The organism is Xanthomonas rydalmerensis, assembly GCF_033170385.1.
Lineage (GTDB): Bacteria > Pseudomonadota > Gammaproteobacteria > Xanthomonadales > Xanthomonadaceae > Xanthomonas_A > Xanthomonas_A rydalmerensis.
Genome location: NZ_CP126170.1, coordinates 2,762,260 through 2,819,930 on the forward strand (window position 1 = coordinate 2,762,260; position 57,671 = coordinate 2,819,930).

Genomic DNA, 57,671 nt, shown 5'->3' on the forward strand with positions numbered 1-57,671 from the left:
CGTCCAGGTCGGCCGCCGCCCAGCCCGCGTCCGCCTGCGCGTCCGTCGGCTGCGGCCAGCGCGCCAGGCGCCGCCTGGTCTCGCCAAGCTCCTTTGCGTCCTTGACCTGCATCTGCGCGATGCGCATGCGCACCTGCGCCGCATCCACTCCCGGCGAGGCCGCGTCCATCCAGGCCTCGATCGCGCTGCCCTGCCAAGTGCTGTCGATGATGCCGATCGGCACCCCGGTGTGCTGGCGCAGGTCGCGCGCGAAGAAATACGCCACCGCCGAGAACGCGCCCGCGGTAGCAGGTGTGGCCGCGACCCAGTTGCCGCCGGGCAGCCGCGGCTGCGGCTGCGCCGCCCAGGCCTTGGGCACCTTGAAGTTGCGCAGTTGCGGATCCGTCGCCGCCGCCACTTCGCGCGCGCCATCGCGCGCCTGCGCCAGCGGCCACTCCATGTTGGACTGGCCGCTGGCCAGCCACACGTCGCCGATCAACACGTCGGCGATGCGGCGCTGGCTGCCGTCGCCCTGCACCTGCAGCACGTACGGGCCACCGGCCGCATGTGCCGGCAACTGCAGCTGCCAGCGGCCATCGGCGCCGGCGACCGCACTGGCGCTGGCGCCGTCCAGGCGCGCCTGGATGCGTGCGCCGGGCGTGGCCCAGCCCCACATGGGGATCGGCGCATCGCGTTGCAGTACCGCGCCGTCGTCGAACAGCAAGGGCAACTGCAGCTCCGCCGCCGCCGGCCATGACGCGAGCGCCAGGGCCAGCAGCGCCAGGCGGCGAACGGTGGGGAACAAGGGTGCGGCCATGAGCGGGTCCTACATGGGGGAAAGGCCGGCAGCGGCCGCCCGCCTCGCCGCAGGCGGATCGCGTGCCGGACGCTGCGCAGCGCCTACCAGTTGGCGCGCAGCACCAGCGAGTAACGGCGATCGTTGACGAACCAACTGCGCGTGTACAGGCGCGGATCGACCTCGCCGTCGCTGTAGGAGGTCGGCCCCATCAGTACCTTGGTCACCGAATTGGTGAGGTTGTTGGCCTGGATGCCCAACTGCAGGTGTGGGGTGAAGCGGTAGAACACCGAGCCGTCGAGCTGGCCATAGTCGTCCGACCAGGTCGGCAGCTTGGTCGCCACGTCGCTGGCGGTGAGCAGGTAGCGCGAGCGCCAGTTGTAGGCCAGGCGCACCGACAGCGGCCCCTTCTCGTAGATGCCGGCGAGGTTGTAGCTGCGCCGCGACAGGCCTTCCAGCGGCAACGCCACGCCGGTCACGGTGGTCTTTGTGTACGGATCGGTGGCCGTGTTCACGCCGCCACTGCTGTCGACGAAGGTGAAGTTGGCATTGACCCCGAAGCCGCTCATCCAGCCCGGCAGCGAATCGAAGAACTGGGTGTAGCCGTACTCGAAGCCGCGGATGCGGCCCTTGTCCATGTTGTACGGGCGCGTCACCAGGAAGTCCTGGCCGCCGTAGTTCTCGGTGACGGTCTGGTTGGAGAAGTAGTCCTTGACGCTTTTGTAGAACAGCGTCAGGTACATCATGTCGCTGCTGTCGAAGTACCACTCAAGCGCCGCGTCGTACTGGTCGGCCTTCATCGGCTTGAGGTTGGGATTGCCGGCGGTGCCGGTCCAGTCCTTCGGCGATCCGTCGTCGTTCATGGTGGCAGCCAACAGCAGATACGGCTGCAACTGGGTGTAGTCGGGTCGCGCCATCGCCTTGGACGCGGCCAGGCGCAGTTGCAGCGCATCGGAGAACTTGAAGCGCAGGTTGAAGCTCGGCAGCACGTCGGTGTAACTATTCTGCGCGGAGTTCTGGAAGTACTGCCCGTAGTACCGGGACTTGAGGTCGCCCGAAGCCGAGGTGGCAGAGAGGTCCGGATACTGGCCATAGCCCGCCGCCTCGGTCTTGGTCTGCACCACGCGCACGCCGATGTTGCCGTCCACCGGCACGCCCAGCGCATCGTCGTTGCCGAAGTACATCACCATGTACGCCGCCTGGGTGCGCTCGAACTGGCGGTTGGTGTCCTGCAACTGGTACTGGTCCGGTGCCCAGCCATAACCGCGCAGCGCAACGATCTGCTCGATCAGCGCCGAGGTGCCGGCGTAGTCCTTGACCGCGCTGTTGCGCGGAAAGACCAACTGCGTCGGCACGTTCACCTTGCCGCGGAACAGGTTCGAGTAGGTGTACAGCGATGACGAGGCCGTCATGTAGTTGGCCAGGTCGGCCAGGCCGGTGGCCGTACCGGGGATGGTGGCCCAGTTGTCGGTGATCACGCCCCAGTTGTAGCCGGAGTTCTTGTTGGTCTGGGTGCGGTCGGTGGCGCGGATGCCGGCGCGGAAGGTGCGCAGCCAGGGGTTGTCGTCGTAGCTGTATTCCAGGTCGAAGCGCGTGGCCAGCTCGCGGCCGCGGTTCTTCGCCAGGTGGTCCATCGCCGCGCTCCAGAAATAGTTGGAGGGGTTGGCGGTGTAGCCGGGGTCGGCCAGGGTCACCGCCGGGTAGCGGCCGCCGAGGTCCACGTTCAGGCCCGGCAGGTAGATCGAGCTGAACAAGGTGAAATCCAGCACGTCGCTCTGCGAGCGCACCAGTTGCATGTCGCCGCGCACGGTCAGCCGGTCGGTCAGGCGATGGCTGAAGCCGCCGGACAGATCGGAGGTGGTGGTGCTCTGCTGGGCATAGCGGTTGTCGGTGTAGAAGCGCACGCCATCGTTGCCGGTGACGTTGCCGCGCCACGAGTTGGATACCGGCGAGCCGCTGACGAAACGGCCTTCGCTATCGTAGGTGAAGGTGGTGCCTGGCGCCGGCACGATGGCGTTGGTGTCGTCGTTGAAGAACGCGGCGCGATCGCGCCAGTTCATGTCGTAGGACGAGCGCAGGTACTGCACGTAGAGCTCGGTGGCATCGCTGGGGCGCCACTGGAACGCGGCCGCCACGCCCTTGCGCTTGCGCTCGAAATCCATCTGCCGCCAGTTGACCCCACCCGGCACGTACACCTTGTCGAACGTAGTCCCGGCGAGCAGCGCCGGATCGGTGCGGCGCACGAACGGCTCGACCTGGATGCCGTCGCTGCGCGTGGCCAGTTCCGAGTGCGCCACGTCGAGCATGAGGCCCATCTCGCCGAGGCCGGTGGTCCAGCGATCGCTGAACAGGAACGAGCCGGACGGCTTGTAGGTCTTGCTCATGTCGCCGTAGTTGATGTCCGCGGTGGCGCCGACCACCCGACCCGGCTGGTCGAACGGCATGCGCGTGCGCAGATTGACCGTGCCGCCGAGGCCGCCTTCGATGATTTCCGCCGATGGATTCTTGTACACGTCCACGCCGGCCATCAGTTCGGCCGGCACGTCCTCGAAACTGAGCCCGCGGCCGCTGGCGGCGCTGAAGCTGTCGCGGCCGTTGAGTTCGCCGCGCACCTGGGTCATGCCGCGAATCATCACCCCGCTGCCCTCGGCCGAGAAGTGGTCCGGATCGTTGCGCGCCATGAAGTGATCGATGGTCACGCCGCTGACCCGCTGCAGGGTCTCGGTGACGCTGCGGTCCGGCAATGCGCCGATGTCCTCGGCGCTGACCGAATCGACGATCTGCTCGGCATCGTGCTTGATCGATTGCGACTTGATCAGGCTGCCGCGTACCCCCTTGACCTCGACCGCATCGAGCTGGGTCACGGGGTCGCCCTTCTTGCGGGCGGCAGGCTGCGCGGTCGCAGGCTCCGCCTCCTGCGCCAGCGCCTGTGCGCTGAGCAGCAAGCCGATGCTCAGCGCGATGAGCGAACGCGGCAAAACGCGGGGACGACGTGACGCTGCGGTCGGCAGAGCCGGACCACGAGGATGCTGCGATGCCATGCTGTTTCCCTCCCAGGAGACATGCACACAGACACGGGCGACGGTCGCGCCAGGGCGCCGTCCTGCGAGTTGTGACGGCGTCGGTCTCAGCCGTTGCCGTATCGGAAGGCGCCGCTGCGCAGAGTGGCAAGTCGGTCGCTAACGCGATCGGCCGAGACTAGAAATGCACTTCGCGTGAAGCAAATGAAAAATTCCCGTCCAGCTATGTGATTCCAGACTAGCGGGATGCGCACCACGGCATGTCTACGAAATCGTCCGCGCGATGGGCAGTGCCTGCGGCCGCGTTCAAACGCTCGCCGCCCGCTCGGGATACAGCCGCTTGGCGGCGTTGCGCAGCGCCAGCAACACCCGTTCGGCGCCCGGCGGCAACAGGTAGTCGCGGCGGCGCACGATGCCGAACGATTCCATGCGCACGCCCAGCGTGATCGGCAGCACCGTCAGCAGCTTGGCCTGCACGTACGGCGCCACCGCCTCGGCCGGCAGCGCGGCCAGCAGGTCGCTGCCGCGCAGCAGGCTGGTCATCACCGGCAGCGAGGAAGTCTCGATGACGTTCTGCGGCGCCGGCACCGCGTGCTCCAGGAACATCGCGTCCAGGCGCGCACGGAGCACGCTGTCGGCCGGCGGCAGCACCCAGCCGTAGCGGGCCAGGTCGGCATGGCGCAGGTCGGCGCGGGTGGACAGCGGATGGCCGGCGCGGGCGATCACCGAATGCGGCTCGTCGGCCAATGGCTCGAACTCCAGCGCCTCGGCGCCGTAAGGGCCGAGGATGCGCCCGATCACGATGTCGAGCTGGCCGTCGAGCAGCTTGGCCACCAGCGGCCGGCTGTAGTCCATCTCCACCCGCACCAGGATGCCGGGGAACTCGCGCTTGACCTCGGCGATCGCCTGCGGCACCAGGTTGGTGCCCGGATTGACCACGGTGCCGATCGAGACCTGGCCCATGCGCCCTTCGCACAGCGCGGCGATCTCTTCCTGGGCGCGGCCGATCTCCGACATCGCCGCGCGCGCGCGGCGGATCAGCACCTGCCCGTACCAAGTCGGCTCGACCCCGCGTGCGTGGCGCTCGAACAGCTTCACTCCCAGCAGGTCCTCCATCTCCGCCAGCAGCTTGGACGCCGCCGGCTGGGTCATGCTGGCCGCCTCGGCCGCGCGCAGCACCGAACGGTGTTCGTGCAACTGCAGCAGCAGCAACAGGTGCCGGGTCTTCAGGCGCGCGGCATTGAACCAGGGATTGGCAGCAGCATTCATCGTGGGCAGGCATCCTGAGGGCGACGCCGTGTATTCGGCGACGGAATAGAATATGCCTAAAATTTCATTTGCAGAGCATAGCTCACGCGCGCAGGCTACCGCCCATCGCGCCCCTGCTGGCGTCGCCGCCGCCCATGCCAACGCAGGCAGGCCGATTCAGCCGGGTTCGCGCCAGCGTCGATGCAGCGTGCGCGGACCGCGGCCTTGCCGCCAGGCCGCACCCGGCACCGCGCTGACCGCGCGCCTCCTTCAACGCCGCTTCCGCCAGGTACCCCGATGTCCGCCGCTTCCCCGTTCCGACTCCCGCTGATCGCGATCCTGCGCGGCCTCACCCCGGAGGACGCGCTGGCGCACGTCGGGGCGCTGGTCGACGCCGGCTACGACGCGATTGAGATTCCGCTCAATTCGCCGCGCTGGGCCGACAGCATCGGCCCGGCCGCGCAGACGTTCGGGCAGCGCGGCTGGATCGGCGGCGGTACCGTGCTGCAGATCGGCGACGTCGACGCGCTGGCCGATCTGGGCGCGCGCTTCATCGTCACCCCCAACACGCGCCCGCCGGTGATCCGCCACGCGGTGGCGCGCGGCCTGCAGGTGGTGGCCGGCTTCGCCACGGCCACCGAGGCGTTCGATGCGTTGGACGCCGGCGCGCAGATGCTCAAGCTATTCCCCGCCGCCACCTACGGCCCCGGCCACGTGCGCGCCCTGCGCGCGGTGCTGCCGGCGCAGGTGCCGCTGTTCGTGGTCGGCGGCGTCAACACCGAGACCCTGCACGACTACCTGAGCGCCGGCGCGATCGGCGCCGGCATCGGCGGCGAGTTGTACCGCCCCGGCCAGCCGCTGACCCAGACCCAGGCGCACGCCGCCGCCTTCCGCCACGCCTATCTGGACCGCGCATGAAGATCGTCCGCCTCACCACCTACCACGCCGCGCCGCGCTGGCTGTTCCTGAAGGTCGAGACCGACGAAGGCATCACCGGCTGGGGCGAGCCGGTCATCGAAGGCCGCGCGCGCAGCGTCGAGGCCGCGGTGCGCGAACTCGGCGAGAGCCTGATCGGCAAGGACCCGGCGCGGATCAACGACATCTGGCAGATGCTCTACCGCGGCGGCTTCTACCGCGGCGGCCCGATCCTGATGAGCGCCATCGCCGGCATCGACCAGGCGCTGTGGGACATCAAGGGCAAGGCGTTGGGCGTGCCGGTGTACGAACTGCTGGGCGGGCGCGTGCGCGACCGCATGAAGACCTACCGCTGGGTCGGCGGCGACCGCCCCGCGGCGACCATCGCGCAGATCCAGGGCTACCGCGACCTCGGCTTCGACACCTTCAAGTTCAACGGCACCGAGGAAATGAAGCTGATCGACGGCCCGCGCGCGGTGGATGCGGCGGTGGCCAAGGTGGCGCAGATCCGCGAGGCCTTCGGCACCGCCATCGATTTCGGCATCGATTTCCATGGCCGCGTCGCCGCACCGATGGCACGCGTGCTGCTGCGCGAACTGGAACCGTTCAAGCCGCTGTTCGTCGAGGAGCCGGTGCTGCCCGAGCAGGCCGAGTACTACCCGCGGCTGGCCGCGTCCACGCCGATCCCGCTGGCGGCCGGCGAGCGCATGTTCTCGCGCTTCGACTTCAAGCCGGTGCTGCAGGCCGGCGGCCTGTCGCTGCTGCAGCCGGACCTCTCGCACGCCGGCGGCATCACCGAATGCCTGAAGATCGCCAGCATGGCTGAGGCCTACGAGGTCGGCCTGGCGCCGCACTGCCCGCTCGGCCCGGTGGCGCTGGCGGCCTGCCTGCAGGTGGATTTCGTCTCGCACAACGCGGTGCTGCAGGAACAGAGCATCGGCATCCACTACAACGAAGGCGCCGACCTGCTCGACTACGTGCTCAACAAGGACGACTTCGCCTGCGACAATGGCGGCAGCATCGCCGCCCTGCCCAAACCGGGCCTCGGCGTCGAGATCGATGAGGAGCGCCTGCGCCATGCCAACGCCAACCCACCCGACTGGCACAACCCCATCTGGCGTCACGCCGACGGCAGCATCGCCGAGTGGTGAGCCGATGAACGTTTCCATTCCGCCCCGCCACACCGCCACCCTGGCGGTGGACAGCCGCTGTGAGCATGGCGAAGGCATGCTGTGGTGCGAGCGCCGCGGCGTGCTGTTCTGGGTCGACATCAGCGGCCGCCGCCTGTGGCGCCACGATCCCGCCAGCAACGTCAGCCGCCATTGGGACCTGCCCGACCGCCCCGGCTGCCTGGGCCTGTTCGATGATGGCCGCCTGCTGCTGGCGCTGGCCAAGGGCGTGTACGCCGCCGATCCGGACGCCGCCGCCGAGGCCGACAGCGCGCTGCCGCTGCAGCATCTGGCGGACGTGGAGCCGGAGCGCGACGACACCCGCAGCAACGACGGCCGCGCCGACCGCCACGGCAACTTCGTGTTCGGCACCATGAGCGAACGCGACGACCAGGCGCCGGTCGGCAGCTTCTACCAATGGTCGGCACGCCACGGCCTGCGCCGCCTGCCGCTGCCGGGCGTGGCCATCCCCAACGCGATCTGTTTCAGCGCCGACGGCCGCACCCTGTACTACTGCGACTCGGTGCAGCCGCGCATCCTGTGCTGCGACTACGACCCGGACACCGCGCACACCGCCAACAGCCGCGTATTCGCCGAACTGGATCACCCCGATGCCGAGCCGGACGGCGCCATCGTCGACGCTGAAGGCCACCTGTGGAACGCGCAATGGCGCGCCTGGCGCGTGGTGCGCTATCGCCCCGACGGCAGCGTCGAGCGCAGCGTCGCCCTGCCGGTCAAGCATCCCACCTGCCCCGCCCTGGGCGGTGCCGATGGCGGCACCCTGTTCCTGAGCACCTCGCGGCAGGACCACACCGACGATGAACTGGCGCGCACGCCGCAGGCCGGCGGCGTGTTCGTGGCTGCGGTCGGTATCGCCGGCCTGCCCGAAGGACGCATCGCCAGCGCATGATCGTCGTCGACTGGGGCACCAGCAGCCTGCGCGGCTATCGGCTCGATGCCGAGGGCAGCATCCTTGAACAGCGCCGCAGCGACCAGGGCATCGCCGCCTGCCAGGGCCGCTTCGCCGCGACCCTGGCCACCTTGATCGACGGCTGGGACGGCGACGTCGTCCTGTGCGGGATGATCGGCAGCCGCAACGGTTGGATCGAACTGCCATACGCGCCCTGCCCGGCCGACGCCGCCGCGCTGGCCGCGGCGATGCAGCCGCTGCAGGACCCGGCCCTGCCCGGCCGCACGCTGTGGTTCGTGCCCGGCGTGGCCAGCGATGCCGATGCCGTGCCGGACGTGATGCGCGGCGAGGAGACCCAACTGATCGGCCTGCTCGCATTGCTCGCACAGGAACCGCATGCGGCCGACGTCCACCACGTCTGCCTGCCCGGCACCCACAGCAAGTGGGTGACGCTGCAGGACGGGCGCATCGCCTCGGTGGCGACGCTGATGACCGGCGAACTGTATGCGCTGCTGCGCACGCACAGCCTGCTGGCGCGATTGATGGACAGCGACGACGGCGCCTTTGATTCCGCTGCGTTCGATGCCGGCGTGCAACGCAGCGGCGATCCCGGCGGCCTGCTGCACCATCTGTTCGGCGTGCGTAGCCTGGGCCTGTTCGACCGCCTGAGCGGCGCCGCGGCACCGTCCTACCTGTCCGGGCTGCTGATCGGCCACGAACTGCGCGCCCACGCCACCTTGCCGCCGGTGGTGCACCTGGTCGGCGGCAGCGGCCTGCTGGAGCGCTACGCGCATGCATTGGTCGCACTCGGCAGCAGCGTGCGCACCCATCCGGAAGATCTGGCCGCGCGCGGCCTGTATCGCCTTGCGCGGCAGCACGGCGGTCTCGCCGGCTGAGCTGCACGTCGCGCGCCGCCCCCAGCCGGCCCACACACGGCGGCGACAGCCGCTTTGCATTAGAATTACCTGGTTAATCGCCGGATCGAGCCATGCCTTTCGTCGTCACCGAAAACTGCATCAAGTGCAAATACACCGACTGCGTGGAAGTGTGCCCCGTGGATTGCTTCCACGCCGGCCCGAACTTCCTGGTGATCGATCCGGACGAGTGCATCGACTGCACCCTGTGCGAGCCGGAATGCCCGGCCAACGCCATCTACCCCGAAGACGATGTGCCGGCCGGCCAGGAAGGTTTCGTCGCGCTCAACGCGGAACTGGCCAAGGCCTGGCCGGTGCTGACCACGCGCCAGGAACCGCTGCCCGACGCTGCCGAGTGGGACGGCAAGCCGAACAAGCTGCCGCTGCTGCAGAAGTAACCGCGCCGCGGATTCCGCCCAGGCGCCGCCCGCCAGACCGTACAAAACCGTAGAGACAAGCTGCGACTTCAGGGCGCCTCTGACAACTCGCGTTGCCGCCGCTCGACCGGGCACGGGGGTGGTTACACCCTCGTAGGACGCGAGGCTTCGCCCGACCCTCATCCGCCCCTGCGGGGCACCTTCTCCCAGAGGGAGAAGGGAGAAGCGCGAGCCCCTCTCCCTCCGGGAGAGGGGTTGGGTTGAGGGTACGGCGCGCAGCGTCGCGCTGAAGCAAGGAATGGCGCTTGTCCCCTTTTCTGGATCAGCCGCGACGGACATCCCGATCAAGCCCATCCCGGCTAAAGCCGCCCCTTGCATCTGCAAAGAAACCGCGCCGTGTTCTCGCCGAACGAAAACGGGCGCACTGCGGCGCCCGTTTCGCGTTCTGCAACAGATCCGGCGCACGCGCCGGACCCGTACCGGCTCAGTGACCCAGCTTGGCCTTCAGCGCCGCGATCAGCTTGACCGGCGCTTCGCCGGTGGCCGGCAGGCCGCGCGGGTCTACCGCCGAGACGTACACGCCGGCATCCACCGCTACCACGCGGACCAGGAAGTTGCTGCCTTCGTAGGCCACGTCGTAGGAACCCAGCAGCTGCGCGCGGCTGGCGATGGTGACGCCTTCGATGCCGCCCAGCGCGTCGCCGACCTGGCCGAACACCTGGTCGCGCGCGCCCGGCACCACGAAGCCGCTGTTCGACGCCGCCGGGGCCTGGCCGGCCGGGGCCGCTGGACGCTGCGCCGAGGCCAGCGCCGGCACCTTCATCGCCGCCGAGGTATCGGGCGAGGTCAGATCCGGCGGCACTTCCAGCGGGCGCATGTCGGGCGCCAGCGCGTAGTCGCCGCGCGGCTTGCCCTTGTGGAACCAGCTGCAACCGCTGGTGGCCGCGACCAGGGTGGTCGCCAGCACGGCGGCCGACAGCACGCGGACGTAGGGAACGGAAGCACGCATCAATCAATCTCCTGGAGTCAGGCCGCGAGCGTTTCGCGGCTGGATAGGTCTTCCAACGCGACAGCGTCGGCGGCAAGTCGGTCGGCCGTGGCGTGGTGCGCCGCGGACAGCGGCAGCAGCGGTAGCCGCAGGCCTTGGCCGATCCCGGCACGCTGCAGCAGCGCCTTGACCGGGATCGGGTTGGATTCGATGCCGCAGAAGGCATGGAACGGCTGCAGCCGCGCGTCCCATGCCTGCGCGGGCTCGGTCTGGCGGGCGCGCGCCAGGTCGCACAGGCGCCGGTAGGCGCACGGCAAGGCATTGGAGGCGACCGAAATCAGTCCGTCGTACCCGGCCAGGATCGCCTGCGCGGCGCTGCCGTCGTCGCCGCTGAACACGGCGAAGTGCTCGCTGCGCAGGGCCGCGAGCGCGGCGATGCGCTGCGGGTCGCTGCTGGCGTCCTTGATGCCGACGATGTTCGGGTGCTGCGCCAGCTGCGCCACCGTCTCCGGCAGCAGATCGCAGCCGGTGCGGCCGGGCACGTTGTACAGCATCACCGGCAGGCCCCCCTGCTCGGCGACCTCGGTGTAATGCGCGATCAGCCCGGCCTGGGTCGGGCGCACGTACGGCGGCGTCACCACTAGCGCGTACTGCGCGCCGTTGGCGGCGGCGCGGCGGGTCAGCGCCACGGTCTTGGCGGTGCCGGACAGGCCGGTCCCGGCCAGCACCGGGACGCGCCCGCCGATCGTCTGCACCGCCTCGCGCAGGATCCGGTCGTATTCGGCGTCCAGCAGCGTGGCCGCCTCGCCGGTCGATCCGGCCACCACCAACCCCTGCACGCCGCCGTCGAGCTGGCGTTTGAGCAGCCGCTGCCAGGCGTCGAGGTCGAGATCGCCATTGCCCTCAAAGGGCGTGGCCAGGGCGGTGATGATGCCGGAGAGGGACAAGATGCCGGGTGCTCGCTGGGAGGATGAGGGCCGCGCAGGCTGCGCGGACGGATCGGCCCCGCACGCGGGGCAGGGTCGCCCCGCATGTTACTTGCGGCCCGAAAGCGCGGGCAAGTATGCTGCACACCGTGCCGGGCGACCGCCCGGATGCCGTTCAGCCTTACGCAATGCCGGAAGCCCCTTTGACCGACACCACGCCCCGGCCCGCGCCGACCGAAAATCACCTCCTGATCAACGCCTACACGACGCATCCGGAGTCGCCCTTGTTGCCGGTGACGCGCCGTATCGCCGACAGCGGCTGCAATCTCGTCGATGCGCGCCTGGCCACGGTCGGCCGCGACGTGTCGGTGACCGCGCTGGCGACCGGCTCGTGGGACTCGGTGGCCAAGCTGGAAGCCATGCTCACCCGCCTCGACCGCGAGGAAGGCATGAAGCTGGTGTGGTACCGCACCGGCGCCAAGCAGGCGCAGTCCAACCTGCTGCCGTACATCGTCGAAGTCATCGCCGCCGACAAACCGGGCATCCTGTTCCAGCTGGCCGATTTCTTCGACCGCCAGGGCATCACCATCGAGAACCTGCAGAGCACGCGCTACCGCGCCATGCAGACCGGCGCGGAGATGTTCTCGGCGCAGGTGACGATCGGGGTGCCGGCGAACATGCACATCGCCGCGCTCCGCGACGACTTCCTCGAGTTCTGCGACCACCTCAACCTGGACGCGATCATGGACCCGATGAAGTTCTGAGCCACGCTGGACACCGACGCAATCGAACGCAGATGATGGCGATGCACGCGGAGGACACCCCATGAAGGACGGCGACACCCTGGACCGCAGCACGCTGGCCTTGCCGCTGGCGCTGTCCGGCGGCGCCAGCGCCACGCTCGGCGATTACGCCGGCCGCTGGCTGGTGCTGTATTTCTATCCGAAGGACAGCACGCCCGGCTGCACCACCGAGGGCATCGAGTTCAACGCGCTGCTGCCGCAGTTCGAACAGGCCGGCGCCACCGTGCTGGGCGTGTCGCGCGACTCGGTGAAGTCGCACGACAATTTCTGCGCCAAGCAGGGCTTCCGCTTCCCGCTGATCAGCGATGCCGACGAGGCGCTGTGCCGCGCCTTCGACGTGATCAAGGAAAAGAACATGTACGGCCGCCAGGTGCTGGGCATCGAGCGCAGCACCTTCCTGCTTTCGCCGACCGGCCAACTGGTCCGCAGCTGGCGCAAGGTCAAGGTTCCCGGCCACGCCCAGGCCGTGCTCGACGCGCTGCAGGCCGCCGCCAAGCAGTGATCACTGCCGTTTCCCGCACCCCGCATCGCCCTGCCCCGCAGGCAGCGATGGTTCGTCCCTGCTCCTCTTTCAGGAATCCAAGATGACCCGAGGCAAGCGCATCTACGTGCTGGATACCAACGTGCTGATGCACGATCCGACCGCGCTGTTCAAGTTCGAGGAACACGACGTGTTCCTGCCAATGCAGGTGATCGAGGAACTGGACAATGCCAAGAAGGGCATGTCCGAAGTCAGCCGCAACGCGCGCCAGGTCAGCCGTTTCCTCAACGAACTGATCGAGGGCGCCGGCGCCGAGCAGATCGAATCCGGCATTCCGCTCAGCCATCCGCAGGGCATCCAGCTCAAGAGCACCGGCAGCATCGGCCGGCTGTATTTCCAGATCCGTCCGGTCGAGCCCGGGCGCAGCTTCGGCAGCGTCGCCCCGGACAACAAGATCCTGGCCGCGGTGCTGGCGCTGCGCGAGGAACAGCCGGAAATTCCGGTGATCCTGGTGTCCAAGGACATCAACCTGCGGATCAAGGCGGCGATCAGCGGCCTGGTCGCCGAGGATTACGAGAACGACCGCGCGCTCGACGATTTCAGCCTGCTCTACACCGGCGCGATCGAGCTGCCGGAGGATTTCTGGCAGAAGCACAACCAGGACCTGCGCAGCTGGAGCGACAAGGGCCGCACCTGCTACGAGATCGCCCTGGCCGCCGACGAGGACTGGTACCCCAACCAGTACCTGTACCTGCCCGGCGAGGACGAAGTGGAACTGCGCGTGGTCAAGGTCAGCGCCGAGCGCAAGGCGACGCTGGCGCTGGTCGACGACTTCCGCAGCGGCCAGCACGCGGTGTGGGGCATCGCCGCGCGCAACCGCGAGCAGAACTTCGCGCTCAACGCGCTGATGGACCCGGAAATCGACTTCGTCACCCTGCTCGGCACCGCCGGCACCGGCAAGACCCTGCTGGCGCTGGCCGCGGGCCTGGCGCAGACCATGGACCAGCAGCGCTACCGCGAGATCATCATGACCCGCGCCACGGTCAGCGTCGGCGAGGACATCGGCTTCCTGCCCGGCACCGAGGAAGAGAAGATGACGCCGTGGATGGGCGCGCTCACCGACAACCTGGAAGTGCTCACCCACACCCAGGAAGGCGGCACCTGGGGCCGCCAGGCCACCAACGATCTGCTCGCCAGCCGCATCAAGATCCGCTCGATGAACTTCATGCGCGGGCGCACTTTCCTGTCGCGCTACCTGATCCTGGACGAAGCGCAGAACCTGACCCCGAAGCAGATGAAGACGCTGATCACCCGTGCCGGCCCCGGCACCAAGATCGTCTGCCTGGGCAACGTCGAACAGATCGACACGCCCTACCTGACCGAGACCACCTCCGGCCTGACCTACGCGGTGGACCGCTTCAAGGCCTGGCCGCACAGCGCGCACATCACCCTGCGCCGCGGCGAGCGTTCGCGCCTGGCCGACTACGCCTCGGAGGTGCTGTGAACGCGGCGGCCGGCGCGCGCCTGGCCGGCGCGACGCTGGCCATGGCCCTGCTCGGCGCCTGCGCCACCGCCCGCGGGCCGGCCACGGTGCCGACCGCGGTCAAGGCCGGGCAGTCGTGGATCGTCACCCGCAACAGCACCGCGGCGCAGGTGCTCGACACCTGCTCGCGTGACAGCCCGGCGCGCCACGACGGCGACGTCGCCGGCTACTGGATCCCGACCCCGGAGCAGATCGCGCAACTGGAGGCGCACCTGGCGCAACTGCAGCCGCAGATCGCCGACCCCACCGCGTCCGATCGCCAATACGTCGGCATCCTGTACCGCGGCAAGCAGGCGATCTACGTCAACGCCTTCGCGCCGGACGACAACAGCGAGCGCGACCCCACGGTCGACGCGGTAAAGGCCTGCGGCGGCGGCAGCCGTTTCTGGGGCGCGGTCTACGACCCGGCCAGCGAACGCTTTTCCGAGATCGCGCTCAACGGCGCACGCTGAGGTGGCTGCAGGCAGGCGCCAGTGCGGGCGGCACGCTGGAGCGTGCGCATCCCGCGGCCGCCGCGCCGCGGCTGCCCTGCGCGCGGCATGAACCTGGAACTGCCACGCTGGGCCTGGGCCTTCGCTGGGGCGCTGGCCGCCGTCGCCGGCATGGTCAACGTGGTCGGCTATCTGGGCTTCGAACATCAGGCGGTCACCCACCTCACCGGCACCACCACCCTGCTCGGCGCGGCGCTGGCCGACGGCGACGCACGCGCGATCGCGCAACTGGCCGGCGTGGTGCTGGCCTTCCTTGGCGGATCACTGCTCGGCGGCTTCATCGTGCAGGACAGCCGCCTGCGCCTTGGCCGCCGCTACGGCGTGGCGTTGGCGCTGGAGGCGCTGCTGCTGCTGGCGGCGATGCAGGCGTTCAAGCAGCAGCAACTCGCCGGCGCCGTGCTCGCCGCGATCGCCTGCGGCCTGCAGAACGCCACCACCACCATCTACAGCGGCGCGGTGGTGCGCACCACCCACCTTACCGGCATGTTCACCGACCTGGGCATCGGCCTGGGCCAGGCGCTGCGCGGCCTGCCGCTGCCGCGCCGGCGCATCCGCCTGAGCCTGCTGATCATCGGCGGCTTCCTGTGCGGCGGCGTGCTCGGCGCCTGGGCCTACCGCCATGTCGGCTTCGACGCACTGCTCGGCCCTGCCCTGCTGACCGGCACGGTCGGCACCTTGTATGCGCTGCAGGCGCATTACCGTAGACGCGAGCGCTGAGGGCGCGGCTGAGTGCATAACCCACGCCAGCCCTGCACAATCGGCGCATGAGCGTACCCACCGTCGTCTCCGCACTGAGCATCGCCGGCACCGATTCCGGCGGCGGCGCCGGCCTCCAGGCCGATCTCAAGACCTTCGCCGCACACCGTGTGCACGGGCTGACGGCGGCGGCCGCGCTGACCGCCCAGCACACCCGCGGCGTCACCGCGGTGCACGTGCCGCCACTGTCGTTCCTGCGCGCGCAGATCGACGCCTGCTTCGCCGACTTCGATATCGCCGCGGTCAAGCTCGGCATGCTCGCCAACGCCGAGGTGATCCACCTGGTCGCCGACGCGCTGGAAGAATATCGCCCGCCCTGGGTGGTGCTGGACCCGGTGATGGTGGCCACCAGCGGCGCCAAGCTGCTGCAGGACGACGCCCTGGACGCGCTGCGCGGCCGCCTGTTGCCGCTGGCGACGCTGGTGACGCCGAACGTGCCGGAAGCGCAGTTGCTGCTCGGCCGCCCGATCGACAACGCCGACGACGCCGAGCACGCCACCGCGGCGCTGCTCGAAGCCGGCGCGCAAGCGGTGCTGCTCAAGGGCGGCCACCTGCAGGAAGGCCAGCGGGTGATCGACCGCTACGACGACGGCGTCAGCCGCAGCGAATTCAGCCATGCGCGACTGGCGCTGGACGCACACGGCACCGGCTGCACCCTCGCCGCAGCGATCGCCGCACAGCTGTGCCAGGGCCTGGCCCTGCCGGCCGCCTGCGAAGCGGCGATCGACTACGTGGCGCGCGCGCTGCGTGGCAGCTACCGGCCCGGCCGCAGCGACGTGGCGGTGCTGGACCATTTCGGCGCGGCGCGCGGCCCATGATGAGCGCCGCCCCCATTGGTGCTGCGGTCGCCGAGCACGCCCTGCCCGTCGCCGCGGCCGACGGCCATCGCTGGACCTTGCTGGCGCGCATTCCCGATGCGCCGCGGCAGGCGCTGCTTTGGCTGCCGGCGCTGGGTGTGGCCGCGCGTCACTACCTGCCGTTCGCCGAAGCGCTGGCCGCACACGGGGTCGCGGTGTTCCTGCACGAATGGCGCGGCAACGGCAGCAGCACGCTGCGGCCGTCGCGGCACTGCGACTGGGGCTATCGCGCCCTGCTGCAACTGGATCTGCCCGCCAGCCAGGCGGCGATCGCCGGGTGCGGGATCGCGGCGCCGCTGGTCGTCGGCGGCCACAGCCTCGGCGGACAGCTCGCCTGCTGTTACGCCAGCCTGCAGCCGCAGGCGTTCGCTGCGTTGTGGCTGGTCGCCAGCGGCACGCCGTACTGGCGTCGTTTTCCCGCACCGCGCGGCTATCTGCTGCCGCTGGCCTACCGCCTGCTGCCGTGGCTGGCGCAGCGCCAAGGCGTGCTGCACGGCCGCCGTCTGGGCTTCGGCGGCACCGAAGCGCGCGGCCTGATCGCCGACTGGGCGCGCGTGGGCCGCAGTGGCCGCTACGCCGCGGCCGGCCTGGCCACCGACCTGGAAGCGCAGTTGGCGCAACTGACGCTGCCGGTGCGTGGCGTCGTGCTGCAGGACGACTGGCTGGCGCCGCAATCCTCGCTGCGCGGCTTGCTGGACAAGCTGGCCACGCCGGCCGCGCAGATCCACTGCCTGGACGCCGCGCAGCTGGGCGCGGCCGCCGATCATTTCGCCTGGATGAAGCGCCCCGCCGCCGTGGCCGCGGCGCTGCTGGCCGATCAGTGAAATTTTTCGGAAAGAGCATTGACGGGCCAGATCGACTCCCGCATAATTCCGCTCCTGACGACGCGCCCGTAGCTCAGTTGGATAGAGTACCTGGCTACGAACCAGGCGGTCGGGAGTTCGAATCTCTCCGGGCGCACCAGTCAGATGAAAAACGACAAGCCACCGCTTGTCGTTTTTTTTTGCCCTGCCGCGGCGATCCGGTCGCATCGAAGCAGCCCACAGCGGCGCACTCGCCCACGACCGTCATGCCGACGACACGCAGGTGTAGACGAATCGCCGCAAGTCGTGAATAATCCCGCGCCTGACAACGCGCCCGTAGCTCAGTTGGATAGAGTACCTGGCTACGAACCAGGCGGTCGGGAGTTCGAATCTCTCCGGGCGCACCAGTCAGATCAAAAACGACAAGCCAGCGCTTGTCGTTTTTTTTGCCTGCGCGTTGGCGATTGCACACATGTCACCAGGACGAGGGGCGCATCCGCATCATGACGATGCGCCGATCACGGCACCTGCTTCGCGTACAGACATTCGTATTACAGACGATCAACCGGAGCTACGAGGCGGACCCGCGTCGCCTCGGCCTCGCCCGCACGAGCGCCGAGGCACCGGCCGACTCAGGCGATGGTGTCCACCACGCCGCCATCGACGCGCAGCGCCGCACCGGTGGTCGCAGACGCCTGCGGCGAAGCGACGTAGACGCAGAGATTGGCAACCTCCTCCACCGTGGCGGCGCGGCGGATGATCGAGCTGGCGCGGTGCGCCTTGACGAAGTCGGCGGCGACCTCGTCCAGCGGCTTGCCGGACTGTTGCACCTGGTCGGACAACATGGCGGCGACGCCTTCGGTCAGCGTCGGCCCCGGCAGGATGGCATTCACGGTAACGCCAGTGCCGGCCATGCGCTTGGCCAGCCCACGCGACAGGGCGAGATCGGCGGTCTTGGTCACCCCGTAGTGAATCATCTCGACCGGGATGTTGAGTCCGGACTCCGACGAGACGAAGAGCACGCGCCCCCAGCCCTTGTCGGCCATCCCCGGCAGATACGCCCGGGAAAGACGCACGCCGGACATCACGTTGACGGCGAGGAAGCGCTCCCATTCCGCGTCGGGCGTCTCGAAGAAGTCCTGCATCCCGAAAATGCCGGCGTTGTTGACCAGGATATCGACGGCAGGAAGCGCCGCGACGATCGCGTCGCAGCCGGCCGCAGTGGCCACGTCGCCCACCACGGCACGCACGCGGGCATTGGCGACGTCGCGCTTGAGGGCAGCAACCGCGGCCTCGGTGCGGGCCTGGTCGCGACCGTTCAGCGCGACCTCGGCACCCGCCGCGGCCAAGCCCTTGGCGATCCCGAAGCCGATGCCGGCGGTCGAGCCGGTGACGAGGGCGGTTTTACCGGATAGATCGATGTTCATGACTGTCTCCATGCACGAAGATGAGGATGAGGATCCGCTTCGGCGCCCCACGCTGCGGGAGCGCCACCGACACACGCCGACCGCGCCGGCTGTTCCGTCGACTGCATCATGTGCGCATCCAATCGCAAGGCAAGGAACGACACGTGAACGCAGCGATGTGAACCTCGCGCGTTGCAGCGGGTTGCCGCATCAGCGAGGTGCAGGCGACACCGGCAAAAGGATCGAGCGCGTGACCGCATCGCTTGCCCGGCCCTGCCCAGCCGCCCGCGCGCGCCTGCAGAGAACGCACTCGTTCGCATTAGCCAGGGCGCACGCGCGACCTGTGCGTCGTAGACGCCATCGGCACGCATGACATTCCCGGCACGCCGACTCACGCCGCGATCGTAGTGCCCTTCGACGGCGGCGCCACTGCAGCCCCAGCAGCGTCCAGCACGATCACCGGATGACCCGCCGCACGCCACGCATCCAGGCCACCGCGCAGCGGCAGCACGTCCTCGAAGTCGTGCTGGCGCAGGCGCTTGGCCAGCACCGCGGCCGACACCTCGTTGGGACAGGCGCAGTAGATGACGATCCGTCGATCGCGCGGCAAGCGTGCGACGAGCGCATCGACCTGGCGATCGTCCACTTCCTGCGCGCCGGGAATGGCATACGGCTCCAGCGTGCGGTAGCCCGGGGCGCGAATGTCCAGCAGCAGTGGCGGCGTCTCGCCCTGCAGCAGCGCATGCAGTTCGTCGACGTCGATGCGCAGGGTCTCCATCGCCTTGTGCAGCGTGTGCCGGCGCCAGGCGCGATAGCCGACGTACAGCGCCAGCAGGCCGACCAGCAGCAGCGCCGCGCGCCTGCCGAGCAGGCTCAGCCAATCCAGCAGGTCCTGCACCTGGTCGGCGAAGCACAGGCCCAGCAACAAGCCGCCGCCCGCCCACAGCGCCGCGCCCAGCGCGTCGTAGCGCAGGAAGGCCCCGGCGCGCACACGCATCGCGCCGGCCATCGGCACCGACACCATCGACAGGCCGGGCACGAACTTGGCCACCGCCAGCACGCGCACGCCCCAGCGCGCATAGAAGCGCTCGGTACGCTTCATGCAGGTGTCGCGCGACAGCGACAGCCGGCACAGCGACTGCAGCGTGCGGTTGCCGTAGCGGCGGCCGGCGCCGAACCACAGCAGGTCGCCAAGCAGGCTGGCCGCGATCGACACCGACAAGGCGCCCAGCAGCGCAGTCCACATCGCCGACCCGTCGAGCAGCGCATAGGTCGCACCGACCAGGATCAGCGTTGGCAGCGCCGGCACCGGCAGGCCCAGCGACAGGGCCAGGACGTTGACGAAGACCAGCCCCAGACCATAGCGCGCAATCAATTCCTGCATGGCTTGCCGGGTGGAGAGAGGAGGATGCCGCGCATTATCCTCCCGGCATCCGCCAGGTGCGCGGGCGCCACGGCGTCACCGGCGGAACAGACCCATCCATCGCCGCGATGGAGCGTGCGCCACGCATGAGGCCAGAGGCGCTGGCCGTCCGCGCTGGCGGGATTACGAGGCGCCGCCTTGGCCGGCGCCAACCCGAGTGCGCGGCGCCTGCGGAGCGACGGACACCGAACGCAGAGAAAGCGCCCGCGGCATTGAGACAAGGCAGACACCGCGCTCAGGCTGGACCGCCGGAGCACGGCACGCAACGCAGTCTCAACGCGTTACCGAGCCGCCGCGTGCAGGCCGACGAAGCTCACACGCCCTCGTCCAGCCGCGCCGCCATCTGCGCCAGCCACGCCGCGAACACGCCCGGTTGGCGCATGCGCGCGCGCCACCAGGCCAGCGCCGCGCCCTCCTCGCCGCTGCGCCAGGCCAGCTGGAACACCTCGTCCGGCTTCGGCTCCTCCACCGCCTTGCGCACCAGCGTGCCGCGCGCCAGCGCCGCACGCGCGTAGGGCTCGGGCAGGAAGCCGAAGCCGAGCCCGGCCAGCTGCAGCCGATACTTGCTGCGCATGTCCGGCACGGTCAGCGCGTCCTGGCCGAACAGCAGCCCGACCGTGCGCGGCAACAGGCGCCGCGCCGAATCCGCCACCGCGATCGCGCGATGCGCGCTCAACTGGCTGCGGCTGAGCGGCTCCGGGGCCTGCGCCAGCGGGTGCCCGGGCGCGACCGCGAACACGAACGGCAGCGTGCCCAGGGGCTCGGCCACGTAACCGCCGCCGCTGGGGCCTTCGCCGGCCGCACCGACCAGCAGATCCACCCGCCGGTCCAGCAGCGCCTCCCAGGTGCCGGACAGCGATTCCTGCACCACCCTCAGCCGGGTCTGGTCGGCGACTGCGTAGAACGCCGCCATGTCCTGCGCCAGGCATTCCGGCGCGAACACCGCATCCAGACCCAGCGCGAACTCGGTCTCCCAGCCGGAGGCGACGCGGCGCACGCGCAATTCCAGATCGCCGGCCGCGCGCAGCAGGTGGCGGCCTTCGCGCAGCAGTTCGGCGCCCGCGGCGGTCGGCACCGCCTTCGGCCCCAGGCGCTCGAACAGTTGCACGCCCAGGTCCTCCTCGAGCTTGGCGACCGTGTAGGAGATGGTCGACGGCACCTTGTGCAGGGCCTTGCCGGCGGCCGAGAACGAGCCGCGGCGGTCGATGGCGTCGAGGATCTGCAGGGCGTCGAGGCTGAGCTTGAGCATTCGAATTTTTCGATGATGGATGCCGAATCTATCCGTTTTTCAAACCCGGCGACAGCGCGGATACTTGTTTCCAAGCCGAAGCGCACGCCAAATCGAGCCAATTCAGCCCTTTCGATCCACTTGCATATCAACGCCACCAAGGAGCCTCCCATGCTGCAGATCCGCCCCGCCAACACCCGTGGCCGCGCCGAACACGGCTGGCTGTCCTCGCGCCACACCTTCTCCTTCGGCCACTACCACGACCCGCGCCACATGGGCTTCGGGCCGCTGCGGGTGATCAACGAAGACCGCGTGCAGCCGGGTCAGGGCTTCGGCACCCACGCCCATCGCGACATGGAGATCCTGTCCTACGTGGTCGAGGGCGCGCTGGAGCACAAGGACAGCATGGGCAACGGCTCGGTGCTGCGCTACGGCGACGTGCAGCGCATGAGCGCCGGCTCCGGGGTCACCCACAGCGAGTTCAACCACTCCGCCAGTGAACCGGTGCACTTCCTGCAGATCTGGGTGATGCCCGAGCGCGCCGGGATCGATCCGGGCTACGAGGAAAAGCACTTCGCGCCGGACAGCAAGCGCGGCCAGCTGCGCCTGATCGCCGCTCCGCAGGGCGAGGACGGCGCGGTGCGCATCCACCAGGACGCGCGCATCTATGCCTCGATCCTCGACGGCGATGCGCGCCTGGATTACCCGCTGGCGGCCGGGCGCGGCGCCTACGTACAGGTGGTGCGCGGCACGCTGAGCGTCAACGGCCAGACCCTGCAGGCCGGCGACGCGCTCCAGGCGATCGACGAGGCGAGCCTGCAGTTCGCCGATGCCAAGGACAGCGAGTTCCTGCTGTTCGACCTGCCGCGCTAAGCGCGCCAGGCCAGGTCGCGCCCGGGGCCATACCGGACCGGGCCGCGATGGTCTCGCGCTGTCTGCCTGCCCAGCTGCGCCATGGCGTCGCTGGGTCATTCCTGCATCGGCTGCACCTCGTGCCGCCCATGTCCTCACGCCACCCTCGGCGCCCCGTAACGCGTCCTGCACGGCCTTCGCGGCCATGCTTCCGCTCTCCCTCCCCTACTGCCGGCGTTCCGGCCGAGAGCCTGCCCGATGCGCCACCCCACCAGCGCCGCCTATGCCACTCCCTCGCGCATCCGCGAGGGGCGTCCCTTCCCCCGCGGCGCCGTGTTCGACGGTCAGGGCACCAACTTCGCCTTGTTCTCGGCGCACGCCACCCGCGTGGAGCTGTGCCTGTTCGACGATGCCGGCGCCGAGACGCGCCTGGACCTGCCCGAATACACCAACGAAATCTGGCATGGCTACCTGCCCGACGTGAAGCCCGGCCAACGCTACGGCTATCGCGTGCACGGCCCCTATGCGCCCAGCGAAGGCCACCGCTTCAACCCCAACAAGCTGCTGCTCGACCCGTACGCGCGCGAGCTCGAGGGCGACCTGATCTGGGCCGACGAACTGTACGGCTACACCGTCGGCCATGCGGACGGCGACCTCAGCTTCGACGAGCGCGACAGCGCGCCGTTCATGCCCAAGTGCGTGGTCGTGGAAGATACCTACGACTGGGAGGACGACGAGCGCCTGCTGACGCCGTGGAACGAGACCCTGGTCTACGAGACCCACGTGCGCGGCTACACCATGCGCCACCCGCAGGTACCGGAAGCGCTGCGCGGCACCTGCGCGGGACTGGCACAGGAACCGGTGCTGCGCTACATCAAGGAACTGGGCGTCAGCGCAGTGGAACTGCTGCCGGTGCACGCCTACCTCGACGATCAGCACCTGCTCGACAAGGACCTGCGCAACTACTGGGGCTACAACACGCTGGGCTTCTTCGCGATCAAGTCGCGCTACCTGGCCAGCGGCCACCGCGACGAGTTCCGCGACATGGTCAAGGCACTGCACCGCCAGGGCCTGGAAGTGATCCTCGACGTGGTCTACAACCACACCGCCGAAGGCAGCGAACTGGGCCCCACCCTGTCCTTCCGTGGCATCGACAACGCCAGCTACTACCGGCTGGCCGAGGACAAGCGCTACTACATCAACGACACCGGCACCGGCAACACGCTCAACCTGAGCAACTCGCGGGTGATCCAGTTCGTCAACGACTCGCTGCGCTACTGGGCCGGCGAGATGCACGTGGACGGCTTCCGCTTCGACCTGGCCACCATCCTCGGCCGCGAACCCACCGGCTTCGACCAGCGCGGCGGTTTCCTCGACGCCTGCAACCAGGACCCACTGCTGTCGCAGGTCAAGCTCATCGCCGAGCCCTGGGACTGCGGCCCGGGCGGCTACCAGGTCGGCCACTTCCCGCCGGGCTGGTCGGAATGGAACGACAAGTTCCGCGACAACGCACGCGCCTTCTGGAAAGGCGACGAGGGCAAGCTCGCCGAATTCGCCACCCGCTTCACCGGCTCGGCCGATCTGTTCGATCGCCGCGGGCGCCGGCCCTGGGCCTCGGTGAACTTCATCACCGCGCACGACGGCTTCACCCTGCACGACCTGGTCAGCTACAACGAGAAGCACAACGCGGCCAACGGCGAGGACAACCGCGACGGCTCCGACCATGACAGCTCCTGCAACTATGGTGCCGAAGGCGAGACCGACGATGCCGACATCCTGCAGTTGCGCGAGCGGCAGATGAAGAACCTGCTGGCGACGCTGCTGCTGGCACAGGGCACGCCGATGCTGCTGGCCGGCGACGAGCGCGCGCAGACCCAGGGCGGCAACAACAACACCTACTGCCAGGACAACGAGATCACCTGGATCGACTGGGAGCGCGACCCGACCGAAGGACGCCTGACAGAGTTCGTCAAGGCAGTGAGTGCGTTGCGGCGGCGCTATCGCATCCTGACCCGCGGCCGCTTCCTCAACGGCCAGTACAACGAAGATGCGGGCGTGCGCGACCTGACCTGGCTCAACCCCGGCGGCACCGAAATGGACGAGGCGCACTGGACCGACGCCGGCGCGCGCTCGGTCGGCCTGCTGCTGGAGGGCAAGGCCCAGACCTCGGGCGTCAAGGAGCTGGCCAACGACGACACCCTGCTGATCGTCATCAATGCCTACCACGAGGGCGTGAGCTTCGTGCTGCCCTCGTCGGAAGAGGAACTGCACTGGAAGCTGGTGCTGTCCACCGACGACGCGCTGCAGGTCGACAGCATGCCGGCCGGCGCCAGCGAGTTCCTGGCGCCGCCGCGCAGTGTGAGCGTGTTCGAGTGCCAGACGTCAGCGTCTGCGTGATTGCAGGCCGCTGAGCGAGCCGTTCCCGTGTCACTTCTCGCCGCCAGGATGCGATGCTGGCGGCGAGAAGCGTAAGGCAAGCTCGGCCCGGCAGCGCATCCGGCCTCACGCTGCGACCTGCGCGCACACCACATGCTTACGCTCGCCGTCGGTAGACGCAAGGCAAGTGAAGCGTAGAGACGTTCTGCACGCGTGCGAATTGCTGGCAGCGCGTGAATACCTTGCCTGATCGCCGTGCCTGCCTCACGCATGCAATAGAGACGTCGACCACTTCGATGAGGCCGCAGCGCCTCACAGCGCCACTGCGCTGTTGCGGCGGCTGCTTGCGGACCCGGTAGGTGGCGATCCTTCTGATCTGAAGGCGTATCGCAAACCGCGACGGTCACCTGCTGCGGCCCTTACGGAACTGCTGGAGAAGCACGATCCGCCTCTCACTTCTATCTGTGCTTGCGCAAGTGCCAGCCGTGACAACGTCCCGGTACCGATGAGATGCGAGCTTGCATCACGCTACGCCGGTGACGTCGTCATGCAGGTGCAACTGGCCTGCATGGCCTTTGGCACGGTATTCGATGACGCCGGCTCGCTACGCTGAGCGCTCACTCGCTTCCGCATCCGGCATGCACGACTCGACCCAACGCACTCTCCACCCTGCTTCCAGCATGGCCTTCATGCGCCACCCGCTGCTGCGCATCGCACTGAGCTTCGCAGTCCTCTCCTTGGCGTCCTACCCGTGGCTGTCGTTCCCGTGGCGAATGCCGGTGGTCGGCCTGCTCGGCCTCGCGCTGGTATGGATCGAAACGCGCTCGCGCATGGCCTGCGGCGTGGCGCGCCCTCGCCTGGTGTCCGTGATCGGCTGGACCGCGCTACTGGTGTTGCTGACCGTCGGCGTCATCACGCCGGTGCTGCAACCGCTGATCGACACCATCACCGGAAACAAGACCGACTACAGTGCCTACGGCGCGCTGAAAGGCAACGTCCAGGCCACGACCCATCTGATCGGCGCGGCATGGCTGAGCGCAGCGCTCGGCGAAGAGCTGGTGTTCCGCGCCTTCCTCATGCATCAACTCGATGCCCTGCTGGGGCGGATACGCGGCGGCCGCTGGATTGCCGCGCTGGCCGGCGGCGTGGTGTTCGGCTTGATGCACGCCGCCCAGGGCGCTTCCGGCATCCTGCTGACAGGCGTGGTCGGCCTGCTGTTCGGGTACGCCTATCTGCGTTCCAGGCGCAACCTGTGGGCAATGATCCTCGCGCACGGCCTGATCGACACCTGGGGCGTGACCACGCTGTATCTCGGCTGGTATTGAGTGCACAGCGCTGGCGCAGGCCATCGATCGGCCTGCCGATGCTGACGGATGGCTTCGCTTCTAGCGGGAAACGAAAGATCGCGTCACTGTGCTCGTGCCCCCATTACAAGGCGCTGGAGCACGCCAGCGCAGGGAGTTCGCAATGACAAGCTAGATGAATAGCGCAGGCATGGGGCGCAACCCTTCCGCCGCCTAAACGATGCCTGCGCGCCCGCCCGATTTTCACTCGAGCGCCACCGGCCGGCGCGCAGTTTGGCGATGCCCACTTGAGGGCATCCCTACTGCGGAGTCAACGATGGACAAGAATCGTACCGAAGGCGCCAAGAACCAGATCAAGGGCACCGTCAAGGAGGTCGCCGGCAAGGTGACCGGCAACAAGATGAAGGAAGTCGAAGGCAAGGTGCAGAAGAACGCCGGCAAGGTGCAGAGCGAAGTGGGCAAGGCGCGCGACAACGCGCGCAGCTGAGTTCCAGGCGTTCTTGCTCCCCTGCCTTGCAAGGCTGGGGAGCTTCTGGGAGCGGCCTACATGCCGCCTCGCTGATCTGCGAACTCATCCGATGCCTTCGACTCTCCGGATTCGTATAGCCCACTAGCATGGCCCGCGAGTCGAACTCAGTATCGAAATACGTTGCCGCGTTCATCAGGCGTGTCGCCACCTCCGCTCAACGGCACGCATGTCGATCACACACCAGCAGGCCCTGAAGCTGATTGGCGCTGCGGAGCTCTTGGAGCACATCGATAACCATGCGAGTACTGCGCAGCGTAGGTCACTGTGCTCGGAAGAAGTACGTCGTACTCTCGGACTAACAGGCGCCGTTTTGGCGGAGACGGTGTGGCTTGCGCTGCAACTGCCGCAATTCAGCCCAAGCGAAGCGGAGCCACTCCACGCTGTCAAAGCCCCGCTTACGCTGGCGGCGTGCATTTATCCGCATCGGTTACCAATTCGCCATGCACTGCGGAAAGCTGGCAACGGCCCATGCCCCGAATCGCCTTGGCGGCGTTGAGCGACACGTGTCACCGGCTCGCCTTCCACGTCATTGCTGGGCTGCGCAGCGCCGCGACCATACCCAGGTGCAGTCCTTCGCTCTCCAAGCAGCACGCGGCTTGGGCAGTGACGCGATGTCGATGCAGGCTGCCAATCGCCGCGATGCATTCCAGACACGGGTGTCGACTACGATGCACCAATCGTTATGCCATTGAGCAGGGTTTGCCGCTGGCGTGACGCAGCTGCGAAGACGGTAGCCCATGGCAAGCGCCTTCACGATGGACGCCGCTACGCGTTGCTTGGCACGACTCGACAGCCGATAATGTTAGAGCGCCTTCCACTGCGAGTCTTCTTGCCACCTCATGAATTTAAATAAAACATTTATCAACATTATTAACTCTCCCAGAATAGCATCACTTCTGCTTGCCCTATTGCTTCCTGCCGCCCAGGCCAATATGGCCATTGCAGCAACAACTCTCGCAGCGCCCGCCAAAATAACAGAAGCTGATTTTAGCGTTAAAATCAACAACCGTTCTTTTTTCCTGGGAGAAAAATGGAGTGACCAGGCCAAAAAACAGGCAGGCACTCAAATCAGCGAAGATTTCGTGGGCGATGTGCCTGCCGGAGATATCAGTTACAAGTACTACCGACATCAATATGACGGATTTGAAATCTACACGGCCAACCTATTCTGGCAAGAAGAGCGGCGCGACATCGATAGCTATCTGATCGCGCAGATAACCATCAACACATCCGCGGTCAAAACAGCAAGAGGCATCACGATCGGCGATACGGAGAACGTGCTGCTCAGCAAGTATGGCCAAGGTACGGCAGATGACAGCAACAGTCAGCATTGGCTATATTATGAAGCGGGCAATAAGCGCATCTCCTTTCAACTTGAACATGAAAGAATCATCCATATCATGATGACGCTCAACACGGATAGTTGAACAATCCTGCTTGATACGTCATGCAGGGTCAAATCGATCAGTCCGATCACGACGCCGAGCTAGTCATTCTGGGCCACGCCTGGAGCGCCGCTCTGGCGTGCCGAGGCTTTGATCGTCGAAGCAAACCCTCATCTTTACCGAATGCCGTCCATATGTCGAAGGTGACGTGAACAGCGATCCAGCATTGATGCGACCACACAGATCGCCTCAGGGGCTACACTAAAATCTTCGAATGCAGTACCGGCTCCGCAACGGAGAAGTTGACGTTCTGAAGACACCTTTTTTCGTCATCAAGCTTCTCGACTGTCCTATCTACTTCCAGCAGAGATGTCAGCACTGCTGTTGGCTGCTCGGAAGGCGATGATGCTGGCCCTGTCAGGCAAAGGCACAGCACCGAGGTGATGACGAAGCCGATCTGTGTGACATCACCTCTATATAAACGCAAGAACGAAACGCCGCGGCCCAACGCATGCGGATTTTTCGAGTTGCCGCGACAGTGGCATTCAAGACTTGCTGAGACCGCCGTTCTTTGATGCCAGGTGCCGGAAGCAGACTATGATCGCCCGCCAATGGCACTTCGGTCGCATGCCCCTGCCGGCAGGGGCAGTCCGATGTTGACGGGCACCGGCACATCCCGTAATGGGAAAGAGAAACAAAGATTCGCACCCACTTCTGCAGGATTGTTAGTGCAGGACTGTTCTTGGACGCGTCCTCCACACTACCCATTGGCAAAGAAGAACCACGCCAGCGAGGCTCGGTTGCCAGGAAGCTATGGCGATGGCTATACGCCCCCACGAAGTCAATGGTAGGAACACCCTGCTTCATACCTACCGCAACGACTTCGAACTGCTGAGCTTCAACATCGATCATCGCAGGACGTTTGTCCGCTTCAGGCTGCTCCCGCACGATGCGACACCGCTTCTGCGTTGCGACCCAGCGTACCGACCTCTACTGCTGATAACGGCACAGTGAACTGGCTCCTGCGAACCAGCAAACATGGTCGCGGCATTCACTTGCGACGCGTACGGCAGCGGCATGAAGCACTTGACGGCGTGCCTCGCCATCGCGATAGCTTCTAGCCACGATTAACTTGCCGGGCATGCGATCGTAGACATCTGCAGCGATTTAACGATTGCCCAGACGCCATCCTCTAGTATCGAGATGCTTCCGGGGAGGCGCTTTTTCCTGACGTTCCCAAGACACTATGCAGATCCAACACATGTTGGACAGCGTTCGACTCGACGCAGGCGAGAACCGATCAACAACAGGCAGTATCCCAACACCAGCTAGGGAGGGTTGCAAATGCTTTCTGATATCTCCGTAGAAGAGATCTCGCGCCGCCAAGCGCTTGGCCATCAAGGCGACTCGTTGCCGGGACAGGCGCGCTACGGCAAGGAACTGCAGCACTACAACATAAAGTCGGCGTCCGACCAGGACATCGTCGAGATACGGAAGTTGCTTGCGGTGCACGGCCTGCTCATCTTCCGCGATCAGGTTCTCGAAGATCACCATCTGATCCATTTTTCGCGACGCCTTGGGTCGGGCAAGATCGAAGCGCCTCCCAAGGCGTTCAACAGCCCTTCCGATAGTATCGCCTACCTTACCAACCTGAAGAAACCCGACGGTTCTGCACTCGGATTCGCAGCGGACTCCACCGACGTGTGGCACTCCGACCAGGAATTCAGGGAAGCTCCCGCATCGATCGCCATGCTGTATTGCCTGATTCCCACCGACAACGAGGGCGCCACAAGTTTTGCGACGACCGCAGTGGACAATCTCGATATCGACGCAAGCGAACTGTCAGAACTACGCAAACTCTGGTCGACACGGCAAGCCGCAAGCATCGTGGCACATCCGGTGGTTGAAACCAACCCGTTCACTGGAAACGAGTTCATCTACATCAGCGAAAACACTCGCCAGTTCATTGGACCCGACGGTGAAAGCATCGCAGATAGCGACAAGAAGACCGCGTATCTTCTCGAGAAGATTCTGAAGCCAGAAAACATCTACTCACACCCATGGAAGCAGGGAGACGTGCTGCTCTACGACAACATGCAGCTTGTCCATCGTAGAGAGGCATATCAGGGAATCCGCTTCCTCAAGGCCGTGAAGTTCCATCCTGATGGGGAGTACGTCGTCCGCCCCGCTGGAAAGATGCTGCAGTCGCCCCAGTAGTGCGGACCCGGCCCTGACAGATCCCGACTGGATCGCGCATTCCGGCGGCACCACGACCGCCGGAACGTGCGTTAGGCCGCTCGCGCGACGCGCCTTTGTTGCGAAAAACGCTGGATCAAGCGCCTCGCGGCGCGCCACCCCGTATGCATCGGCCTAGGTAATCGGCGATCTTGGGGCCGTAGAACGCAGCAGCTTCCTCCATCATCAGCACATTGTGTCCAAACGGAACACTCACTTCCTGCAGCGTTCCGGACACATACGCGTTCCACGAGAACGGATGCGCCCCGCAATTGACGAGAAGCGCGTCTCCCATGAAGACAGCGCGATTCTTATATGCCTGCAGGCGCACGTTGTTTCTCTTGATCGCACAGAGACGATCCAGCATGGCGGCCTGCCGCTCGGGACAGGCATCACGCACTTCCCGGAAGCTCAATATTTCCTGGCTCCAATGCGCACGATGGCTTGACACCATTTGTTCGATCCACGGTTCGCCATCGAAGGGAAACCCGTCGATCAGGACAAGACTGTCCACCTCCAGCCCACGCGCCTGCATAGCGGTCGCGATGGCATGGGCCGGGATCGCTCCGAAAGACCAACCGAGCAAGTGATAAGGACCACGCGCCTGAAGTCGCTGGATCTGCCCTATGTAGTCGGCGCACATCTCATCAAGCGTTGCGGGCAAGGCTTCCCCGTCGCGCAGGCCGCGCGCCTCCAGGGCGTAGACCGACATATCGGCTGCCATATGCGGCAGCAACACCCTGTAAGGTCGACCGAATCCGCTGGAAGGATGAATACATACCAGCGTGCGATTGCGACCTTCTGGACTCAGCGCCAATGGCGCACCTTGCGGTAGACGCTTGGTGCGTTCTTCGAGCCACTGCCCCAGGTCCCGCACGGTCGACTGCTCGAAAACCGCTTGCACAGGAACGGCGATGTCGAACGCTTCCCCGATCCGACTGGCCAACTGCGCCGCTTGCGTAGAAGTCCCCCCCAGGGTGAAGAAGCTGCTGTCGAAATCTATCCGGTCGACCGGCCTGCCCAACACGTCCCCGAAAACTCCCTGGACGCACTGTTCGTGCCATGTCCGTACTCCACGCAGACACAAGGACTCACCTTCATCCTCTCGCATCGGACCCTCTTCGCTCATTGCCGGAATGCTGCGGACACGCCGCACCGCACACCCTGACGTCGTACGGCTCGACCAGCATCATGCCGCGCTCCATACCCCACCCGAATGCGCCTGCGCAATCAGATCACCCTCCTCGATACCGTCGCAGGCGTCGACGTCGAGCGTCGCAGCGTTGTCTTGAAGCGCATCCGCCAACGCGTTGTTGCGACGCAAGACCTCGTCCCGGAGTTCGGCAAGGATATCGAAGCGGCGGCGTTCGGACAGGCCATCGCAAAGCGCCACCTCCACCTTGACAGCGACGACGCCCCCTTGCTGCGACCAGCGGGTCCGGAATTTCGGGTTACCGACCGCATGAGGATCGCGCACCTGCTCGATGCCGGCGAAGCGTGCCGTACGCTCGATCTCAGGCACTTCGTCCACTGCCTCAAGCACGGACGCCGGAGTGACCAGCCAACGATCACCGCCAGGCTTCGGCACGCCGTATCGCGCGCGACCCAGCGGCTTTATCGCCGTCGTGCCCGGACGGCACGAGGAGGTGTGCGTCACCTCGACGAGGTCTCCAGTCAAGTATCTGATCAGAGGCTGCGCCTGCTGGAAGGGAGACAGCGCGGTCAAGGCGAGCAGACCCTGTCCCGTGGAAATGGGGTTTCCGCTTTTGGCACCAATCACTTCTGCGATGACGAACGGCTCGAAGTGGTACCAGCCACAGGCCAGGCACTGGCTGGCGCCGCCGAACACCTCACTGACGCCGAACCGGTCGACGACCGGCGCCCCCCAGGTCTCCTGCAGCCTACGGCGCCAGGCCTGCGTCAGATACTGCGAGTAAGAAACCACCAGGCGAAGCGCCGTGGCTGGGAAGCCATCCGGATAGGTTCGCAACGTGTCCAGGGTAAACGCGCGCAAGCAGCGCTCCAGCCCCATCAGCACCGAGCAGCGTGCATCCACGTTGGCGTCGTTGTGGCTGCGCAGGAGAGTGGTCCGCCCGTACTCGAAACTGCTCGCGTCGAATACGCTGACACGATGATAATGGGCAGCCCCGGGCACCCGGACCAGGTGGCCGTGATACGGGTTCTTGAACTCCAGCCCGCGCAACAGTGGCCCCGGTGGGCGGTCGCGCAGCACTCTCGCGAAGAAATTGGCGATGAACGCCTGCTCACGGTCGCTGCGCACCGTGATCAGCGGATTTCCCGTCGTCCCCGTGGTGAAGACATCGTCGCAGATGACGCCTGCGCGATTCCTCGCCGCATCGCCGGCCGCGCGGATGTGATCCTTCTCGACCGGTGGCAACTCTGCCAGGCCATCCAGGCCGACATGCCGCAGCGAGCATCCTGACCAATGCGCGCGATAAAAAGGGGTATCGAGCGCGTTAGCGATCGTTCCGGGAAGAAGCGCACCGTGAAATGCGTGCAAGGCCTGGATCGAGCCAGACTGCGATGCCTCAAGCAGATCGCTGTCGTGCCGCATGAACTGGACGCCTCCTTTCCCTGGCGCCATCTGAAAATCCGGAAAGGACGAGCGCACCGGGTTCTCGTGTACGAAGTACACCCTGCGACTCCTCCTGCAAAAAAAACCGCCCTGAAGGCCGGGGCGGCACTACGACGCCGATAGCGCATCCATGTCTAGCCGACGCTGCCATTCTCGTTCACGAGAATCGAGCGGGCGACATTCATCAGCTTGACCGTCTCGGCCGTCGTCATCGGACTCGCCGACGATGACGCTTCGGTAGACGCCTGCCCGCCGACCGGCTCTTCACCTGCAGCCACCGGGCGATCGGCTTGCGCGTGCTGCGCAGCAGACTGCACCGTGCGCCAATCGTTTTCGGTCGCTTTCGCGTACAGCTTTGCCACCGATTCAACCTGCTCTTCTTCGTTCGTCATTGCCAATCTCCTTGAAAACCATGATCAGTGACTCGGACATGGAAAGCGGTGGTCGTCTAGCGACATGGCCAACCTGAGACCCTAGTTGTAAAGCACCAGAAACCGCAGGTCGGCCGAACTGCGTAGGTGACCCGTGGCCGGTCCCTGCGCATTGAAGAAGGCGGTATGCGCACACACCCCCGCGACATCGCGCAAGCCGGTGTCGGTTCCCGACGAGAGACTGCCATGCGAGGTGAGCAGACTATTACTGGCGCTGTCGTGGCATTTGAACAGGATGACTTCTTCCGGCCTCAGCCCACTCCAGTGATACCAGCGATGCGCGTCGCTGTGCTTGAGCGAAAATCCTTCACGGTCCTGCACCCAGCGCTCATGCATCCATTCCGGAAGGATCCTGCGCGTGACCACCAGATCCTCTACCGGATCCACCGTGCGGTAGTCGAGCAACGCGAGTGGAAAGTTCTTGACCGGCTCGACGAACGCACGCCAGACGTTGATGATCTGAAACCGGCTGACATGCCGCGCGTGGCTGGCATGATGATCGAGCCGCGCCTGCGCACTGGTTGGATTCTGGTCAACGTGCACGCGCTGGTACGGCCCGACGAACGGATTGTTGACCAGCTTGACGGCGGATTCCGTATCTTTCTGGCGGATGCATGTATCGAAATGCACGACATCGTCCGCGCCAAGCACGTTCTTCAGCAGGTCCTTGGTTTCCTCGATGTAAGACTCGATCGACGCATTTCCGTACTCGAGAAAATCCTTCTGGTCCACTGCAGTGGGGGCGTCGAATTTCTGGAATCCCCAGCCATCCAGCGTCGGACTCAGATCGGGTGCGGTTCGCAGATCGTTTACGCCTAGCTCGATCCCGACTGTCAGGAAGTTGCAGATGACCTCCGGCGGACGCGTGGCCGCGTCGCATTGCCAGTTGTCCACCCGACCTCCTGGGGTGAGCGGAGCGGAGTAATACAACGTCGTAGGTGCACTTTCCATTCTTCTCACCGCCTATCAATGGCCGTTGACGTCGGGACAGAAACGCTCAGATTAAGCGGCGATCTCTGCTGGTAAGCCGCCGCGATTGCGGCAGCAGCGCGAATGCGTCGAATATGCACTGCTGAAAAATCAGGCACTAGCCCCTCAGCGAGGAACCGATCCTACTCTCGGGAGATTCGCACTGTCAACGAAGATTCTGCGATACGCCGCGCAATCCGGCACAAATTTACGAAGACAGTTCTAAACGGAAAATGTGACCATTCGACTGCGATTTCCTGTCCACTTGCAAACAGTGCGCAACCACACGGAACGCCATCTGGAAATCGAACAGAGCTGGAATTGTCTACCAAAAAAAACGTGGAAATGCATAGAGTTCGCGCCTGTCGCAACGATCCCTTCGCTGCACCATCGCCAGGATCAAGTTCACTTGCGACATGCTGCAACGCAACCAGGATGACGCACAGAGAACTGCAATTCCTGCAGCACGCTGCATTATGCTGAATTACATGGAGTACGGCCTTGACGCGACCGAATGTTCAGGCAGACCCCAAATGGATTGGGAAAGTAGCGAATATTTCATTCATTGTTTCCGTCAGCCTATTCATTATCTTTGCGGCGCTCACGAAGTGGCGTCTTGAGCCGGTTCATCCGGCCACGGCAACCGACGCGGACCGTTTTTCCGCCGATCGGGCCTTCGACGTATTGACGCACCTCCTGCCGCAGCAGCTGCCACATCCTGTTGACAGCGAAGAAAACGACAAAGTACGGCAGCGGATTCTCGCCACACTGCGCGCGTACGGCTATCAGCCGGACGTCCAACAAGCCATGTCCTGCCGCAAGCTTAGGGTCTACGTCTGCGCCAAGGTGGAGAACATCACCGCGCTGCGCGAGGGATCGGCAGACGGCAAGACGTTGCTGTTGTCTGCGCACTACGACTCGGTCGATGCAGGCCCCGGTGCAAGCGACGACGGTGCGGGCGTGTCGATCCTGCTTGAGACGGCGCGGATGCTTGCGCAACGTCCCGCAGGCAGGAACAGCGTTCGCTTCCTGTTCACGGACGGCGAAGAAGCCGGACTGCTGGGTGCCCACGCATTCGCCACCCAGTCCCCGCTCGCCGCCGGTCTCGCATTGGCGATCAACATCGAGGCACGCGGCACGTCCGGACAAAGTGCGTTGTTCGAAACCGGCAGCACCAGCGGCTGGCTGGTCGACGCCTTCGCCGCCAGCTCCGCACGGCCGCTGGCCCATTCCCTGCTCGACACAGCATATGCGCTGCTGCCCAACGACACCGACCTGACGATCTTCAAATCGCACGGCATGCAGGGCGTCAACTTCGCCTATGGCGATCACATGGCCTACTACCACACGCCACGCGACAATCTGCAGTCGCTGAACCGCGGTAGCCTTCAGCAACAAGGCGATCACGTCTACGGCCTGCTTGTCTCGCTGCTGGATCGCGACATTCCTGCACCGGAGGCGATGGGCCGCCGGGTGTACACCGACATCATGGGAGTGGGCGTGGTTCGATGGCCGGCAAGCGCCGGCACCGGTCTGGCCGTCGCACTGCTTGGCATCTTCGCGTTGTGCCACTGGCGCCGCGGACAGCGGCAGCCCATTGCCGGGGTCAGCATCCTGACCGGGTTCTTGCTGGTCGTCGCCTGCGCCGTGCTGGGCGGCCTGGTCGGCTACTTGCTGACGGCCGCCCTGTCCATGGCAAATGGGGGCGATCCGTCATGGCACAGCGCCACCGCGGCCAACCGGTTGCTGTTATGGACGTGCGTGCTGCTGGCGACATTGGCCACGCAACGCGCACTCAGGCGCTGGAGCAGTCCCGAAGGAAGCTGGATCGGCGTGGGTTATGCGTGGCTGTTGGCTGGCGTGGTGACGGCCCTGCTCCTGCCCGGCATCAGTTACCTGTTCATCCTTCCCTCCATGGCACTGTCGGCCGCGGCACTGCTGCTCCTGGCTGCCCCGCCATTGCGCAAGGCCTTGCCGCTTGTTCTGTTGCTGCCGGCATCTGTGGCGTTCGCGACCTTGCTGAACGCGGCATTCCTCTTCGAAATGCTGCTCGGATTCAATGAGGCAATCGGCGCTGTCGGCATGGGCGTGCTCATCGGCCTGGCCGCCTCGTTCTTTGCGCCATTGATGCCGACCGGCGCGCCCTCCAGGACCCTGCGCTACGGCGGCGCCGCGATGTTGCTGGTCGTTGCCGGCAGCGCCTTCTTTTCGATGCACGCCCCCGCCTACGACGCAGAGCAGCCGCAGGCGGTGAACATCCTCTACGTACAGGGCGCCGGCGGCGAGGCCCATCTCGTCTCGTCAACCGCGACGCCGCCTCTCGCTGTGGCCCGTGCAATGGGAGCCAGGGCGTCCATGAAACCCGTCTTCCCCGAGTCCGGTGAGACCTATCTCGCCGTGCCTGTGGCATCCGCGTCGCTGAGCCCGGCAAACGTGACCGTTCTGAGAACGGAGCAAACCGCCACCGGAAGGACCTCGACCATTCGCATCGATGCGGATGCCTCGATCCGGCGTGTAGGCCTGTTTTTCCCGGAGGCAATGGGATTGCACTCGATCGAAACCGCAGACCAGCGGATGGACTATGCGGGCAGCCGCTCCAGCTACGGGCACTACAAGGTCCTCAATTGTCGAGGCAGGTCATGCAACGGCATGCAGCTCACCCTCGCGATGGCCAACAAGGGCCCGGCCACCGTGCTGGTTAAGTCATTCTCACCCCTGGCCAAGCAGGCTGGCGCGCTGGCGAAGGCCAGGGACAGCAGCGCCGTGCCTTACCAGGACGGCGACCAAAGCGTCGTCATCAGCGACATCACGCTCTGACCCGAAAGAGGCGCTCCCGATCCATACCTGGCACCAGCAGCAAGGCAAGAGCACGGCGGCGGCGTAAGCCGCGTCGCACGTCCGGCATCACCGTATGGCGATGGAAGCGATTGGATGAAGCACATGGTTCTCGAATTGACACCGGCACAGCAGGACATCTATCTGGAGGGGCAGCTCTTCGGGAAGGTGGTGAACAACATCGGGGGCTATCAGGTCTATCGCGGCGAGCTGGATCTTGGCCGTTTTCGGCAGGCACGCACTCGTCTGTTGCAGGAAAACGATGCCTATCGCCTGCGTTTCCGCGAAGTCGGGGGCCGTTGCACGCCGTTTCTCAGCGACGTGTGCCAGACCGAACTGCGCATCGTGGATGTTGCCACCGCGGCGGCGGCGCTGGCCTGGATCGAGGAACGCATGGCGACGGCATTCGGCGACATCGCATCGAACGTATTCGAAGATGCGCTGCTGCGGCTGGCATCCGGCGAGCACTGGTATTTCTCCAAAGCCCATCATCTCATCATGGATGGCTGGGGATTCGCCCTGCAGATGCGCCGCTTTCTTGGGATGTACGCAGACCTGGGCGAGACCGCTCCTGAGGTGGCGCTCGGCCGCCCACCCTGCTCCTTCGTCGATCACATGCGGCGCCAATCCGGCTATCGCGGCAGCCCGCAGTATCTGCGCAGCCGCGAACATTGGCTGTCGCGCCACACTGGCACAAGGGATGCGCTGTTCCCGCTTTTGCATGCGCCGGCAGCAATTGGCAGCAAGCGTGTCAGTGCAGTCCTGGATGCGGCCTTGCTCACCTCGCTGCGGCAACTGGCCGCCGACGCGAAGGCCGATCTGGTCGCGGTGATGCATGCAGCGCTGTACCTCTATTTTTCCAGGTCGTACCAGCGCACCGATCTCGTCATCGGCTCGCCTGTGCACAACCGACGCAATGCGGATGACAAGGACACCATCGGCTCCATCGTCAACGTCAACATGCATCGGTTCGCCGCGCAACCCTGCATCTCCTTCATCCAGCTGGTCGAATACGTGGCCTCGGTGCTGCGGCAGGACTATCGCCATGGCCGCTTCCCGCTCGGCGACCTGGTCAGGGCACTTCGCGAAAAGCACGGCACCAGCGACGATCTCCCATACGAAATCGCCTTCAACTATCAGAAGTTGGATTTCGATTTCCAGATCCATGGCGAGCCGGTGGAAACGCATTACCTGTCGCACTCGCAGGAGCGTGTCCCACTGACCTTCGTGCTTTGCGACTATGGAAACCAGGACGTGCGGCTGCATCTGGACTATGCGCTCGGCCATTTCGGCGAGACCGACGCGCAGGCCGTGCTCGACAGGCTCGTGCACGTCCTGCACCAGGTCGCTGCCGATGGCAGACAGCAGGTCGCTGCGTACCGGCTCCTGCTCGCGGAGGAATCGCAGGATCAGTTCAGCGTCTGGCAAGGCGCCGACGTCGCGTTGCGCCCGGACGCGTGCATCCACGATTTCTTCGAAGAGCAGGCCGGGCGTACACCCGACGCCGTCGCCGTGGCGCGTGGCTATTCCACGCTCACTTATGCCGAACTCAACCGCAGGGCCAACCTGCTGGCCGCCCGGCTGATCGAGCAAGGCGCCGGCCCTAGGCACATGGTGGGTGTGTGCCATGGCAGATCGCTGGAACTGGTGGTCGCGTTGCTCGCCGTGCTGAAGTCCGGCTCTGCCTATGTCCCGATCGACCCTGCCTATCCACCATCGCGGATACGCCACATTCTCGACGATGCGCGCCCAGCGATCCTGCTCGCCGACGCGGTGGGTGCCCAAGCCCTGGGTGATGTCGGTGGGTCAGCCATCCGTACGGACCTCCCTTGCGCCAAGGCCGCACAGGATGAGCGTGCAGCGGTGAATCCGGCGCGCGCGACAACCGGGCTGTCCGCGCGGGAAGTCGCCTACGTCATTTACACCTCCGGCTCGACAGGGCGACCCAAGGGCGTCCTGATCGAGCATCGCAACGCCGCCGCGTTCATCCAATGGGCGCTCGCGCACTATTCGGCCAGCGAGTTGTCCGCGGTGCTCGCTGCAACATCGATCTGCTTCGACCTGTCGGTATTCGAACTCTTCGTGCCGCTCGCCATCGGCGGCCGCGTCGTCCTGGCAGAAAACGTGCTGGCGCTCAGGGACCAGAAGTTCGACGGCGTCTCGCTGATCAATACGGTTCCATCGGCGATCCGAGCACTGCTCGATGCCGCAGCCATTCCCACCTCTGTGCGCTGCCTCAACCTGGCCGGGGAACTGTTGCAGCAGGAGTTGGTGGACGCGCTTTATATGCAGCTTGCGGCAGTGAAGGTCTACGACCTCTACGGCCCCTCCGAAAGCACGACCTATTCCACCGTCTGCCTGCGCAGCAAAGGCGGGGACGCCTCCATTGGAAGGCCTATCCACAACACCCAGGTCTACGTCCTGGACGAGGCAGGCGATCCGCTTCCGACCGGCATGGTCGGCGAACTCCATATCGCCGGTGCCGGTCTGGCCAGGGGCTATCTGAACCAACCCGCGCCCACCGCGGAGCGGTTCGTGTTCAACCCCCACGCGCAAACTCGGGTCTATCGGACCGGCGACCTGGCGCGCTGGACCAGCGATGGCCGCCTGCAGTACAGAGGACGCAAGGACAATCAGGAGAAGATCCGCGGCTATCGGGTCGAGCCAGGGGAAGTCGAGGCATGCCTGCTGGAGCACCCCGCGGTCACCGAATGCGCCGTGGTCGGCCACGGCACGGCGGGGGTCGCCGAAGGCCGGATCCTGCTGGCCTATGTCGTCGTGGCGCCGGCAGGCGAGGACAAAGCAGATCCCGCCATGCCCGAGATGCTGGACGATCTCGCCAGGTTCCTGACCATGCGCCTGCCGGCACATATGCTGCCATCGCGCTTCATTCCGCTCTCCGCGCTGCCGTTGACCCCCAACGGCAAGGTGGACCGCAAGGCATTGCCTGCGCCAGGCTCCGCACCACGCGGCGCGGCTGCCGACGCGTCACCCCGCAATGACACCGAACACCGTCTGACCATGCTGTGGCAGGAGACGCTGCAGCAACAAGGCATCGGCATTCACGAGAACTTTCTTTCGAGAGGCGGCGACTCCTTGCTGCTGCTCAAGCTTGCCTCGTCCATCGAACGCGAATTCGCGCTGCGCGTCGACCTGCCGCTGCTGTTCTCCAACACCACGATCGCCGCACAAGGCCGCTTGCTGATCCAGCAACTGGAACTGGAGCGCGTGCGCCACGCGACATGCGATCTGCGGGAAGCGTCATCGGACACCTTCATCGATCTTTGAGCGCAGAACGGACTATCAAGCCATGGTGTTGGACGTCGTCAAGCAAAGCAAGCCGCAAATCGCGCTCGCCAGCGCGATCAGCATCGCTGCCGGCGCAGCCAACATCTGGCTGTTGGCCCTGGTTGGCCGCGACATGCGCGCCGCCGTCGCCGCGCCGGACGCAATCGCAGAATTTGCCGGCGCATTGGTATTGATGGTCGGGTTCGGCCTGGTTTCTCAGGTGGCGCTGTCGCGACTCAGCGCCAACATGCTGCATGGCCTCCGTCACAAGCTGGTGCAGGCCATCAGCCACCTATCGGTTCGCAGAATCGAGGCCATCGGGCGCCACCGGCTGTACGCCGCGCTCACCCGCGACGTCCCTGCGTTGCACGACTTCCTCGTCGCGCTGCCCAACTACGTGTTCAACATCACCGTGGTGCTGGCGTGCCTGGTCTATCTCGCCGTCATCTCATCCCGCCTGTTCCTGGTCTTCTTCGTACTCCTCCTCATCGGCCTCTACGTGGCCAAGGTCGTCATCGCCGACCGGGCGGAGGCGCGCTTCCAGTTGCGCCGCAAGGTGGAGAACGATCTGTTCAAGTGCTACGAAGCGGTCATCGACGGCAGCAAGGAACTCAAGCTGAACCCGGACCGGGAGGGCTGGTTGATCCGGGATGAACTGGAGGGATTCGCCCAAAAATACAAGGACGCCACCAAGACCGCGGAGTTGTTTCTCAACATCTCCAACAGCTGGGCGACCGCGATCATCTTCATCGGGGTCGGCACGCTTCTGTTCCTGTCCTCGCACATCGGCGTGCCGAACCGCGAACCGGTGGTGACCTTCGTGCTGACCATTTTCTATATCGTCGGCCCGCTCACGGTCCTCATCAATTCGTTCCGCACCGTGCATGCCGCCAAGGCGGCCATCGCGCACCTGCATGCGCTCAGACTCGATGCCACGGATACCGCCTCCTCCTCACCTTTGGCGATGGAGCCGTTTCAGTCGCTGTCGGCGAAAGGACTGTTTTTCCGCCATGACAATCCGGACGGAGAATGTCCCGGGTTCAATGTCGGCCCGCTGGACCTGGACATCGCGCGTGGCGAGATCGTCTATTTCGTCGGCGGCAACGGAAGCGGCAAGACCACCGCGGCGAAGCTGCTGACCGGATTGTACGAGCGCCATGCCGGCGAAGTGCTGATCAATGGCGTGCAGTTGGCAGACCAGCGGGCGCACTTCCAGTATTTTTCTGCGATTTTCCAGGATTATTACCTGTTCGAAACGCTGGTGGCGAAGCACGGCAAGGAGATTGAGCCCGAGCAGGTGCGAGACTGGCTGGACAGGCTGCATCTTTCCGACAAGGTCAGCGTCGAGCACGGACGCCTGTCCACCACCAGGCTGTCCTATGGCCAGCGTAAGCGCCTGGCCCTGCTGATTGCCTACTTCGAGCAGTCGGAGATCTACGTCTTCGACGAGTGGGCCGCGGACCAGGATGTGGAGTTTCGCGAGTTCTTCTACGGCACCTTCCTGCCCGGGCTGAAGAAGCTGGGCAAGACCTCGATCGTGGTCAGTCACGACGAGCGTTACTTCCATCTCGCCGACAAGGTGCTGAAGTTCGACAACGGCGTGATCGCGTCCACCACCCAAAACACTCCGAGCGATGCCTGTTGCGTGGAACGCGACAGCCCCCCAGGCAGCCGCCAGCCCGCCATGAACCCTTTCACCTTGGAACGGACGTCTGCGCGCACATGAACATTCACGATCTCCTGAACGAATGCGTTCGCAGCGGCATCCGTCTGGCCGAGAACAACGGCGATCTGCGCGTCCACTTCGATGGTCCCACCCCGGATCGCGCACTGCTCGATCTTTTGCGCCGGCACAAGCAGGACATCCTGCAACAACTAGCCAAGTCGGAGACGCGGCATGTCGCGGGCATCCCGGCACTGGCCCCGGAGACGAGGACATCGGCTCCGGCATCCACGGCGCAACGCCGCATGTGGCTGCTCCACATGCTGGAGGAGGCGAATGGCGCATACAACATGGTCGGCGTCTATCGCGTGCGCGGCAGTTTCGATGCCGCGCACATGCAGGCCGCGCTGGATACGCTGGTGGCGCGCCACGAGGCCTTGAGGACCGTCTTTGCCGAGGAAGATGGCGAGGTGCGGCAATGCGTGCAGCCCACAGGGCGCGTGGCATTCGAGCACCTCGATCTCTCCATGGCCACCTCCGATGAGGCCGAGCATTCCCTGCAGCGCTTGCTGCAGCGCGAGAACCGGTGGCGTTTCGACCTTGCCGCCGGACCATTGCTCCGCGCCACCTGCAGCGACCTCGGCAACGGCAACTGGATGCTGCTGCTGAATATCCACCACATCGCCGGCGACGAGTGGTCCATCGGCATTCTGGAGCACGAGATCAGCGCGCTCTATACGGCGCTTTCCGCCGGCACGCCGCCGGCGCTGCTGGCACCGACCCTCCACTACATCGACTACGCAGCATGGAGCAACCAGCAGGCCGAGGGTTCCGAACAGTTGGCGCAGCTCGACTATTGGAAAGCAAAGCTGGCTGGTTTGCCGGCGCTGCACAGCCTGCCGCTGGACAAACCGCGGCCTGCAGTCCAGGTCTACGACGGCGGCACCGTCCGCCGGATTCTGCCGCAACGCTGGCTGCAAGCCGCGCAGACGCTATGCCAGGCCAGCAACGCCACGCTTTTCATGTATCTGCATGCGGCACTGACCACTGTCCTGTCTGCTTACAGCAACGAGGACGACATCACTCTTGGTTTCCCCGTCAGTGGCAGGCAACGCAAGGAACTGGAAACGGTCGTCGGCTTGTTCGTCAACACGCTGGTACTACGCGTGCCAATGCGCGGCGACATGACGTTCGCCGATGCCCTGGCGCTCAGCCGGGAGGCCGTGATCGAAGCGCTGCAGCATCGTGACGTGCCCTTCGACACCCTGGTCGACACCTTGTGCTCGGGGCGCAGCCCCGCCTACACGCCGTTGGTGCAAATTTTCCTGGCGCTGCAAACACAGGAGCGCGCCGGGTTGCGCCTGCCTGGCATCGACGTCGAGGCACTGGACAACCCCGGCGCTCCGGTGAAGTTCGACCTGCAGGTGGACGCCGTTGCGTCGGATGCGGGATTGATCGTGGATTGGCGCTTCAACCGCAGCCTCTTCGAGGATGCCTCGATGGAGCGCATGGCAGACGCGCTGGTCCGCGTGCTCGAGGCAAGCGTACATGCACCAGACCAGCCCCTGTCCCGCATCGACCTGCTGGCGCCGCAGGAACGCCAGCTATTGCTGGAGACCTGGAACCAGACCACGGCCCCCTATCCCGACGATCGCTGCCTCCACCAGCTGTTCGAGGAGCAGGTGCAGCGCAGCCCGCATGCCACGGCCCTGGTCCTGGACACGCACACGCTCAGCTACGCCGCGCTCAACGCACAGGCCAACCAGCTCGCGCACCACCTCATCGCCCAGGGCCTGCGTCCCGATGGCCTGGTCGCCCTGTGCGTGCAGCGCTCCTTCGCCATGGTCGTGGGCCTGCTCGCCATCCTCAAGGCCGGCGGCGCCTACGTGCCGCTGGATCCGGACTATCCCGCCGCACGCCTGCAGCAGATCCTCGACGATGCCGATCCGGCCCTGCTGCTGGTCGATGCCGCCGGCCGCATCGCCCTCGGCGACGGGGCGCTGCCGGGCCGCCACGTGCTGGACCTGGACCATCCGCATCCGGCCTGGCACCAACAGCCGCAGACCGATCCGGATCCGCACGCCCTCGGCCTGCACGCCCGCCACCTGGCCTACGTCATCTACACCTCCGGGTCCACCGGAACCCCCAAGGGCGCCCAGAACGAGCACCGCGCCCTCGTCAACCGCCTGGTCTGGATGCAGCAGGCCTATCGCCTCGACGCCCGCGACGTCGTCGTGCAGAAGACTCCCTTCGGCTTCGACGTATCGGTCTGGGAGTTCTTCTGGCCACTGCTGAACGGGGCTACCCTGGCCCTGGCGCCGCCGGGGGCGCACAAGGATCCCGATGCCCTGGCCGCACTGTTCGTGCACCACGGCGTTACCACTGCGCATTTCGTGCCCTCCATGCTGGCCCTGTTCCTGCAGACCCCCGGCGTGGAACGCTGCACCACGCTGCGCCACCTGGTCTGCAGCGGCGAGGCCCTGCCCGCCAGCAGCGTGCGCCTGGCCCAACGGCGCCTGCCCTGGACCGCCCTCCACAACCTCTACGGCCCCACCGAAGCGGCGATCGATGTGACCGCCTGGACCTGCCCGCCCGCCTTCGCCGGGGAGAGCGTGCCCATCGGCCGTCCCATCGCCAACACCACGATCTACCTGCTCGACGGCAACGGCCAACCGGTGCCGCTCGGCGCCGTCGGCGAACTGCATATCGGCGGCGTCGGCGTGGCCAGAGGGTATTTGAACCGCCCCCAGCTCACCACCGAGCGCTTCCTCCCCGATCCCTTCGCCGCCGATCCTGAGGCACGTCTGTACCGGACCGGCGATCTGGCGCGCTACCGCGCCGATGGCGCCATCGAGTTCCTCGGCCGCATCGACCACCAGGTCAAGCTGCGCGGCTTCCGCATCGAACTGGGCGAGATCGAGGCGCGCATTGCCGAACATCCAGCCGTGCACAGCACCGTCGTGCTGGCCCTGGGCGAGGCGGCGCACATGCGCCTGGTCGCCTATGTCGTCCCGCGCGAGACGCCCGCCGATGCGCTGGTCACCACCTTGCGTACGTTCCTGGCCCGCACTCTGCCCGACTACATGGTGCCGGCCGCGTTCGTGTGCCTGCCTGCCCTGCCGCTGAGCGCCAACGGCAAGCTCGACCGCAAGGCCTTGCCCGCGCCGCAGGACGACGCCTTCGCCCGGCATGCCTACGCGCCGCCGCACCCGGGCACCGAGGCCATCCTCGCCGAGGCCTGGTGCCGGTTGCTGGGGCGCGAACGGATCGGCCGCCACGACCAGTTCTTCGCCCTCGGCGGCAACTCCCTGCTCGCCGTGCGCCTGCTTAGCCGCATCGAGGCAGCCTGCGGCGTCCGCCTGTCGCTGGCCGAGGTCTTCGCCCACCCGACGCTGCGCGAACTGGCACACGCCGTCACCCGCCACCAGAGCGGCGCCGCCACGGCGTCGTTGCCGGCCATCGTCCCGGTCCACCACGGCGACACCCTGCCGCTGTCCTTCGCCCAGCAGCGCCTGTGGTTCCTGGCCCAGCTCGAAGGCACCGGCACCGCCTACCACATGCCCGGCGCCCTGCGCCTGCGCGGCGACCTCGACCCGCTCGCCCTGCGCCGTGCCCTGGACGCCCTGCTCCAGCGGCATGCCGCCTTGCGCACCGTCTTCGCCACCAGTGCCGATGGTCAACCGCTGGCGCACCTGCTGCCCGCCGGACAGGCCTTCCCCCTGGTCGAGCACGACCTCGGCCTCCAGCCCGACCAGGCCGCGGCCATCGCCAGGCTCGCCCTCGACGAAGTCCTCGCTCCCTTCGACCTGGCGCGCGGCCCGCTCATCCGCGGTCGCCTGTTGCGCCTGGGACAGGCCGACCACGTGCTGCTGATCACCCAGCACCACATCGTCTCCGATGGCTGGTCGCTGGGCATCCTGATCAACGAACTCGGTGCGCTCTACCGGGCCATGGTCGCCGGCCAGCCCGATCCGCTGCCGCCGTTGGCCGTGCAGTACCCGGACTACGCCGCCTGGCAGCGGCGCTGGTTCACCGCCGAGCGCCTGGGCAAGCAACTGGACTACTGGAGCCGCTGCCTGGCCGATGCGCCGGTCCTGCTCACCCTGCCGACCGACCGGCCACGCCCGGCCACGCCGTCCCATGCCGGCGCCAGCGTGCCGATCGCGCTCGATGCCACGCTGACCCGCGCACTCAAACGCCTCGGCCAACAGCATCAGACCACCCTGTTCATGACCCTGGCCGCCGCCTGGGCCGCCGTGCTGGCGCGCTTGGCCGGCCAGCACGACGTGGTCATCGGCACCCCGTCGGCCAACCGCAGCCGGCAGGAGATCGAGCCGTTGGTCGGCTTCTTCGTCAACACCTTGCCGCTGCGCATCGACCTGTCCGGCGAGCCGACCGTCGGTGGCCTGCTCGAACGCGTGCGCGCCGCCGCCCTGGGTGCCCAGGACCACCAGGACGTTCCCTTCGAGCAGATCGTCGAGCGGATCAATCCGCCACGACAGCTGGAGCACGCCCCGCTGTTCCAGGTCCTGTTCGACTGGCAGAACAACGATCCCGGCACGCTCGACCTGCCCGGCCTGCTGGCCGAACCGCTGGCCACGCCCTTCGACCGGATCAAGTTCGACCTGGAGCTCAGCCTGGGCGAGGTCGGCGACGTCATCCAGGGCCACCTCCACTACGCCACCGACCTGTTCGATGCGGCCACCATCGCGCGCCAGGCCGGCTACCTGATGACCCTGCTCGCGGCCATGGTCCAGGCCGACGACCAGCCGCTGTCCCGCATCGACCTGCTGGCACCGCAGGAGCGCCAGCTGTTGCTGGAGACCTGGAACCAGACCGCGGCCCCCTATCCCGACGATCGCTGCCTCCACCAGCTGTTCGAGGAGCAGGTGCAACGCAGCCCGCACGCCACGGCCCTGGTCCTGGACACGCACACGCTCAGCTACGCCGCGCTCAACGCACAGGCCAACCAGCTCGCGCACCACCTCATCGCCCAGGGCCTGCGCCCCGATGGCCTGGTCGCCCTGTGCGTGCAGCGCTCCTTCGCCATGGTCGTGGGCCTGCTCGCCATCCTCAAGGCCGGCGGCGCCTACGTGCCGCTGGATCCGGACTATCCCGCCGCACGCCTGCAGCAGATCCTCGACGATGCCGATCCGGCCCTGCTGCTGGTCGATGCCGCCGGCCGCATCGCCCTCGGCGACGGGGCGCTGCCGGGCCGCCACGTGCTGGACCTGGACCATCCGCATCCGGCCTGGCACCAACAGCCGCAGACCGATCCGGATCCGCACGCCCTCGGCCTGCACGCCCGCCACCTGGCCTACGTCATCTACACCTCCGGGTCCACCGGAACCCCCAAGGGCGCCCAGAACGAGCACCGCGCCCTCGTCAACCGCCTGGTCTGGATGCAGCAGGCCTATCGCCTCGACGCCCGCGACGTCGTCGTGCAGAAGACTCCCTTCGGCTTCGACGTATCGGTCTGGGAGTTCTTCTGGCCACTGCTGAACGGGGCTACCCTGGCCCTGGCGCCGCCGGGGGCGCACAAGGATCCCGATGCCCTGGCCGCACTGTTCGTGCACCACGGCGTTACCACCGCGCATTTCGTGCCCTCCATGCTGGCCCTGTTCCTGCAGACCCCCGGCGTGGAACGCTGCACCACGCTGCGCCACCTGGTCTGCAGCGGCGAGGCCCTGCCCGCCAGCAGCGTGCGCCTGGCCCAACGGCGCCTGCCCTGGACCGCCCTCCACAACCTCTACGGCCCCACCGAAGCGGCGATCGATGTGACCGCCTGGACCTGCCCGCCCGCCTTCGCCGGGGAGAGCGTGCCCATCGGCCGTCCCATCGCCAACACCACGATCTACCTGCTCGACGGCAACGGCCAACCGGTGCCGCTCGGCGCCGTCGGCGAACTGCATATCGGCGGCGTCGGCGTGGCCAGAGGGTATTTGAACCGCCCCCAGCTCACCACCGAGCGCTTCCTCCCCGATCCCTTCGCCGCCGATCCTGAGGCACGTCTGTACCGGACCGGCGATCTGGCGCGCTACCGCGCCGATGGCGCCATCGAGTTCCTCGGCCGCATCGACCACCAGGTCAAGCTGCGCGGCTTCCGCATCGAACTGGGCGAGATCGAGGCGCGCATTGCCGAACATCCAGCCGTGCACAGCACCGTTGTGCTGGCCCTGGGCGAGGCAGCGCACATGCGCCTGGTCGCCTATGTCGTCCCGCGCGAGACGCCCGCCGATGCGCCCAGCGATGCGCCCAGCGATGCGCTGGTCACCACCTTGCGTACGTTCCTGGCCCGCACCCTGCCCGACTACATGGTGCCGGCCGCGTTCGTGTGCCTGCCTGCCCTGCCGCTGAGCGCCAACGGCAAGCTCGACCGCAAGGCCTTGCCCGCGCCGCAGGACGACGCCTTCGCCCGGCATGCCTACGCGCCGCCGCACCCGGGCACCGAGGCCATCCTCGCCGAGGCCTGGTGCCGGTTGCTGGGGCGCGAACGGATCGGCCGCCACGACCAGTTCTTCGCCCTCGGCGGCAACTCCCTGCTCGCCGTGCGCCTGCTTAGCCGCATCGAGGCAGCCTGCGGCGTCCGCCTGTCGCTGGCCGAGGTCTTCGCCCACCCGACGCTGCGCGAACTGGCACACGCCGTCACCCGCCACCAGAGCGGCGCCGCCACGGCGTCGTTGCCGGCCATCGTCCCGGTCCACCACGGCGACACCCTGCCGCTGTCCTTCGCCCAGCAGCGCCTGTGGTTCCTGGCCCAGCTCGAAGGCACCGGCACCGCCTACCACATGCCCGGCGCCCTGCGCCTGCGCGGCGACCTCGACCCGCTCGCCCTGCGCCGTGCCCTGGACGCCCTGCTCCAGCGGCATGCCGCCTTGCGCACCGTCTTCGCCACCAGTGCCGATGGTCAACCGCTGGCGCACCTGCTGCCCGCCGGACAGGCCTTCCCCCTGGTCGAGCACGACCTCGGCCTCCAGCCCGACCAGGCCGCGGCCATCGCCAGGCTCGCCCTCGACGAAGTCCTCGCTCCCTTCGACCTGGCGCGCGGCCCGCTCATCCGCGGTCGCCTGTTGCGCCTGGGACAGGCCGACCACGTGCTGCTGATCACCCAGCACCACATCGTCTCCGATGGCTGGTCGCTGGGCATCCTGATCAACGAACTCGGTGCGCTCTACCGGGCCATGGTCGCCGGCCAGCCCGATCCGCTGCCGCCGTTGGCCGTGCAGTACCCGGACTACGCCGCCTGGCAGCGGCGCTGGTTCACCGCCGAGCGCCTGGGCAAGCAACTGGACTACTGGAGCCGCTGCCTGGCCGATGCGCCGGTCCTGCTCACCCTGCCGACCGACCGGCCACGCCCGGCCACGCCGTCCCATGCCGGCGCCAGCGTGCCGATCGCGCTCGATGCCACGCTGACCCGCGCACTCAAACGCCTCGGCCAACAGCACCAGACCACCCTGTTCATGACCCTGGCCGCCGCCTGGGCCGCCGTGCTGGCGCGTCTGGCCGGCCAGCACGACGTGGTCATCGGCACCCCGTCGGCCAACCGCAGCCGGCAGGAGATCGAGCCGCTGGTCGGCTTCTTCGTCAACACCTTGCCGCTGCGCATCGACCTGTCCGGCGAGCCGACCGTCGGTGGCCTGCTCGAACGCGTGCGCGCCGCCGCCCTGGGTGCCCAGGACCACCAGGACGTTCCCTTCGAGCAGATCGTCGAGCGGATCAATCCGCCACGACAGCTGGAGCACGCCCCGCTGTTCCAGGTCCTGTTCGACTGGCAGAACAACGATCCCGGCACGCTCGACCTGCCCGGCCTGCTGGCCGAACCGCTGGCCACGCCCTTCGACCGGATCAAGTTCGACCTGGAGCTCAGCCTGGGCGAGGTCGGCGACGTCATCCAGGGCCACCTCCACTACGCCACCGACCTGTTCGATGCGGCCACCATCGCGCGCCAGGCCGGCTACCTGATGACCCAGCTTGCGGCCATGGTCCAGGCCGACGACCAGCCGCTGTCCCGCATCGACCTGCTGGCACCGCAGGAGCGCCAGCTGTTGCTGGAGACCTGGAACCAGACCACGGCGCCCTATCCCGACGATCGCTGCCTCCACCAACTGTTCGAGGAGCAGGTGCAGCGCAGCCCGCATGCCACGGCCCTGGTCCTGGACACGCACACGCTCAGCTACGCCGCGCTCAACGCACAGGCCAACCAGCTCGCGCACCACCTCATCGCCCAGGGCCTGCGCCCCGATGGCCTGGTCGCCCTGTGCGTGCAGCGCTCCTTCGCCATGGTCGTGGGCCTGCTCGCCATCCTCAAGGCTGGCGGCGCCTACGTGCCGCTGGATCCGGACTATCCCGCCGCACGCCTGCAGCAGATCCTCGACGATGCCGATCCGGCCCTGCTGCTGGTCGATGCCGCCGGCCGCATCGCCCTCGGCGACGGGGCGCTGCCGGGCCGCCACGTGCTGGACCTGGACCACCCGCATCCGGCCTGGCACCAGCAGCCGCAGACCGATCCGGATCCGCACGCCCTCGGCCTGCACGCCCGTCATCTGGCCTACGTCATCTATACCTCTGGGTCCACCGGAACTCCCAAGGGCGTAATGATCGAACATGGCTCGGTCTGCAATCAGATCTGGGCACTGAAAAGCCTCTACGGGCTGACTGCGCACGATCGCCTCCTGCAGTTCTCGTCGCCATGCTTCGACGTCTCGGTGGAGGAAATCTTCGGCGCGCTTTGCAGCGGCGCCACGTTGGTGCTGCGGACCGATGCCTGGCTAGCCTCCGCGTCCACGTTCAACGAGCTTTGCACCGCCCACGGCATCACCGCGCTCAGCCTGCCCACCTCGCTCTGGTCGCAGTGGGCCGACGCATGGAGCGAAGCACGTGCACCGCGGACGCTGCGCCACATCGTCATCGGTGGCGAAGCGACCAGCCGGCACGCGCTGCAGGCCTGGTTCGGTGACGGGGGCGTCAGGCCGACGCTGTTCAACTGCTACGGCCCGACCGAGACGACCGTCAACGCCACCAGCCAGGTGGTACGTGCGCAAGACCCGGCAACGCTCATCGGCCGCCCCGTCGCCAATACCCGCGTCTACATCCTCGACGCGCACGGTCAGCTGGTGCCACCCGGCGCGGTGGGGGAACTGTGCATCGGCGGCGTCGGCGTTGCCCGCGGCTACCTGAACCGTCCGGCGCTCAGCGCCGAACGCTTCCTGCAGGACCCGTTCGTCGCCGATCCCGACGCCCGCCTGTACCGCTCCGGCGACCTGGCGCGCCACCTGCCTGACGGCAGCATCGAATTTCTCGGTCGCAACGACCACCAGGTCAAGCTGCGCGGCTTCCGCATCGAACTGGGCGAGATCGAGGCCCGTCTGGCCGCGCACCCCAACGTGCGCGACAACGTCGTGCTCGCGCGTGGCGAGGGCACAGACAGGCGCCTGGTCGCCTATGTCGTCCCCCGTGCGCACAGCGAACCGGGCAGCAACGACGGCACCTCTGAACTGATCGCGCGACTACGCGCGCACCTGGCCGCCGGCCTGCCCGACTACATGGTGCCAGCCGCGTTCGTCATCCTGCACACATTGCCGCTGACCCCAGGCGGCAAACTCGACCGCAACGCGTTGCCGGCGCCCGACGATGGCGCCTTCGCGCGCCACGACTACGTCCCACCCCGAAGCCAGGCCGAAACGCTGCTGGCCGGCATCTGGCAGGAACTTCTCGCGCTCGATCGCGTCGGCATGCACGACAACTTCTTCGATGTGGGCGGCACCTCGCTGCACATCATCGCGCTGCGGCAGAAGATCCACGACAACATCGGTGTCGACATCTCCATCACCGACCTGTTCGCGCACCCGACCATCGCCAGACTGTCTGAGCACATATCGGTCGGCATACAGCAACCGGCGGCGGTCGGCCCGACGCCGGAGCAGTCCGCCGCCTCCGATCCGGGATGCGCGATCGCGGTGATCGGCATGGCCGGCCGTTTTCCCGGCGCCAGCGACGTCGCGACCTTGTGGGCCAACATCGCCAACGGCGTGGAATCGCTGCGCCGCTTCAGCCGGGAAGAGCTGCTGGATGCCGCAGTGGAACCGGCCCTGCTCGACCATCCCGGGTTCGTGCCGGTGCGAAGCCTGCTGGACAACGTGACCGACTTCGACGCCGACTATTTCGGCTTCACCCCGCGCGAGGCGGAAGTGACCGATCCGCAGCAGCGCATCCTGCTGGAATGCGCGCATGAGGCGTTGGAGACCGCAGGCTACGGCGATGCCCGAAGCGAACGGCCGGTCGGCGTCTTCGTCGGCGTTGGCGAAAACCAATACGTGCTGCAACACCTGCTGCCGCAGCTGGACGCCTTTTCGGCGCTGGGCACCAGCATCGTGCACGCCAACAGCAAGGACTTCGCCGCCACGCGCATCTCTTACAAGCTGAACCTGTCGGGCCCGGCCGTCAACGTCAACACCGCCTGTTCCACCTCACTGGTGGCCGTGCACCTTGCCTGCCGCAGCGTTGCGCAAGGCGAGAGCCGGATGGCGCTTGCCGGTGCGGCCGGCATCGCCGAATTCGGTCCAGGCGGCTATCGATACGAGGAAGGCAACATCAACTCGCCGGACGGCCATTGCCGTGCCTTCGACCGTGACGCGCGGGGAACGCGGGCCGGCAACGGGGCGGGCGTGGTACTGCTCAAGCGGCTGGACCATGCTCTGGCCGATAACGACACCATTCACGCCGTGATCAAAGGATCGGCGGTCAACAACGATGGCGCCGACAAGGTCGGCTACACCGCCCCGAGCGTGATCGGACAGGCGCGGGTCATCCAGCAGGCTCAGCGCAACGCGGACGTATCGCCGGCGAGCATCGGCTACGTGGAAGCGCATGGCACCGGCACCGTGCTGGGCGATCCGATCGAAATGCGCGCACTCAGCCACGCCTTCGCTGGCGAGCCTGCGCAACGCTGCGCCATCGGATCGGTCAAACCCAACATCGGTCACCTGGATACCGCGGCCGGCATGGCCGGCCTGATCAAGACGGTGGAGGCACTCAAGCACGGGCAGTTGCCGCCGAGCATCAACTACCTCCAGCCCAACCCCGAGATCGACTTCGCCGCCAGTCCGTTCTACGTGAATACCCAACTGCGCCCCTGGCCCACGCAGGACGGGCCGCGCCGCGCCGGCGTCAGCGCGTTCGGTATCGGCGGCACCAACGCGCACGTCGTACTGGAGGAAGCGCCGCCGGCGGCGAGCGACTCGGCAACGCGGCCGGCGCAGTTGCTGCTACTGTCGGCACGCAGCGCGGAGGCCTTGCAGGCGGCAAGTACGCGGCTTGCGGACTATCTGCGTAGCGACCAGGCGGCGCCGCTGGCAGATGTTGCCTACACGCTGCAAACCGGCCGCACGGCGCACGCCTGGCGCCGCGCGGTGGTCTGCACGACGGCCGCGGACGCCGCCACAGCGCTGACCTCGGCCCCGGCCGAGGCGACCAACACGTCGGACCCGCATGCTTCGCTGATCTGGATGTTCCCCGGACAGGGAGCGCAGCACGCAGGGATGGCCGGCGAGTTGTACAAGACCGAACCGGTGTTCCGCGAACAACTGGACGTCTGTGCGGAAGGATTGCGTACCGCGCTTGGCCTGGACCTGCGCGAGTTGCTGTATCCACCGCACGAGGCACGCGAGGATGCCAACCGGCAATTGGTCCAGACCTGGCTCGCACAGCCGGCGCTGTTCGCCGTGGAGTACAGCATGGCCCGGCTGCTGCAGTCCTACGGACTCACTCCGGATGCGATGATCGGCCACAGCCTGGGCGAATACGTCGCCGCTTGCCTGGCGGGCGTATTTTCCCTGCAGGATGGATTGAGGCTGGTCGCAACGCGCGGCCGCCTGATGCAGGCAATGGCACCGGGGCGGATGCTGTCCGTGCGCGAGGACGAGGAACGCCTGCGGGCGAGGCTGTCCGACTGCGCTGTGGACATCGCCGCAGTCAACGCCAAGGGCAAATGCACGGTGTCCGGCGCCCCCGCCGCCATCGCTGCACTACGTGAAAAGTTGGTCGCCGAGGGCATCGACTGCCGGGATCTGGAAACATCGCACGCCTTCCATTCGGCGATGATGGAGCCGATGCTCGCTGCATGGCGCAAGACGCTGAGCACCGTGTCGATGCATGCGCCCCGCCTCGCCTACGTGTCGAACCTCAGCGGCGGCTTCATTTCCGCCGAGGAAGCGACCGACGTGGAATACTGGGTGCGGCACCTGCGCGGCACGGTCCGCTTCGCCGAAGGCATGGACGTCCTGCTGTCGCCGACCTCGCCACTGAGGAGCCGATGCGTCTTCGTCGAGGTGGGCCCCGGGCAGGCGCTGAGCGGCTTCGCCCGGCAGCGCGTGCATGCAAGCGCACATACCGTGGTCCCGGCCCTCGGCCACGCCACCACATCGGATCATGACGCCCGATCACTGCAGCGTTGCATCGGCCAGATCTGGGTGCATGGCGCCGGCGTCATCGACTGGGCCGCCTATCACGCCCCCGCACGCAGGCGACGCGTGCCGCTGCCGACCTATCCGTTCCAGCGCCGTCGGTTCTGGGTGGATGCCCCCCGTCATGTTGCGCAAGCAGCACCGTCTGCCGACGCGCGCCGTCCGCATCAGCAAGACTGGTTCTACGCTCCGTTGTGGCGGTTGCGCGGCAGCAAGGCCAGGCCGGGCAGCGCTCACGCCACGCATCCGCTGACCTGGGTGGTGATGGCCGATCGCGGTGGAATCGGCGAGCGCCTCGTGCAGCAACTGCGTCACGCGGGGCAGCGGACGATCACGGTGTGCAATGGCGATCTATTCGCCCGTCTCGGTCCGGACGACTACGCGATCGTTGCCGACGACCCGCGCCACTATGGTGAACTTGCCGACCACCTGGAACGCGACGGTCTGCGCATCGACCGCCTGGTGCACCTCTGGTCGTTGGAGCGCTGCCAGGCGCAGAGCGAACTGCGCGGCTTCGACCTGTTCCTGGCGCAGCAGCGCAACGGCTACTGCAGCCTGGCGTTCGCCATCGCCATCCTGATGGCGCGGCTGCAGGCCGACGACGCGGCGATGCACGTGGTGACGCACGACCTGTTTCGTGTGACCGGCGCGGAACTGCTCGCGCCGCACCATGCACCGATCCTCGGCCTGTGCAAGGTTGCACCGCAAGAACATCCGAACCTGCGCTCGCGACTTATCGATCTCAGTGACCCGTACACGGAAGACCGCAGCGAGGGCGCCCTGTCCGCGGCAAGCGCCAGCCTCTTCGGCGAACTGATGACCGAACGCAACGACAGCGTCGTCGCCTTTCGCAACGGAGCGCGCTGGACGCAAACCTACGAGCCCCGCAAGGTGCCGGACGAGCGCCTGCAGCCACGCATCAAACGCGGCGGCGTCTACGTGATCACCGGCGGTCTGGGCAAGGTCGGATACGCGCTCGCCGAACACCTGTCAGCGATGTCCGCCAAGTTGGTGCTGATCGTGCGCGACGAACTGCCGCCGCGTTCGCTATGGGCCAACTGGATCGCCGAGCGCAGCCCGAGCGACCCTGTGGTTCCGAAGCTGGGACGGCTGCTCGCGCTCGAGTCCAGGGGCGCGCAGGTCCTCGTCTGCCAGGCCGACGTTACCGACGAGGCACAGATGATCGATGCCTTCGAGCAGGCCGAAATCCGTTTCGGCGACATCGACGGCGTGATCCATTGCGCGGGCCAGGTCCGCGATTCGATGCACTCCCTGGCCGACACGACGCTCGAGCGCAACCGCGCCCAGTTCCTTCCCAAGGTCAAGGGGACGATGGTGCTGCAGCGCGTGCTGAAACACCGGCGCGTGGACTTTTGCGTCCTGATGTCATCGCTGTCGAGCGTGCTGGGCGGCCTGGGCTTTTCGGCATACGCCGCCGCGAACGCCTACATGGACGCCTTTGCCACCGCGCGGCATGCGCAAGGAGACGAGGCATGGCTCAGCATCAACTGGGACGGCTGGCACTTCGCCGGCGAGCCCGCCAAGGAAAACGCCCATGGCGTCGATGGCCGCGAAGGCGCGCAAGCGCTTGCATACGCCCTGTCATGGTCGGATGTGCCGCAACTCGTCCATTCGACCGTGGATCTGCAGGCGCGCATGGAGAAGTGGATCGACAAGTCGCCCCAGGACGCGGCGGGCATGCAGCTCTATGTCCGTGGCGGCGGCACCGCCTGCGTCGCGCCGAGCACCACCATCGAGTTCCAGCTCCTGGAGATATGGCAGCAACTACTGGGCATCCAGGACATCGGGGTGCGCGACGCATTCTTCGACCTGGGCGGTGACTCGCTGCTCGCCACGCTGCTGGTAGCCCGCGTCAATAAGGCGTTTAACGTGAACCTACCGATCCGCATCGTCTTCGAGGAGGAGACCATCGAGCGCATCGCGTTAAAGATCGACGATCTCACCAAGCGCCCGCCGCAGGGCAAGCCACTAGCGCTCAAGCGCAGCGGTGAACGTCCCCCCTTGTTCTGCATCCACCCTGGCAGCGGATTCGGGCGCCCGTACATGGCGCTGCTGCGGCACCTTCCCACGGATCTGCCGGTCTATGCGCTGGAGGCGCGCGGACTGAACGACGACGACACGTTGCCGGAGACGATCACCGACATGTGCGCCGACTATATCGAGCAGATCCAGGTCATCCAGCCCATGGGCCCCTATCACCTGCTCGGCTGGTCGTTCGGCGCCATCGTCGCCCACGCCATGTCGGCCGAAATGCAGAAACGCGGCCTGGCGGTGGCCAAGCTGATCATGATCGACGGCGCACCGCTCTACGACGAGGAGTGGCCGCAGCAGGCCGTCGAAGAGCACCGCCTGGACCTCGAATCGCGCCTTTCCAGCTACAGGGACTACCAGACGGCGTCGGAGGACCTGAAGCAAACCATGATCGCGCGGATGAGCGCCATCCAGAGCAACAACATCCGCCTGGCCTACTACCGCGATCCATCCCCCTTCCATGGAAACGTACTGATGATCATCGCCAAGGACTCCGATCGCCCGGAGAAATACGAATTCTTCAAGAAGTACATCCGCGGGGACGTGACCGAGCTGAAGGTGCCATATCACCACAACATCCTGCTGACCAGCGAAGCCCTGGAAAGCTACGCGCCGGACATCTGCAGATTCCTCGACGCCAATACGTTGCGGCACGAGACCCGGCTGGCGACAGAGGCATAGGAACCACGGGACGAATTCCTGGCGCCCGCGAACGGTGCCTTGGTCGGCGATTGATGAAGGAGCGACGATGTTTGGCTACTACTTCCACCTTGGCTTGCGCAGCCTGATGCGCAATCCCGTGTTAACCGGCTTGATGGTGCTGTCGATCGCCGTCGGCGTAGCCGCATCGATGACAACCTACGCCGTATTCCGCGCCACCTCGAGCAACCCGATTCCGGAAAAGTCCGCACAGCTGTTCGTGGCGCAGATCGACAACTGGGGACCCACCGAAAACATCGAGAACGGTGGCGAGCCACCACGTGCCTTGAGCTACAAGGACACCATCGCCCTGATGCGCGACCATCGCGCGATGCGGCAGACAGCGCTCTACCCGATCAAGGCATCGATCGTGCCCGCCGACATGGCGCTGCTACCGTTTCAGGTGAGCAGCTACGCGACCTACTCGGATGCCTTCCCGATGTTCGGCGTTCCTTTCCTCTACGGCGGGGGATGGTCGGCGGCCGAGGACGAGTCACGCGCGGCTGTGGCGGTGATCAGCCGCTCGCTCAACGACAGCCTCTTCAAGGGTGCGAACAGCGTCGGCAAGGAAATCAATATCGATGGCAGGAGCTACCGCATCCGCGGGGTGATGGATCGCTGGAATCCTCAGCCGCTGTTCTACGACGCGGCCAATACCGGAGGATTCGACAAACCCGCGCAGCTGTTCATCCCGTTCACCCATGCCATCAGCCTGCAATTGCCGACCAATGGCACCCGCAGCTGCTACAAGACGCCCGGCGCGGGATGGGAGGCATGGCTGCAGTCCGAATGCGCATGGATCGCCTATTGGGTCGAACTGCCCGACAAGGCGAGCGCGGAATCCTATCTGAACTACCTGCGCAACTATTCGGCACAACAGCAGCAGTCCGGACGCTTCAACTGGCCGCCCAACGCGCGCCTGCGCGACGTGGCGCAATGGCTCGACTACCTGAAGATCGTGCC

General features: G+C 66.5%; 35 protein-coding genes and 2 tRNA genes (2 of these 37 only partly in view). 25 read left to right on the top strand and 12 right to left on the bottom strand.

Annotated elements, in window-relative coordinates; genetic code table 11:
* The 3 genes from QN245_RS11545 to QN245_RS11555 form a co-directional block, all read right to left on the bottom strand.
* Window positions 1–796: the 5' portion of a sialate O-acetylesterase gene (locus tag QN245_RS11545; protein WP_317843229.1), read on the bottom strand. Its footprint begins 1,142 nt before the window's first position; 796 of the gene's 1,938 nt are visible here — the first part of the coding sequence; the start codon lies at window positions 794–796; its stop codon lies beyond the left edge, outside the window.
* A gap of 83 nt (window positions 797–879) precedes the next feature.
* Window positions 880–3,816 carry a TonB-dependent receptor gene (locus tag QN245_RS11550; RefSeq protein ID WP_317843230.1) on the bottom strand — a complete coding sequence of 979 codons (2,937 nt, stop codon included), beginning with the start codon at window positions 3,814–3,816 and terminating at the stop codon, window positions 880–882.
* A 285-nt stretch (window positions 3,817–4,101) separates the two neighbouring features.
* A complete protein-coding gene (locus QN245_RS11555; protein ID WP_160969612.1) occupies window positions 4,102–5,064 on the bottom strand; it encodes a LysR substrate-binding domain-containing protein in 963 nt (320 codons plus the stop codon).
* A 276-nt stretch (window positions 5,065–5,340) separates the two neighbouring features.
* On the opposite strand from QN245_RS11555, the gene QN245_RS11560 reads away from it, so the two are divergent.
* From QN245_RS11560 to fdxA, 5 genes are all read left to right on the top strand, one after another.
* Window positions 5,341–5,961: a 2-dehydro-3-deoxy-6-phosphogalactonate aldolase gene (locus tag QN245_RS11560; RefSeq protein WP_184647212.1), complete on the top strand. Its 621-nt coding sequence runs from the start codon at window positions 5,341–5,343 to the stop codon at window positions 5,959–5,961.
* A complete protein-coding gene (gene dgoD / locus QN245_RS11565) occupies window positions 5,958–7,109 on the top strand; it encodes a galactonate dehydratase (RefSeq protein WP_160946586.1) in 1,152 nt (383 codons plus the stop codon). Before QN245_RS11560 ends, dgoD begins: the two co-directional genes overlap by 4 nt.
* A gap of 4 nt (window positions 7,110–7,113) precedes the next feature.
* Window positions 7,114–8,037, top strand: a complete 924-nt coding sequence (locus QN245_RS11570) for an SMP-30/gluconolactonase/LRE family protein (protein WP_317843231.1) — start codon at window positions 7,114–7,116, stop codon at window positions 8,035–8,037.
* Window positions 8,034–8,933: a 2-dehydro-3-deoxygalactonokinase gene (locus QN245_RS11575; RefSeq protein ID WP_317843232.1), complete on the top strand. Its 900-nt coding sequence runs from the start codon at window positions 8,034–8,036 to the stop codon at window positions 8,931–8,933. Before QN245_RS11570 ends, QN245_RS11575 begins: the two co-directional genes overlap by 4 nt.
* A gap of 92 nt (window positions 8,934–9,025) precedes the next feature.
* Window positions 9,026–9,349 carry a ferredoxin FdxA gene (fdxA, locus tag QN245_RS11580; RefSeq protein WP_017909525.1) on the top strand — a complete coding sequence of 108 codons (324 nt, stop codon included), beginning with the start codon at window positions 9,026–9,028 and terminating at the stop codon, window positions 9,347–9,349.
* Window positions 9,350–9,812: 463 nt separating this feature from the next.
* On the opposite strand, the gene QN245_RS11585 is transcribed toward fdxA, so the two are convergent.
* Window positions 9,813–10,337: a hypothetical protein gene (locus tag QN245_RS11585; protein WP_048489026.1), complete on the bottom strand. Its 525-nt coding sequence runs from the start codon at window positions 10,335–10,337 to the stop codon at window positions 9,813–9,815.
* Between the two features lie 17 nt (window positions 10,338–10,354).
* The gene (dapA, locus tag QN245_RS11590; protein ID WP_317843233.1) at window positions 10,355–11,263 is read right to left on the bottom strand and encodes a 4-hydroxy-tetrahydrodipicolinate synthase; all 909 of its coding nucleotides are present in this window, start codon (window positions 11,261–11,263) and stop codon (window positions 10,355–10,357) included.
* Window positions 11,264–11,430: 167 nt separating this feature from the next.
* Between dapA and QN245_RS11595 the strand changes: the two genes are divergently transcribed.
* From QN245_RS11595 to QN245_RS11635, 9 genes are all read left to right on the top strand, one after another.
* Window positions 11,431–12,006 carry a glycine cleavage system transcriptional repressor gene (locus QN245_RS11595; protein ID WP_087943489.1) on the top strand — a complete coding sequence of 192 codons (576 nt, stop codon included), beginning with the start codon at window positions 11,431–11,433 and terminating at the stop codon, window positions 12,004–12,006.
* A 61-nt stretch (window positions 12,007–12,067) separates the two neighbouring features.
* Window positions 12,068–12,547, top strand: a complete 480-nt coding sequence (locus tag QN245_RS11600) for a peroxiredoxin (RefSeq protein WP_010343914.1) — start codon at window positions 12,068–12,070, stop codon at window positions 12,545–12,547.
* A gap of 82 nt (window positions 12,548–12,629) precedes the next feature.
* Entirely contained in the window at window positions 12,630–14,030 is a 1,401-nt protein-coding gene (locus tag QN245_RS11605) for a PhoH family protein (protein WP_160969602.1), read from the top strand.
* Window positions 14,031–14,071: 41 nt separating this feature from the next.
* On the top strand, window positions 14,072–14,521 hold the full coding sequence (locus tag QN245_RS11610; RefSeq protein ID WP_317845357.1) for a hypothetical protein: 450 nt from the start codon (window positions 14,072–14,074) through the stop codon (window positions 14,519–14,521).
* 87 nt (window positions 14,522–14,608) lie between these two features.
* The gene (locus QN245_RS11615; protein WP_317843234.1) at window positions 14,609–15,277 is read left to right on the top strand and encodes a YoaK family protein; all 669 of its coding nucleotides are present in this window, start codon (window positions 14,609–14,611) and stop codon (window positions 15,275–15,277) included.
* Window positions 15,278–15,324: 47 nt separating this feature from the next.
* Window positions 15,325–16,134: a bifunctional hydroxymethylpyrimidine kinase/phosphomethylpyrimidine kinase gene (thiD, locus tag QN245_RS11620; RefSeq protein WP_317843235.1), complete on the top strand. Its 810-nt coding sequence runs from the start codon at window positions 15,325–15,327 to the stop codon at window positions 16,132–16,134.
* Window positions 16,134–16,997: an alpha/beta hydrolase family protein gene (locus QN245_RS11625; RefSeq protein WP_317843236.1), complete on the top strand. Its 864-nt coding sequence runs from the start codon at window positions 16,134–16,136 to the stop codon at window positions 16,995–16,997. The genes thiD and QN245_RS11625 overlap by 1 nt, the downstream gene beginning before the upstream one ends.
* Window positions 16,998–17,059: 62 nt before the next feature.
* Window positions 17,060–17,136, top strand: a tRNA-Arg gene (locus tag QN245_RS11630).
* A 170-nt stretch (window positions 17,137–17,306) separates the two neighbouring features.
* Window positions 17,307–17,383: transfer RNA gene (locus QN245_RS11635), tRNA-Arg, on the top strand.
* Window positions 17,384–17,608: 225 nt separating this feature from the next.
* Here the strand turns inward: QN245_RS11635 and QN245_RS11640 are convergent.
* The 3 genes from QN245_RS11640 to QN245_RS11650 form a co-directional block, all read right to left on the bottom strand.
* On the bottom strand, window positions 17,609–18,403 hold the full coding sequence (locus QN245_RS11640; RefSeq protein ID WP_317843237.1) for an SDR family NAD(P)-dependent oxidoreductase: 795 nt from the start codon (window positions 18,401–18,403) through the stop codon (window positions 17,609–17,611).
* A gap of 370 nt (window positions 18,404–18,773) precedes the next feature.
* On the bottom strand, window positions 18,774–19,766 hold the full coding sequence (locus QN245_RS11645) for a DedA family protein/thiosulfate sulfurtransferase GlpE (RefSeq protein WP_184647228.1): 993 nt from the start codon (window positions 19,764–19,766) through the stop codon (window positions 18,774–18,776).
* A 352-nt stretch (window positions 19,767–20,118) separates the two neighbouring features.
* Complete coding sequence (locus QN245_RS11650; RefSeq protein WP_160969588.1) at window positions 20,119–21,054, bottom strand: LysR substrate-binding domain-containing protein; 936 nt, start codon at window positions 21,052–21,054, stop codon at window positions 20,119–20,121.
* A gap of 150 nt (window positions 21,055–21,204) precedes the next feature.
* Between QN245_RS11650 and QN245_RS11655 the strand changes: the two genes are divergently transcribed.
* The 6 genes from QN245_RS11655 (at window position 21,205) to QN245_RS11680 (ending at window position 29,696) form a co-directional block, all read left to right on the top strand.
* A complete protein-coding gene (locus tag QN245_RS11655; protein WP_160969586.1) occupies window positions 21,205–21,906 on the top strand; it encodes a pirin family protein in 702 nt (233 codons plus the stop codon).
* A gap of 237 nt (window positions 21,907–22,143) precedes the next feature.
* A complete protein-coding gene (gene glgX / locus QN245_RS11660) occupies window positions 22,144–24,282 on the top strand; it encodes a glycogen debranching protein GlgX (protein ID WP_317843238.1) in 2,139 nt (712 codons plus the stop codon).
* Window positions 24,283–25,034: 752 nt separating this feature from the next.
* Window positions 25,035–25,586, top strand: coding sequence for a CPBP family intramembrane glutamic endopeptidase (locus tag QN245_RS11665; protein WP_317845358.1), 552 nt, complete (start codon window positions 25,035–25,037; stop codon window positions 25,584–25,586).
* A gap of 295 nt (window positions 25,587–25,881) precedes the next feature.
* Window positions 25,882–26,052 carry a CsbD family protein gene (locus QN245_RS11670; protein ID WP_184448064.1) on the top strand — a complete coding sequence of 57 codons (171 nt, stop codon included), beginning with the start codon at window positions 25,882–25,884 and terminating at the stop codon, window positions 26,050–26,052.
* An 881-nt stretch (window positions 26,053–26,933) separates the two neighbouring features.
* Window positions 26,934–27,521 (top strand): hypothetical protein, encoded by a 588-nt coding sequence (locus QN245_RS11675; protein ID WP_260303064.1) that lies wholly within the window; start codon window positions 26,934–26,936, stop codon window positions 27,519–27,521.
* A 1,302-nt stretch (window positions 27,522–28,823) separates the two neighbouring features.
* Window positions 28,824–29,696, top strand: a complete 873-nt coding sequence (locus tag QN245_RS11680) for a TauD/TfdA dioxygenase family protein (RefSeq protein WP_317843239.1) — start codon at window positions 28,824–28,826, stop codon at window positions 29,694–29,696.
* 115 nt (window positions 29,697–29,811) lie between these two features.
* Here QN245_RS11680 and QN245_RS11685 read toward each other — a convergent pair whose 3' ends face one another.
* The 4 genes from QN245_RS11685 to QN245_RS11700 all read right to left on the bottom strand — a co-directional run bounded on the left by QN245_RS11685 (window position 29,812) and on the right by QN245_RS11700 (window position 33,635).
* A complete protein-coding gene (locus QN245_RS11685) occupies window positions 29,812–30,843 on the bottom strand; it encodes an alpha/beta fold hydrolase (protein WP_317843240.1) in 1,032 nt (343 codons plus the stop codon).
* 60 nt (window positions 30,844–30,903) lie between these two features.
* On the bottom strand, window positions 30,904–32,370 hold the full coding sequence (locus QN245_RS11690; protein WP_317843241.1) for a phenylacetate--CoA ligase family protein: 1,467 nt from the start codon (window positions 32,368–32,370) through the stop codon (window positions 30,904–30,906).
* A gap of 74 nt (window positions 32,371–32,444) precedes the next feature.
* Window positions 32,445–32,702 (bottom strand): hypothetical protein, encoded by a 258-nt coding sequence (locus QN245_RS11695; protein ID WP_160969572.1) that lies wholly within the window; start codon window positions 32,700–32,702, stop codon window positions 32,445–32,447.
* An 81-nt stretch (window positions 32,703–32,783) separates the two neighbouring features.
* Window positions 32,784–33,635: a CmcJ/NvfI family oxidoreductase gene (locus QN245_RS11700; protein ID WP_317843242.1), complete on the bottom strand. Its 852-nt coding sequence runs from the start codon at window positions 33,633–33,635 to the stop codon at window positions 32,784–32,786.
* Window positions 33,636–34,211: 576 nt separating this feature from the next.
* Between QN245_RS11700 and QN245_RS11705 the strand changes: the two genes are divergently transcribed.
* The 5 genes from QN245_RS11705 to QN245_RS11725 form a co-directional block, all read left to right on the top strand.
* Complete coding sequence (locus tag QN245_RS11705) at window positions 34,212–36,527, top strand: M28 family peptidase (protein ID WP_317843243.1); 2,316 nt, start codon at window positions 34,212–34,214, stop codon at window positions 36,525–36,527.
* 114 nt (window positions 36,528–36,641) lie between these two features.
* On the top strand, window positions 36,642–39,833 hold the full coding sequence (locus QN245_RS11710; RefSeq protein ID WP_317843244.1) for a non-ribosomal peptide synthetase: 3,192 nt from the start codon (window positions 36,642–36,644) through the stop codon (window positions 39,831–39,833).
* A gap of 22 nt (window positions 39,834–39,855) precedes the next feature.
* Window positions 39,856–41,559 (top strand): cyclic peptide export ABC transporter, encoded by a 1,704-nt coding sequence (locus QN245_RS11715; protein WP_317843245.1) that lies wholly within the window; start codon window positions 39,856–39,858, stop codon window positions 41,557–41,559.
* Window positions 41,556–56,690 (top strand): non-ribosomal peptide synthetase/type I polyketide synthase, encoded by a 15,135-nt coding sequence (locus QN245_RS11720; protein ID WP_317843246.1) that lies wholly within the window; start codon window positions 41,556–41,558, stop codon window positions 56,688–56,690. The genes QN245_RS11715 and QN245_RS11720 overlap by 4 nt, the downstream gene beginning before the upstream one ends.
* 67 nt (window positions 56,691–56,757) lie before the next feature.
* Window positions 56,758–57,671, top strand: partial view of an ABC transporter permease gene (locus QN245_RS11725; RefSeq protein WP_160964839.1) — the 5' portion only. 400 nt of this gene lie beyond the right edge of the window; 914 of the gene's 1,314 nt are visible here — the first part of the coding sequence; its start codon is at window positions 56,758–56,760; its stop codon lies off the right edge, out of view.

Excerpts from the sequence above, each read along its gene's own strand:
- QN245_RS11550 (WP_317843230.1), bottom strand. The coding sequence starts at position 3,816 with ATGGCATCGCAGCATCCTCGTGGTCCGGCTCTGCCGACCGCAGCGTCA.
- QN245_RS11555 (WP_160969612.1), bottom strand. The coding sequence starts at position 5,064 with ATGAATGCTGCTGCCAATCCCTGGTTCAATGCCGCGCGCCTGAAGACC.
- QN245_RS11560 (WP_184647212.1), top strand. The coding sequence starts at position 5,341 with ATGTCCGCCGCTTCCCCGTTCCGACTCCCGCTGATCGCGATCCTGCGC.
- dgoD (WP_160946586.1), top strand. The coding sequence starts at position 5,958 with ATGAAGATCGTCCGCCTCACCACCTACCACGCCGCGCCGCGCTGGCTG.
- QN245_RS11570 (WP_317843231.1), top strand. The coding sequence starts at position 7,114 with ATGAACGTTTCCATTCCGCCCCGCCACACCGCCACCCTGGCGGTGGAC.
- QN245_RS11575 (WP_317843232.1), top strand. The coding sequence starts at position 8,034 with ATGATCGTCGTCGACTGGGGCACCAGCAGCCTGCGCGGCTATCGGCTC.
- fdxA (WP_017909525.1), top strand. The coding sequence starts at position 9,026 with ATGCCTTTCGTCGTCACCGAAAACTGCATCAAGTGCAAATACACCGAC.
- QN245_RS11585 (WP_048489026.1), bottom strand. The coding sequence starts at position 10,337 with ATGCGTGCTTCCGTTCCCTACGTCCGCGTGCTGTCGGCCGCCGTGCTG.
- QN245_RS11595 (WP_087943489.1), top strand. The coding sequence starts at position 11,431 with ATGCCGGAAGCCCCTTTGACCGACACCACGCCCCGGCCCGCGCCGACC.
- QN245_RS11600 (WP_010343914.1), top strand. The coding sequence starts at position 12,068 with ATGAAGGACGGCGACACCCTGGACCGCAGCACGCTGGCCTTGCCGCTG.
- QN245_RS11605 (WP_160969602.1), top strand. The coding sequence starts at position 12,630 with ATGACCCGAGGCAAGCGCATCTACGTGCTGGATACCAACGTGCTGATG.
- QN245_RS11610 (WP_317845357.1), top strand. The coding sequence starts at position 14,072 with ATGGCCCTGCTCGGCGCCTGCGCCACCGCCCGCGGGCCGGCCACGGTG.
- QN245_RS11615 (WP_317843234.1), top strand. The coding sequence starts at position 14,609 with ATGAACCTGGAACTGCCACGCTGGGCCTGGGCCTTCGCTGGGGCGCTG.
- thiD (WP_317843235.1), top strand. The coding sequence starts at position 15,325 with ATGAGCGTACCCACCGTCGTCTCCGCACTGAGCATCGCCGGCACCGAT.
- QN245_RS11625 (WP_317843236.1), top strand. The coding sequence starts at position 16,134 with ATGAGCGCCGCCCCCATTGGTGCTGCGGTCGCCGAGCACGCCCTGCCC.
- QN245_RS11640 (WP_317843237.1), bottom strand. The coding sequence starts at position 18,403 with ATGAACATCGATCTATCCGGTAAAACCGCCCTCGTCACCGGCTCGACC.
- QN245_RS11645 (WP_184647228.1), bottom strand. The coding sequence starts at position 19,766 with ATGCAGGAATTGATTGCGCGCTATGGTCTGGGGCTGGTCTTCGTCAAC.
- QN245_RS11650 (WP_160969588.1), bottom strand. The coding sequence starts at position 21,054 with ATGCTCAAGCTCAGCCTCGACGCCCTGCAGATCCTCGACGCCATCGAC.
- QN245_RS11655 (WP_160969586.1), top strand. The coding sequence starts at position 21,205 with ATGCTGCAGATCCGCCCCGCCAACACCCGTGGCCGCGCCGAACACGGC.
- glgX (WP_317843238.1), top strand. The coding sequence starts at position 22,144 with ATGCGCCACCCCACCAGCGCCGCCTATGCCACTCCCTCGCGCATCCGC.
- QN245_RS11665 (WP_317845358.1), top strand. The coding sequence starts at position 25,035 with ATGCCGGTGGTCGGCCTGCTCGGCCTCGCGCTGGTATGGATCGAAACG.
- QN245_RS11670 (WP_184448064.1), top strand. The coding sequence starts at position 25,882 with ATGGACAAGAATCGTACCGAAGGCGCCAAGAACCAGATCAAGGGCACC.
- QN245_RS11675 (WP_260303064.1), top strand. The coding sequence starts at position 26,934 with ATGAATTTAAATAAAACATTTATCAACATTATTAACTCTCCCAGAATA.
- QN245_RS11680 (WP_317843239.1), top strand. The coding sequence starts at position 28,824 with ATGCTTTCTGATATCTCCGTAGAAGAGATCTCGCGCCGCCAAGCGCTT.
- QN245_RS11685 (WP_317843240.1), bottom strand. The coding sequence starts at position 30,843 with ATGAGCGAAGAGGGTCCGATGCGAGAGGATGAAGGTGAGTCCTTGTGT.
- QN245_RS11695 (WP_160969572.1), bottom strand. The coding sequence starts at position 32,702 with ATGACGAACGAAGAAGAGCAGGTTGAATCGGTGGCAAAGCTGTACGCG.
- QN245_RS11710 (WP_317843244.1), top strand. The coding sequence starts at position 36,642 with ATGAAGCACATGGTTCTCGAATTGACACCGGCACAGCAGGACATCTAT.
- QN245_RS11715 (WP_317843245.1), top strand. The coding sequence starts at position 39,856 with ATGGTGTTGGACGTCGTCAAGCAAAGCAAGCCGCAAATCGCGCTCGCC.
- QN245_RS11720 (WP_317843246.1), top strand. The coding sequence starts at position 41,556 with ATGAACATTCACGATCTCCTGAACGAATGCGTTCGCAGCGGCATCCGT.